The organism is Mycobacterium sp. E3247 (assembly GCF_001667785.1).
Lineage (GTDB): Bacteria > Actinomycetota > Actinomycetes > Mycobacteriales > Mycobacteriaceae > Mycobacterium.
Genome location: NZ_LZJG01000051.1, coordinates 1 through 56,368, shown reverse-complemented (window position 1 = coordinate 56,368; position 56,368 = coordinate 1). Strand labels below are relative to the sequence as shown.

Sequence of the window (56,368 nt, the reverse complement as noted above, 5' to 3'; positions counted from 1 at the left end):
ACTGCTCGACGAGCTGGGGCTGTGGGAACCCTTCGCGGCGTTGCCTTTCACCGAGGTCCGCACCGCGAAGCTCGAATCCGACGGGCGGTCGGTGACCTACGTCGACTTCGAGCGGTTGCGCCAGCCGCATCCCTTTGTCGCGATGGTGCCGCAGTGGGACCTGCTCAACCTGCTGGCCGATGCGGCACAGGCGGAGCCGAGCTTCTCGCTGCGGATGAACACCGAAGTCACCGGGCTCCTGTGGGACGACGGCAGGGTTGCCGGAGTGCGCTACCGCGGTCCCGACGGTCCGGGCGAACTGCGGGCGGAGTTGACCGTGGCCTGCGACGGCCGCTGGTCGGTCGCGCGCCGGGCGGCGGGGCTTGAGGCGCGCGAATACCCGGTGAAGTTCGACGTGTGGTGGTTTCGGTTGCCGCACAAGGAAGACACCGAATATTCGTTCCTGCCACGGTTGGGCCCGGGCAAGGGGCTCGCCGTGATCCCGCGCGAGGGCTATTTCCAGATCGCGTATCTCGGGCCGAAGGGCACCGACGCCCAGCTGCGGGCGCGCGGCATCGAGGCGTTCCGGCGCGACGTCCAAGAGCTGCTTCCCGATATGCCCGAATCGGTGGCGGCGCTGCAATCCATGGACGACGTCAAACACCTGGACGTGCACGTGAATCGGCTCCGTCGCTGGCACACTCGGGGGTTGCTGTGCATCGGCGATGCGGCGCACGCGATGTCGCCGCTGGGCGGCGTCGGCATCAACCTCGCCGTCCAGGATGCCGTCGCCGCCGCGACGGTGCTGGCTGAACCGCTGCGGCGGCACCGGGTCGGCCGGCGCGAACTCGCCGCGGTGCACCGCAGGCGCGTGTTCCCCACGGTGGTGACGCAACTGGTCCAGCAGGTGCTGCACCGGATGTTGCTCGGGCCGTTGCTGCGCGGTGCGGATCCCACGCCGCCGGCGGCGCTGCTCGGCCTGATGCAGCGGCTGCCGTGGCTGTCGGCCGTACCGGCCTACTTCGTCGGCGTCGGCGTGCGGCCCGAGCATGCCCCCGCGTTCGCGCGCCGCCCCGCCGCCGACCACGATGGCTGAGTCGGCTCCCCGAGAGGTTTGCTACTTAGCGACCTGGGGTAACCCCTTCGTGACAATTTGAGGTCGGGAAATCGGTCCTATCCGCGCAGCGCGGACGCCGCCTCTGGCGAGCCTTGGACCGAGAGGGGGCCAGAAATGGTGAATCTCAAGAAAATCGCAGGTCAAGCCGCCGTCGCCGGCGCGTTGAGCGCGGCGGCACTCGGTCTCGGTACCGGCGTGGCGCAGGCCCACCCGGGACCGTGGCCTCCGCCGGTCCCACCGGGTCCGCACGTGGTCGACGATGGTCACTGGAATCCGCTGCCGCCTGGGCAGGTCAAGCAGATTTGTCCCTGGCAGGCCCCGCCCGGCCATTGGATCGGCGGCCCGCACGGGGTTCCCTGCACCTGATCCCGGCGTAGTCGGCCTCGGGGCTGATCTCCGCAAGAATTCCCCTGGCGGAGACCCGAATACGCGGACGCCGGGCGCCGTGTCAGGCGGGCCGACCGGCCAGCTGGGCCAGTTGTGCGGCCCCCTCGGCCGTTTGGGTGGTCAGCGCGATGCGTCCGGAAGTGACCTGTTCTTCGATGATCGGCGCCTCGATGACGAGATTGTCGCGGATGAAGGCCACGTGGTCCTGCAGGTGGGCGCCGGTGTATGACGCCCATGCGGTCGCCGACGAGGGATCCAGGCTCAGGGTCACGTCGTAAAAACCCGCGGTCAGCGACCTCGGCGGGTCGACGTGCAGCAGCCCGAGTTGCATGGTCTCCGGGCCGAGCATGTACAACGTTGTTCGCCCGATGTCGCACGTGGTGAGCGGATCGGTCGGCGCCACGCCGTGATTCGGCTCGGTGGCCGGGCACTTCTGCGGGCTGGTCGGCTGCGACTTGTTGACCGGGCGAACCGGCAGCGGCGCGATTTTCACGATGGGTGCGGCCGGCGTCACCGGTGCGGTTGTCGTGGGTGCCGGGGTAGTGGTCGACGTGGTGGGCGCGGCCTGGTGCCGGGTCGCGTGGCAGGCGCACGTCAGCGCGCCGAGCAAGCCACTGCACGCCAGCCAGGCGGCCGTGACGCGCAATCGGCCACGCGTGGGCCGGTGCGTCACCGCGTCCACCGGGTCACCGGTCCGGCGTCGAATCATCCGGCCATTCTTCCAGCCCAATCGCACGGCAAACGGACCCTTACCGGCACTACGAATATAGAGTAGCGTCTCGAGCGGAGAGGACGCCATGGAGAAACGTCGCAAGCCTAATCCCGGTGAGCGCCGCCGCGACCTATGCGACGCGGCGATTCAGTTGTTGGCCGACGACGGGGCCAAGGGACTGAGCCATCTCAAGGTGGACCGCAAGGCCGAGGTCCCCGATGGGACGACGTCGTTCTACTTCCGCACCCGCTCGGCCTTGCTGCGCGCCGTGGCCGAGCGCCTCGCCGAGCTGGATCTCGCCGACCTGCAGTCCGTCGCCGACGACTCCGACGGCCGGGGGGACAACCCGTCGCCCTCGCGGCTGTCGCAGGTGGTCATCCGATCCGGGAACGAGCCGCAATTGTCCCGGACCAGAGCCCGGTACGAGTTGGCCATGCAGGCCGCCCGCGACCCGTCGCTGGCCGCCATCCTGCAGCGGGCCACCGACGAATTCACCAAGCTGCATCGCGAAATCCTGGTTCAGCTCATGCCGCACGGCGCGGACCTGGATCCCGCGGTAGTCGAGGATCTGAGCAATGTGACGCTGACGTTCATCAACGGCCTGCTGCTGCGGTTCGCGCACGGCGACCGGATCGTCGGCACCCCCGAGCGGCTCGACGGGATCCTTTCGGCGATCGCGGCCGGCATTCTGCGCAGCCCGCACCAGGGCCGGCTGACCGAGTCCGCAGGGCGGCGCCCGGTGCGGCGCGCCACGGCGACTGGGTGAGCACGGCATGGGGTCTTGCCAGACCATTCCCCGTATGGTTCTCTACGAGAATAGAGTTAAGCCACGCTGACGGGCGGATTTCGACCCAGCCCATGCGCAAGTCACAGCAAATGCAATTAAGCGGAGTGTATAAATTGCCCGATCCGGATCCGGCGCTGCCAGGTGGCGGGGATGCCCGGTAAAAGGCTCCCGTAGGAGGGATTTCGTGACGACGAGCACCGAGAGCCATGTGCGATTCGACCCGTACGACGTCGAGCTGATCGCCGACCCGTACCCGATGTTCGCGCGGCTGCGCGAAGAGGCACCGCTTTACTACAACGCCGAATACGACTTTTTCGCGGTGAGCCGATATGCCGACGTGAACAAAGCGCTGGTCGACCACGCGACTTTCAGTTCCGCCCGGGGCGCCATTTTGGAATTGATCAAGGCGAACCTCGAGATTCCCTCGGGGATGCTCATCTTCGAAGACCCGCCGATTCACGACGTGCACCGCAAGCTGTTGTCGCGCATGTTCACCCCACGACGGATCGCGGCGCTCGAGCCGATGATCCGCGACTACTGCGCCCAACTGCTGGACCCGCTGATCGGCTCGGGGCACTTCGACTTCGTCGCCGACCTCGGCGCACAGATGCCGATGAAGGTCATCAGCTCGCTGCTCGGCATCCCGGAGGACGACCAGGTGTACATCCGGGACCGCGGCAACGCGCAGCTGCGCACCGAGGCGGGCAAGCCGATGGCCGCGGCCGAGCACGGGCTGTCGGTGGGCGAGCAGTTCGAGGCCTACATCGACTGGCGCGCCGACCATCCGTCGGATGACATCATGACCGAGCTGCTCAACGTCGAATTCCTCGACGAGGCCGGCACCACGCGGCGGCTCACCCGCGACGAGATCCTGGTCTACCTCAACGTCGTGGCCGGCGCGGGCAACGAAACCACGACCAGGCTGATCGGTTGGGCCGGAAAGGTTCTCGCCGAGCACCCCGACCAGCGTCGCGACCTTGCCGCGCATCCCGAGCTGATCCCGCAGGCGATCGAGGAGTTGCTGCGCTACGAGCCGCCCGCCCCCCACGTTTCGAGGTATGTGACCCGCGACGTCGAGCTCTATGGCCGGACGGTGCCCGAGGGCAGTGTCCTGATGATGCTCATCGGTGCGGCCTGCCGCGACGAACGCCAATTCGGGCCCGACGCCGGCGAATTCAACATCCACCGGACCGTCCGCCCCCACCTCACCTTCAGTGTGGGCACCCACTTCTGCCTGGGATCGGCGCTCGCGCGCCTGGAGGGCCGGGTCGCGTTGGAGGAGATCTTGAAGCGATTCCCGGAGTGGGAGATCGACCTGGCCAATGCCACGCTGAGCCCGACGTCGACGGTGCGCGGCTGGGAGTGCATGCCTGCCCTGGTGCCCAGATGACCGGCCGCGTCGAGGGCAAGGTCGCGTTCGTCAGCGGCGCCGCCCGGGGCCAGGGCCGCAGCCATGCGGTGCGCCTGGCGCAGGAGGGCGCCGACATCATCGCGATCGACGTCTGCGGGCCGATCGAAAACCTGGCCTATCCCCACTCGACGCCGCAAGACCTGGCCGAGACGGCCGACTTGGTGAAAGCCCGGGACCGTCGCGTCGTCACCGCGCAGGTGGACGTCCGCGACTACGAGGGGCTCAAATCCGCGGTGGACGGGGGTGTGGAACAGCTCGGGCGGCTCGACATCATCGTCGCGAACGCGGGCGTGGGCACCGACGGCAGGAAGCTGCACAAGATTCGGGAGAACGTCTGGCAGGACATGATCGACATCAACCTGACCGGCGTCTGGCACACGGTCAAAGCCGGCGTCCCGCACGTACTCGCGGGCGGCCGGGGCGGATCGATCGTGCTGACCAGCTCGGTCGGCGGGCTCAAGGCCTATCCGAACACCGGCCACTACGTCGCGGCCAAACACGGCGTCATCGGCCTGATGCGTGCCTTCGCCGTGGAGCTGGGCCCGCACATGATCCGCGTCAACGCGGTGCTACCCAGCCAGGTCAGCACCACAATGGTGATGAACGACAATACGTTTCGACTGTTCCGCCCCGACCTGGAAAACCCGGGACCGGACGACTTCGCCCCCATTTCCCAGATGATGCACACCCTGCCCGTGCCGTGGATGGAACCCGCTGACATCAGCAACGCGGTCCTGTTCCTCGCCTCTGACGAATCGCGTTATGTCACCGGCGTTTCGCTTCCCGTCGACGCGGGCAGCTTGCTCAAATAGGCGCACGTTCAAGAGAAGGTGGAGAAGACCATGCCCGAGTACGACTACGAAGAAATGAAGAAGGAAGCCGAGCGGTTGATCAAGTTCGAGAAGGACAAGAAGAACCGGATCGCCTACATCACCTTCAACCGACCCGAGGAGCTGAACTCCACCACCCTGGGCATGCGGCAGAACTACGCCGACCTGATCCACAAGTGCAACGTGGACGACGACGTCAAGGTTGTCGTGATCCGCGGCGAGGGTGAGGATTTCGGGAGCGGTGGCGATCTGCCCGAACAGCGGGGAATGCTGGAGAACCCCGGGATGCCGCTGCTGCACGAGCTGGCGATCAACGACGACGACGTCAAGTACCCGCCCGGCGGGTCCTACCGCTACCTGTCGACGGTCACCGACTTCTACGCCAAGGCCCGCGCCGGAAACCGCCCGCTTCAGGAGCTGCGCAAGATCAGCATCATCGAGGCCAAGGGCTATTGCTACGGCTGGCATTTCTACCAGGCCGGCGACGCGGACCTGGTGGTGTCCTCCGACGACGCCCTGTTCGGGCACCCGGCCTTCCGCTACGTGGGCTGGGGCCCGCGGCTGTGGTGGTGGGCCGAGACGATGGGCCTGCGCAAGTTCTCCGAAATGCTGTTCACCGGGCGCCCGTTCACCGCCAAAGAGATGTACGAATGCGGCTTCATCAACAGCGTGGTGCCCCGGGAGAAGCTGGAAGAAGAGACGCTGAAGTACGCGATGGCGTGTTCGCGCTCCCGGCCGACCGACACGGTCGCGGTGCAGAAGACCTTCCTGGAGCTCTACAAACAGCACAAAGGCGAATACTTCGGCAGCCTGCTCACCGGCATGGTCGAGGGCATGCTCCCGATGATCACCAACGACGCAGAAGAGGTCGACCTGACCGCGGGCACCTTCGAGAAGGGCCTGAACAATGTGGTCAAGGACAACGACCTGAATTTCCCGCCGGAGTGGCGTCTGAGCCGCTCCGGACGTGCGAAGCCCTGACCCATTGGACGGGCTGGGATGTCGGCGCTGACGGGGTTCCGACGGCGATGTCGCCGGCGACAGCACGGGCCCCACAACGCCGCTCTCACGGTCGAATACGCCAAGCCGGCGTCCGGCTTGCCCATCGATCTGTTCGTCAAGTTCTCGCGCGACCGCTGAGCTAAGCCGCGTCATCGTCATCGTCGCGCAGCAGCTTCTCCGGATGGTGAAAAGTGTTGGTGCGTGGCCGGTCCCTGTCCAGGTGGGGCGGTGGTATCCATTCGGTGTCGCCCCTGGCGTTCTTGCGGGTTGTCCAACCGCCGGGTTTGAGCATGCGGTGGTGAGCGCCGCAGGCGAAGGTGAGGCCGTCAATGTCGGTGCGGCGGCACTTGACCCAGTCGGTGACGTGGTGGACCTCGGAGAGATAGCCAGGCACGGTGCAGCCGGGTGCCGAGCAACCACGGTCCTTGGCATACAACATGATCCGCTGGCCGCGCGAGGCGAGCCGCTTGGTGTGGTACAGCGCCAACGCTTTGCCCTTGTCGAAGACGGCCAAGTATTGGTGCGCGTGGCGGGCCAGCCGGATGACATCGCTCATCGGCAGGGTGGTGCCGCCGCCGGTCAGGCCGCGTCCGGCGGCCGACTCGAGCTCTTGCAGCGTCGTGGTGACGACGATGGAAGCCGGCAACCCGTTGTGCTGACCCAGCTTTCCCGAGGCCAGCAACGCACGTGACGCCGCCAGCAGCGCGTCATGGTTGCGTTGGGCGGCACTACGGGCGTCGCGGTCGATCGCCTCTTGCGTCGGTGTCCCGTCGACGCAGGGCGTGTCATCCAGCGGGTTACACATGCCGGGTGCCGCGAGTTTGGCCAGCACCGCTTCCAGGGTGGCGCGCAGTTCGGGGGACAGCATGCCGCGCAGCTCGGACATACCGTCGGGGCTCTGCTTGCCCAGCGTGAGACCGCGCCGCCGGGCGCGGTCTTCATCGGTGTAGGTGCCGTCGGGGTTCAGGCAGTCGGCGACGTGATCGGCCAGCTCGGCCAATTGTTCGGGGCGATACTGCGTTCCGTGCGTAGCCAGGTCCGCCTCGACGGCCTGGCGGGTGGCGAAGTCCACCCATCCCGGCAGATGATGGAAAAACCTGCGGATCACGGCCACTTGCCCGGCGCCCAGCTTTCCTTCGCGTTGGGCGGCAGCCGTCGCCGGCAAGAGCGGCTCCAGAGGCTCGCCGGTCAGGCCGAAACGCGGCCCGAGGTCGGTCGCCTCCTTGATGCGCCTCGACGCTTCGGCGCGGCTGATCAACACCGATTCGGCGATCGCATGGGACAGCTTTCCGCCGAGTTCTTCGGGAGTGGCCCGGCGGGCCAGGCTGTCGATCAGCGGGTGCTCGATGGCCGGTAGTTGTCGGCGTGCCCCTTCACTGCGTTCCAGCATTGCCAGCTGCTGCGAGACGGTCATCGCGTCCACGGGCAACGCGCGGGCGCGAGCCAAGACTGCATCAAGGTCGTCGAACACCGCGTCGACATCTGGATGACTGCTTGGACTCATACCGCCAAACTAGCCACCCCTACCGACAAAAATGGCCTCGTAGAGGCCACTGAAGCCAAAGTGACACAAGTGATTTCCGCGGTCCGGCGGAGGGCTGGGTAGTGATCAGGTGCCGTCCCACACCGGGCTGGTCGTCATCACCTCTGCGCCGCCCTCGGTAATGTGGACCGTGTCCCGGCGGAACACCGCCCCGACGCCCTCCTGCCAGACGTACGCGGTGATCGCCAGCACCATGCCCGCCTCCAGCTGGTCCCGTTCGCCGGCGGCCACCAGCGTTTGCGACACCACGGGTGGATCGAACCCCAGCCCCAAGCCGTGTGCGATCGGCGTCGGTGGAATCGGTTCGCCGGCCGCCTGATAGGCCGTCACCAAGTCGGAGGTGGGCGCGCCGGGTTGACAGGCCGCAAGCATGTTGTCGTACAACACATCCGAGCGACCGAATAGCTCGCGGATAGAGCTGTCGACGGTATCGCCCGCCGGCCAGGTTCGACCCACTTCCGCGACGTAGCCGTTGGCCAACGCCCCGGCCGCGAACGCGACCAGGTCGCCCGGCCGCACCTCACCCGAATCGGCGCGCCGCCAAGGACGTTCCTCCGACGTGACCCAGGCGGCGTCCTGGGTGGCCGGTGTGCTGACCCCGCCCGCAGCCATGGCCTCCATCATCGCCGCGGCCAGCGTCCGCTCCGGCACCCCGGGCCCGAATTCGCCGAGGGCGGCGGTCAATCCGCGTTCGGAGACCCGCAGCGCGGCGGCCATCGCCACGATCTCGTCGGCAGTCTTGACCCGCCGCGCCGCCCGCATGGCCGGTTCGGCGTCGACGATGTCGGCGTTGGGAAAGGCTTCGGGCAGCAACGCGGCGAAAGTCGGTGTGATCGCGTCGGTTCCGACGCGCCGTGCCGTGTCGGCGCCGTCGATCTTCTTCAGCACGTCGATCAGGGTCATCGGGTTCCACGCCAATCCGTAAAGGTGATCGTGCCCGATCTCTTCCGGGACGCCCGCGTCGTCGGTGCTGTTGAGGTAGATGTCCGCGGTGGCGCGCACCAGCACGCACATCGGACCGAACGGCCGCGTCCCGGCGATCCACAGCTGCGGGGCGCCGGTGACGTAACGAATGTTGGCCTGCCGCCCGAGCACCAGGATGTCGAGTCCGTGTGCATCCATTTGGGCCAGCGCGCGTTCCCGACGGCCCGTCCGCAGCGCGTACGCGTCGGGTAGTAGGTCAGTCGCCATAGGGGGAGTAGGGGTAGTCGGTGATCGGCTGGTAGCCGTCTTCGGTGATCACCACGATCTCCTCACTGCGATAGCCGCCCGTGCCGTCCTCCCACACCACGGGCTCCAGAACCAGAACCATCCCGGGCGGGAAGACGAAGTGGTCGTCGAACTCTTCACCGAGATCCGTTCCGATCATGGGGGCTTCGGCGGGATAGGTGCCGATGCCGTGCCCCAGGTAGAAGTGCGGCAACCACGGTTTGCGGCCGCCATTGGCGGCGATCGCCGCGCGCGCCAGATCACCCGAGCTGACCCCTGCTTTGGTCACCGCGAGCACGGCATTCAGGATGGTCCGCCATTGCCGGAACTGGTCCTGCTGCCGCGGCGTGGGCCGTTCGCCGACCACCCAGGTCCGGCCGAAGTCCGAGCAGTACCCGAGGTAGGTGATGCTGATATCGGTCCACAACACGTCACCGGCGGCGAGCTCACGATCGGTGGGCAGCAGCGGCAGCGCAAGGTCGCCATGTGTCGTCCACACCCCCGCTTCCCGTGAACTCGGCATCACCTGCCAGATGGCTTCCAGCATGTTCGTGGTGGCGCCGAGCTCGAATGCGCGACGGACCAGCGTGGCCGAGAGCGCGGTCTGCCGCACCCCCGGCACCAGGGCCCGCTGCACGTCCACGATGGCTTGTTCGGTGATGCGGGCTGCGCGGCGCAGGCAGGACAGCTCGTCTCGCGTCTTCACCAGTTGCGCGTCGGCGAGCACGATCGCCGCATCCGTCGGGGCGCCAGCGGGGAACAACGTACGGCCGGCCCTGCGCATCGCCCCGGTCAGCTCGTCGACGGCGACATTCGCGCCCGGCGGGATCAGCCCGGCCAGCTCACGCGCGAATTGTTCGACGCCGTGGTCGAATTCGAGGTAGACGGGACCGTGCAGATGATCGTCCGGGACGGGCGACTCCGCGGACGCCCCACCGCGGAACGGCATGAACAGGTGCGGGTGTTCGTCGTCGGCGAGCACCACGGCCACCGGGCGCTCCACGTGTGACAGCCCGGCGTCCAGCAGCGGCCAGCTGGCGCCGGTCGCGTACCCCACATACCCGTTCATCAACAGGATCAGTGCGTCGACGCCGTGGTCGGCCATCGCGGACCGCAGCCGCGCCCCGATTTCGGCCCGCATGCGGACCCGGTCCGGCTCGTCGGGAATCTCGATCAGGGAGCCGGCCCGACCCGGCTTCACCATGTCACCGGAAGCTCGTAGAGGCCATACGCCAGCGCGTCGTGTTTGAACGGCAATTGGTCCAGCGGCACCGCGAGCCGCAGCGTCGGGAGGCGGCGCAGCAGGGTGGGCAGGACGATCTGCAGTTCGACCTCTCGGAGCGAGCGATCCGCTCGGCGGTCATCGCCTCAGTGAACACCGCGAAACCGATTAAATCAAGCGATTTATTTAGCGCGCGTGGCGGCCGGCGCGCTATGAAGCGTCCGGATCCCCAATCCCCGGCCCTTCAAGGCGATTTCATTGCTCCGACGCCCGGGCGGGGCCGCGCGGGAATACAGTCTTCGTATGAATCCGCTGCAGCGGGTGGCTCGCAATCCGGCGGCCTACCGCAGGCTCGTCCTGAATGGCCGGCCGGTCGCTGAAGGGCTCGAGGCACTGCTGCGGTTCGCGACCAACGGGCGGCTCGGAGTTCTGGATCTCGCCGGTGTGCCCAACGTTCAGGTCACGACGTCGGGTCGCAAAACCGGGCTGGCGCGCACGGCGACGGTGCAGTACGTGCCCGTCGAGAACGGGTTGTTGGTGGTCGGCTCCAACTGGGGCCGCGATCGCCACCCGTCGTGGTCGGCGAATCTGAAGGCCACGCAACGGGTTACCGTCCGCAGGCGCGGTCAGCGTTTCGTCGCGACGGTGCGGTTGCTCACCGGCGAGGAGCGCGACGAGGCGTGGTCGACGGTGCTGGCGCACTGGCCGAACTATCAAGTCGCCCAGGATCGCGCGGGTGGGCGGCAATTCCGGCTGTTTTTGCTCACGCCCACCGCATAGGCGCCCGCCTAGGTGTACCGGCGACCGCTACCCCGCGTGATGGGATTGTTGCAGGCGGGCGATTTCGCCACCCCAAACCGATTGGGCCCCAGCATCACCCACGCGGTAAATCTGGACCATCGATGAGATGGCGACGGCGAGCACCAGTATCGCGATAGTCGCCCGGACGACCACGCGGCTCTTGTCCGAGCGGCGTTCGATCAGCCGCATCACCACCAGCACCAGCGCGGCCGCCAGCAGCGCGGCCGAGGAGTAGGTCATCGTGGCGCCCAGGGTGGCGTGCTTCTGCAGGATGGCGCTGGGTTTGGCCCTCAGGTCGTAAAGCCATTCCCCGGCGTCAACCGTGATCGGCGTCAACACCATGGTGGCGACAGCCGATATCAATGTGAGCCACAACAGTGGGCCCCGGCGCGCCGTCGGCCAGAACACGCACACGATCTCCAGCACGGCGGTCAGCGGTACCAGCACCACCACGAAGTGCAGCAGCAGGGCATGGGCGGGCAGGCCGTTGATGACGGTCATCGGGCTCCTCGGTGTGTTGGGCGATCAACCGGGGCTCAGCCGCCGAGCCCCTTCTTGATGGCCGCGTCTTGTTTCTGGCCCACGTCGTTGACGAAGTCGGCAGGGGCAAGCGTGTCGGGCGGCCCGTCGAATTCCAGCGTGACGAACGCCTTGCCCTCGGTGAACAGCAGTATCGTCACGCCCTTGCTCTTGTCCGGGGAATTGCCCATCAACGTCGTTCCACCCGTGCCCACGTTGGCGGCTTGGGTAGTCGGGTTCTTGATCACGTCACCCTGCGCGCCCTTGGCCGTGTTCAACGCGTTCGTGGCGGCGTCGGGGTCCGCGAGCACCTGGATCGTGTCCTTGATGACGTGGCTGCCGTCCTCGTCTTTGAATGTCGTCGCGACGCCGGGTTGACCGTTCGGGTTGCTCGTCGGCGGGGTGGCGGTGAACGGGATTGGCGCGTTGATGTCGCTCGCCTGGATCAACAGCCCGACGTACTGGTTCGCCTGCGCGGATGCCGACGACGTCGGTGTAGAACTGGGTGCGCTGGTGGCCGAGCTGGACGCCCCCGACTTCGACGGGGTTGACGTCGTCGAATGCTTGCCGCACCCTGCTATCGCCACTGCCAGCGCCGCCGCCGCCGCGACACCCGCGGTCGCCGTCCGTGAAGTCGTCATCGCTCGAGCTCCCTTCCAGGCCGCCTCCGGCGCCACCGTCGAGTTCGTTCCCGAATCGCACAGTACATTGCGGCGCGGCACCACCGTGGCGCCGAAGGCCCCTGGGGGAGGTGAAGGCGCTAATCCAGTTGGTCGCGCAGGCAGCGCAGGGTGCTGGCCAGGATGCGGGAGACCTGCATCTGCGAGACCCCGATGCGCTCGGCGATCTGGCTCTGCGTCATGGATTCGAAGAATCTCATGCGCAAGACCTCGCGTTCGCGCTCGGGGAGCGCGGCAACCAGGACGCGCAGCGCTTCCCGGTTGGTGATGTGTTCGATCTGCGGGTCGATGCCGCCGACCGCGTCCGCGACCAGTCGCGGCGTGCCCGAGCTGTCGGTGCCCACCGGCGCGTCCAGGGAATCCAGGCGGTAGGCGTCGCTCGCCACGAGGCACTCGACGATCTCCTCGCGGGGGACCTCCAGCGCTTGCGACAGCTCGCCCGCGGTGGGCGCGCGCCCCAGCTTCTGGGCCAGATCGCCGGTCGTCCTGCTGATCTGCACGTGCAGTTCACGCAGCCTCCGCGGTACCCGCATGCCCCAGCTGTAGTCGCGGAAGTACCGGCGAACCTCGCCCATCATGGTCGGGACCGCGAAGCCGATGAAGCTGGGCCCCTTGTCGGGATCGAACCTGTTGATGGCGTTCATCAGCCCCAGTCGCGCCACCTGGATGAGGTCATCGAGCCCCTCGCCGCGGCGCGCGAAATGGCTGGCCACGTGGTCGGCCAAGGGCAGGCATCGGGTCACGATCCGTTCGCGCTGGCGACGATATTCGTGCGACTCGGCCGGCATCTGGCGCAGCAGGACGAACATCTCGACCACGTCGTCGTAGGAGTCGTCGGCTTTCTTGTCACGGCACGGAGCCGCTGCGGTGGAAGCGGGACGGTCGGGAGCAATCACATTGGTCATCGGCGCACGCGCCCGTTCTCGGCGCGGCTGATCCTGAAAGCTTTGGTACACAAACATTTCTGCATTACTGACTCACTCCTCTGAGTCGTGTGCAGCGAGACTGGCAGCTATGCGCACAGTCGCCTCACTGCACCTGTATCCGCAGGACTGGTCGTTCATCGAACGCGCGGGGTTACCGACGGGAGATGACTCGGGTGTTGATCGCCGGAGCCATGTCAAGCTCAGTAGCCGTGCGGCTGACTCGCCGCTTTGAGCTAAACGGCGACACGTCCATAACGGACTTCATTTGCGACTATACGCCCCATCGCATGGGCCCGCGATCGCTTACCGCATGGGCGGCCCGGGCTCGTTCGCAACCGATTCCACCGCGACGTCGGCCGCATGGGAGCGATTGCCGACGTATGTGCAGGCCAGAGGCCGGACTGGTGGTCCGGCGCACATCGCGGCGATGCCCGGGCGGATGGCCGGCGATGATGTTTGCGGTGGGCACACCCGGTGCCGCTTGCCCACGTTGGCGGGGTTCGCCCGGCAGCAAAGTGCTGACCGTGGTTCTCATTTGTGTCCAGGCTGGGTACTGTTCGCCTAATGTTCGTGACCGAGCCCGCGCGACCGGCACTCGATCTTTACCGAGAGCGCTTATCGCGCAACGTATTACGACGCCCATGGAGGTGAGCGGCGACGGGCGCCTGCTGGATGGGCGGGGCGTGGTGGTGGCGGGCGGCAGCCGTGGGATCGGCCGCGCGGTCGCCGAACTGCTCTGCGACCTGGGGGCCGGCGTGGTCGTCAACGGGCGCGACGGGCACGCGGTCGAGGAGACGGTCGCCGCGATCACGGCGGCGGGCGGACATGCCAGCGCGGTGGTCGGACACGCCGACGAGGAGCGCATCGCCGCTACCCTCGTCGACGACTGCGTGCGCACCCATGGGCGGCTGGACGCCATGATCAACTGCGTCGGGATCGCCGAACCGCCCGGCTCCTCGATCCTGAACATCTCGCCCGAAGACTTCGATCGCCTGGTCAGCGCCCACCTCGGTTCGGCGTTCCACACGTCGCGGGCGGCGGCACGCGTCATGGCGGCGCAGGGACACGGTGCCATCGTCAACACGAGCTCGGTGGCGTTCTTGGGCGACTACGGCGGCACCGGCTACCCCGCGGGCAAAGGCGGGGTGAACGCGCTGACCATGGCCGTCGCCGCCGAGTTGAAGGCGCACGGCGTGCGGGCCAACGTCGTGTGTCCCGGCGCCCGCACGCGCCTGTCGACGGGCGCCGAGTACGAGGAGCACATCGAGGACCTGTACCGCCGCGGCTTGCTGGACGACATGACCATGCGGGCCTCGTTGGACAGCGCCCCGCCGGCCTTCGTGGCCCCGTTGTATGCCTACCTCGCGAGTGACCTCGCGCAGGCCGTGACGGGCCAGATCTTCGTCGCCGCAGGCGGATTCGTCGGTCGCTTCGACCGGCCGACCCCGCGGGTGCTCGGTTACCGCGACCACCATGACGCCGGCCCCTGGGCGGTCGGCGATGTGCACGAGATGATCGCCGCCGCCCAAGCCGCGCCCTGAGGCGCGGGGCGACAAGGGCGGCCGGACGCCACGGCGGCAGCAAAGTGCATCGGGTCACCGCACGGCCCGGCGTGCGCGAGCCGGGTCCGGCGCTCGGGCCACCCATATTTCGCCACGGCTCCACCGGAAAGTCGCACGTTATGGGTGTGCGCGGCGGCCCGGCCGCCTACGCTGTCCTGCGAACCGCAGGAGGGCGTCTTGACAATGCAACCGAACCCGCTCGACCCCGTCGCCAGCGAACGGCTCTCGCACGCAGGTAAAGTGTTCACATCCGATCTGTCGATCAACGAATTCGCCTTGCTGCATGGGGCCGGGTTCGAACCGATCGAACTCGTGATGGGCGTCTCGGTCTACCACGTCGGCTATCAGTTCACCGGCATCCGCCAACAATCCGAACTGCCGGTCCTCACCGACGCGACCTACCGGGCGCGCTGGAATGCCATGTCGCGGATGCAGGCGGAGGCGGACTCACTGGGCGCCGACGGTGTGGTCGGCGTCCGCCTCGAATGGCGGCATCAGGGGGAGGGCGAGCACCTGGAGTTCATCGCGGTCGGAACCGCGGTGCGATACACGCCGCAGCCGGGCGCCTATCGGCGCCCCAACGGTCAGGCGTTCACCAGTCACCTGTCCGGCCAGGACCTGACGACCCTGCTGCGATCGGGGTTCGCCCCCGTCGCGTTCGTGATGGGCAACTGCGTGTTTCACGTTGCGGTACAAGGCTTCCTGCGCACGCTCAGCCAGGTCGGACGCAATGCCGAGATGCCGCAATGGACGCAGGGCAGCTACCAGGCCCGCGAGCTGGCGATGTCACGCATGCAGAGTGAGGCCGAGCGCGACGGCGCAAGCGGTGTCGTCGGAGTGCATTTCGCGATCTCGAACTACGCGTGGGGTCACCACACCGTCGAGTTCTACGTGGCCGGCACCGCGGTGCGCCGCGGCGGTGAGGCGCAAACGCTGACACCGTCGTTCGTCCTGCCCATGAGCGATTGATGACGGGCCTCGATCACGATCGGGTCGGCCGGGTCGTCGGAACGGCCCTGGCCGGACCGGGGGGAGTCGGGCTGGTGCTCAAGGTGTTTTCCGGGGTTCCGGGCGTGATCCTCGTTCCCGCGCGGCGCGGCTTCTTCCGGTCGCAGCCGGAGCGGGTGCAGATCGGCGACTGGCGGTACGAGGTGACGGCCGACGGTCGCGTGAGCGCCGCGCATGTGGTGAACGGCATCGTCCTGGCCGAGGAGGTCCTGGCCGCCGGCGCCGTCGGACCGCATATCGCCCGCGCGCTCGGGCAGTTGGTGAGAAATTACGGTCCGACGGTCATCCCGAACATCGACGCCGCGCTCGAGGTCCTCGATGCCGGGTCCGGGCCGCGCTGACCCCGCAGTCCAGGGCCGGGCTAGAGGCGGCCGGCGGCGAAATCCGCCGCCTGGTCGACCATGCCCGCTTCGACGTACTGCCGGTGTGCCGCGGGGTTGACGGCGTCCGAGCAGACCGGGTCGCCTGGCACGCACAGTTCGATGGTCTTGGCCGCATACGGCGGGCCGATCGTCACGGGCGGTTCGTTGATGATGCTCATGAACTGGTTCGACGGCGTTCCGAAGAGCGCCACCGCGGCCACGTGGTTGGCCACCTCGGCCGGCATCGGCTGCAGCGCCTGGACCAGGTGCACGCCGTCCGGGACCGCGCTTTCGGTGACGAAACCCATCACGGCCGCACCCTGGGAGTATCCGCCCAGCACCATCCTGGTCCTCGGGCACGAGACCGCCATGTGCTCGACGTGGGCGCCCGCGTCGCTGATGCCGTCCACGGCCCTGGGGAAGTCGGTGGTCGCCGGGTAGTCGACGGGATACACGCCCAGGGACCTACCGCCCACGTGTGAGCGCAGAGAGTCGACGAAACTCTGGCCGATACGGCCGACGCCGGGCGGCTCGTTGGTACCCCGGGCGAACACCACCTCGACATCGGGGCATGGCTCGGCGACCCCGATCGGTGCCACCGGCAGCGACCAAAAGGGCGCCAGCGCAGCACAAATCAGACCGCAGAGGGTATGCGCCTTCACAGCGTGATCTTGTCACAGGGTGCCAAAACGCGCGCGTTATGTGGTCGCCGGCGGCGCCGGGCTACCGCGGCGCGTCCGTCCCGGAGGAATGGGGCCGTCGGGGCGTCAACGACCGGGCGGCCCGCAGCAGGCCGCGAAACGCATAGGCGGCGCTCACCACGGTCAGGATGATCAGGAGGATGAACATCGGCAGCCAGTTGCCCCTGCTGTGGTCGACGTCCCACCAGATGATGGTGAACAACACCACGCACACCACGAGCACGATGTCGCGCCAGTTCCCCTGGTAAGACAACGCCGCCTTGCGCAGCGTCCTGCTCCGGTCCGCGGTCTCGATGAGGTCGTCGATGCGGGCGTCGATGGTGCGTTGCAGTTCGGTGCGCCTGGCGCCGGGCTCGAGCCGGTCCAACAAATCCATGTCGTCTTTGATCAGCCTCCGGAAATCCGGCGCCCGGAACTGGCCGGCGGCGACCGCCAGCATCGCCCCACCGAAGACGGGCGCACTGTTGAGCGCAATCTGTCCGAGGCCCGTCATGCCCGCTCCTTGTGGTTGTCGTCGACGCCGCCCGATGGCCGGGTCAGGATGCCTTGGAAGGCCGCCGCCGCGTTCGCTGCGGCTCGGGGCTCTGCAGTGCATCCATCGCGCGCCGCAGCTGCGGATAGGCGATCGCCGGGCCCAGCCAACGGGTGAGGTAGCGCCGCAGATCGGCACCGCTGCGCGCCGGACGCCCCGGGTCGGCGAGGAACGAGTGCAGCACCCGCAGGCTGAATTCGTTCAGTTCGTCCAGGCCGCCCTCATCGAAACCGTAACTCTCCCAGTCGATGTCGTAACGATGCAGCATGGACCGTCCGAACGCCAGGGCGGTATCGGAAATGATCGACACCTTCTGGCCGCCCCGGTGGCGTTGGTTGAGCACGAATTCCACTTGGTTGTCCGAGGCCAGCTCCTCGATGGCGAATGCCATACCTTCGGTCATCGCCACGACCGGGTCGGTGACACCGTCGAGGTGGGCGGCCATCCGGTCGAGGAACCCGTCTGCCGACCGCATCGCCGACGCCACCAACAGCGCCTGCGTCCCCGGGAAGTACCGGTACACGGTCTGCCGGGTGACCCCGAGAGCCCGGGCCACGTCGGCGATCCGCATCGCCGAGCCGCGCTCCTCGATGATCCTGTCGGCGGCATCCAGGATGCGCTCGATAGCCTCCTCGTCGGAGGCGGGCGTGTTGCCGGCCCAACCGTGACTGCGCATCAGCGAGCGGCAAACCGGTAGTCGGTGATCCCCACAGCTGGATCATAGCCGCTGGGGGCACACGACCCCTGCTGGTTAACATGGCTAGACACTTCGGACATTATGTATGCTCGCATCGGATCGTCAGCGTCGGGCGGCAGAAAGGCCGAACATGCACTACGACACGGTGATCACCAACGGTCGCTGGTTCGATGGAACGGGTGCGCCGTCGGTGTGCAGAAACATCGGGGTGCGCGACGGCCGGGTCGCCACCATCACCTCCGAACCGCTCGACACGGCGGGCGCCGATGTCATCGACGCGACGGGCCAGTGGGTCATCCCCGGCATCATCGACATCCACACCCATTACGACGTCGAAATACTCTGTGAGCCGGAGCTTTCCGAATCGCTGCGGCACGGCGTGACCACCGTGATGCTGGGCTCTTGTTCGTTGTCCACGGTCTATCTGGACAACGTGGACGCGGGCGACATCTTCGGCCGGGTGGAAGCGATCCCGCGCCGCTACGTCATCGAGCACCTGGACGCGGCCCGTTCGTGGACCAATCCCGCGGAGTACGTTGCCGAACTCGACCGGCGGAACCTGGGCCCCAACGTCGCGGCGTTCATGGGCCACTCCGACATGCGCGCGGCGACGATGGGACTGGACCGCGCGACACGCAAGGACGTCCGGCCGTCGGCGGCGGAACTGGCGCGGATGGAGTCGATGCTCAACGAGGCGCTGGACGAAGGCTTCGTCGGGATGTCGTCGCAGCAATTGCTGTTCGACAAACTCGACGGCGAGGTTTGCCGGTCGCGCACCCTGCCGTCGACATACGCCAAGCCCCGGGAGCTGCGCCGGCTGAACGCTATCCTGCGGCGGCGCAACAAGATCCTGCAGTCGGGACCCGATATCACGAACCCGCTGTCGGTGGTGTCGCAGTTGGCGACGTCGCTGGGGTTCGGCCGTCCCCGGCTGAAGACCAGCCTGCTCTCGGCGGCCGACATCAAGGCCATCCCGCCGGTGATCCACCTCATGGACACCCTTGCCCGGGTCGTGAACGGCCTCGGCGGCGACTTCCGGTGGCAGCACCTGCCGGTGCCATTCGAGGTCTACGCCGACGGCATCTCGCTGGTGGTGTTCGAGGAGTTCGGCGCCGGCGCCGCGGCGCTGCACCTGCAGGGTGAGATCGAGCGCAACCAGCTCATGCGCGACGAGGACTATCGCCGCTGGTTTCGCGAGGACTACGACAAGAGGTTCGGCCCCCGGGTGTGGCACCGCGACTTCTTCGATGCCGAGATCGTGTCCTGCCCGGACCCGTCGGTGGTGGGCAAGTCATTCGGTCGGGTGGGGCTGGACCGCGGTGGGCTGCATCCGGTGGACGCGTTCCTCGACCTGGTGGTGGAGCACGGCGAAAAGCTGCGCTGGCGCACCACGATCTCCAACCATCGTCCCGAGGTGCTCAAGAAGCTGGCGCGGAGCAAGACCCTACAGATGGGGTTCTCCGACGCCGGCGCACACCTGCGCAACATGGCGTTCTACAACTCGGGGCTTCGGCTGCTGCGGCACGTGCACGAGGCGGACAAGCACGGCACGCCGTTCATGTCGGTCGAGCGTGCCGTGCACCGGCTCACCGGCGAACTCGGGGCGTGGTACGGAATCGACGCCGGCACGCTGCGCGTAGGGGATCGCGCCGACGTCGTGGTGATCGACCCGGACAAGCTCGATGCTTCGCTGGACCGTTATGCCGAGCATCCGGTGGCCTCCTACGGTGGGTTGTCCCGGATGGTCAACCGCAACGACGACACCGTCAGCGCCGTGCTCGTGGCGGGGCGGTTCGCGTTCGGTGCCGGACGGGCCGCACCCGTGTTGGGCAAGCAGAAGTTCGGCCGCTTCCTGCGGGCCGGCCAGACGTCAGACACGTTGACAACAGTGGCGTAATGGTTGCCGCGCAACGGATTACGCCACGTGGGCACCCAGGATCAGGTCGACGGCCTCGTCGAGTTGGCCCTCGATCTCGTCGAAGCTGACGAACCGGGCGGTCATCAGGGCGCCGGAGAAGGTCAGCTGCAGCGTGGATTTCACGGCGCGGGGCCAACCCGGGCCCAGGGCGGCGCCGATGCGGGTGGCGACCTCGTGGCCGATCTGCTCACGAATCGGCGTGACCGCCGGGTCGTCGGCCATCAGGGCCGCGCCGCAGGCGGCGGTCAGCTCCGGCTCGTCGGCGACCACGACGGCCATGTCGCGCAGGGTGGCACTGACCCGCGTCTTGGTCGCGTCGTTGACGTCGGTGCGCAGCGGCAGTTCGCGAAGAAACCGCAGATATACCGCCGCCACCAGCGCGCTCTTGGAGGGAAAGTAGGTGTAGGCGCTGGCCGGCGACACCCCCGCGCGGGTCGCCACCGAGCGCATCGTCAGGTTCGCATACGACGACTCGCGCAGTTCCTGAAGGCCGGCATCGAGGACTTTGCGGATCGTCTGTCCCGGCCGGCGATCCGACCGGCGAACCGCATCTTTGGACACTCGTCCAGTGTAGGAAGGCGCTGAGAGCGCCTACAACGTCCTACCGGGTTCTACAGTTACGGCTATGGCCGAGGCGGACCGGCAGCGTTGGGATGAGCGGTACCAGGCCATGGCGCCACCGTCGGAAGACGCCGCGGGGCCGCCCGGCTTCCTGGCGCCCCACGCGGATGTAGTTCCCACTGCCGGAAGGGCTCTCGATCTCGCGTGCGGCCCCGGCCTCGCCGCGGTGTGGCTCGCGAAGCGCGGACTTCGGGTCGAGGGATTCGACGTATCCCCGGTGGCGGTGGTCCAGGCGCGCGAGCTGGCCGAGCGGGCGGGGGTGAGCGATCGGTGTCGCTTCGAGGTCGTCGACCTGGACGACGGGCTGCCGCCCGGGCCGCCCGCGGACGTCATCCTCTGCCACAGATTCCGGGACCGCCGCCTCGACCGGGCGATCGTCGAACGCCTGGCGCCCGGCGGTCTGCTGGCGATCGCGGTGCTGAGCGAAGTCGGGGCCGCCCCGGGGCCGTTTCGCGCGGCTGCCGGTGAGCTGCCCGCCGCGTTCGGCGATCTCGACTTGCTCGCCTCCGGGGGGGGTGACGGCCAGGCTTGGCTGCTGGCGCGTGCGGCGCGCGAAGGCCGCTGAGCGGCAAGCGTTTTCGCCCCGCCGATCGACCCTCGCGGAAATGGCACTTGACGGTGCCATTTCGGCTCCCGGCCGGGTAATGTCACGCAGATGGAGCGGCGCGTCCTTGAAGCGGTCATCTACGAGCGCGAACCGCCGATCGCGCGGATCATCCTGAACCGGGTCGACAAGGCCAACACCAAAGATGCGGTTCTGGTCACCGAAGTCGACGAATGCCTGCACGCAGCCGACCGCGACAAAGAGATCAAGGTCGTCATCCTCAAGGCCAACGGAAAAGGGTTCTGCGGCGGACACGTTGCCCGCTGGGGTCCCGACGAGAATCCCTATCCGGATTTCGGCGAAACATTCGAGGACCTGTACAAGGGCACCGCGGACCTGTTTCTGTGGCCGACGTTGTACCTGTGGGAGTTTCCGAAGCCGACCATCTCCGCGATTCACGGTTATTGCGTGGGCGGCGGGATCTATCTCGGCCTGCTGACCGACTTCTGCGTGGCGTCCGACGACGCGTATTTCCAAATGCCGCTTGCCCAAAGCCTCGGTGAACCCGGCGGCCACACCATGATCGAGCCGTGGTTGCTGATGAACTGGCATCGCACCATGGACTGGCTGCTGCTTGCCCCGACCCTCTCCGCGCAGCAAGCCCTCGACTGGGGGCTGCTGAACAGGGTGGTGCCGCGCGAAGACCTCGAGGGCGTCGTCGAGGAGATGGCCCACAAGATCGCCCAAATCCCGTTGACCACGCTGATGGCGGTGAAGAACAACGTGAAGCGGGCGTGGGAGTTGATGGGTATGCGGGTGCATCTGCAGGTCAGCCACATCCTGACCAACATGGTCGGCGCCGCCTCCGACGTCCAGGCACGGCGGGCCGAGCTGAAGCAGTCGGGCATGAAACCGCGCGAGTTCGTCGGCCGCGACGACAAGGACGCCGAGGGCTAGCGGCTCGGATCGCCGGAAAGCCTGCGGCCGGCGGCATGGCGGGCCGCGACGTAGCCGAAGACCATTGTGTAGGCGATGCTTCCACCGGCGCCCAAGTAGTTCCGGCCCATCACCGTCGCCGTGATGTTGCCCGTCGCGTAGAGTCCGTCGATCACGCGGTCGTCCTCGTCGATGACCCGTGCGTGCTCGTCGGTGATCACCCCGCCGCACGTGCCGACGTCGGCCGGGACGACCTTGGTGGCGTAGTAGGGTGACCGCTCGAGCGGGCCGAGCGCGGCGTTGGGACGATACCCGGGATCGCCCAGGCAGTCGTTGTACGCCGACTGGCCGCGCCCGAAGTCCGGGTCGAGACCCTTGGCCGCAAAACCGTTGAACCGCTTGATCGTCCGTTCCAGCGCGTCGGCCGGAACACCCATCTGGCGCGCGAGGTCGCCGACGGTCTCACCCCGCAACACCGCACCCCGGGTGATGAGTTCTTCCGGGAGCCGACGCCGCTTGAACGGGTTTGCCCCCGACACGTATCGGCCGACGTAGCCCCGGTCGAACACCATCCAGCAGGGCACCGCCTTGTTCGCGTACATGGCCTTGCCGACCTCGACGTACGAGTTGGACTCGTTGCAGAACCGCCGGCCGGTTCCGTCGACATAGATGGCGCCGGGTCGCTGGCGACCGCTGCCCAGCGCCCTTGCGGCGTCACCGCCGTCGGCGATGAAAACCGATGGCAGCCACCAGGCCTCGTCCATCAGGTCCGTCTTCGCGCCCAGCCGGATCGCGGTCTGCAACACCTCGCCGGTGTCGCCGGCGTTCGCGATCGACCAGAGCCCCTCGTTGGGCTGCTCGCCGCTATAGCGGCGGCGCATGTCCGCGTTACGGCTGAACCCCCCGGCGGCCAGCAGGACGCCCTTGCGCGCCTCGACGTTGACCGGGGTGCCGTCACGCACCACGCGTGCGCCGACCACGCGGCCGTTCTCGACGATCAGGTCCTCCATCGCGGTCCCGGTCCAGATCGGTGGTTCGGCGCGCAGGTCGATCAGCGCCTTGAGCATCTGGCCGATGAGCGATGCGCCGTTGGTGAGCATCTCCCGGTGGCGCAGCCTCGCCACCCTGGTGCGGGCGAACACCCGCATCGCGACGGCGAAGGCGCGCGGCGACCGGTTGAAATACTGCACCGAGCGCAGTTCGTTCGTCTTCAGGACGAACCCGCCATAGGCCTTGGCCATCGAGGGTTGGACCTTGTCGCTCCACTTCCCCAGAGCGGCCGCGTCGTAGGGGACGCACTCGATCCCGCGACCGGCTTCGTTACCGCCCTTGTGGTTGGGGTAGTAATCGCTCCAGCCGGGGCACCGCACGAACCGAACGCCCCTGCGGGTCAAGAAATCGATCATCTCGTAGCCGGCGGTGAGGAACGTCTCGCGCCGCGCGGGCGATGACGCCGCGCCGATGTCACCGACGACGTCGTCGAAATAGGCCAGCCCCTCCTCGTGCGAATCCGGGATGCCGCCGGCCCGCATCAGCGGGTTGTTCGGCAGCCACACCATGCCACCGGAAAGCCCGGTCGAACCGCCCACCAGGGGCTGCTTCTCGATCACCAGGGGTTCGATCCCCGAGTCGAGCGCCGCCAGCGCGGCGACCATGCCGCCGCCCCCGCTGCCCGCGATCAGCAGATCCACGGAGCGGTCCCACCGGGTGGTCATCGGGCCCCCGCGCGCAAGCCCAGGTCGGCGACCGGCACGTCGATGGTGGTGTTGGTCTTTTGGATCGCGGGTACCAGCGCGTCGTACGGCAGGCCGGCCAGGAAGCCGTCTATCACGCGTTCGAAGTTGGAGATCAGGCCCTCGATGCGGCTGGACAACCTCATGTACTCAAATCCCTTGGAGTGCAGGCCCTTTTGTTGCCTGGGAAGATTAGAGAAATCCTGGGCTGGAATCGGTGGCCAACGTGGGTCGTCAGGTGGCATGGGGACGGGTGGCGTCGGCTTGGCCGTGCACTGGTCCGGCGGGATGCGGGTGAGCGACCAGATCTCGAACAGGGTTTCCTCCGGGCCCAGCGGCCGGATCCGGTACGACGAGGCGCTGCTGTACTGGGGCAGCAGAAAGTAGTGCGGGAAGGCGAAATTGATCGCTTCGTCGATGCCGCGCCGCTGCAAGTCGTTGAGGTCGGGAATGTCGCAGCCCCGGGCGCGATGCCAGTGCACGATGGCGTCGTTGAGCGCGCTGCGCCACACGGCCATCGCCTCGACCGGGTCCGCCGGCAATTCCATGTTCTGCAGGCCCTCGGCGACGCGGACATCGTTCTCATGTGTCATGCCGGCCATGCCTTGGCCCAAGGTGCGCATGAAATACAGGTTGGTCTGGGCCAGTCCGGGTGGCTTGGCGGGGTCGGGCTGCTTCGGCATGCTCGACGGCAGCAGTTGCGGGTGGGTCTGCGGGACGTGATAGCCCTCCATGAATGCGGCGGTCGCCAGTTTCCAGTTCACCGGCAGCCGGCACGACTGCCACCACTCGACGCGCAGCGACTCCACTTTCCATGCGTCGTAGATCGACGCGAAGGGCTCCAGGCAGTCACGCAGCGCGGGTGCGTCGTCGTCCAGGTTGATCCACGCGCATCCGCCCCAGAGCTCGCATCGGACCGGGACCAGCCGAAGATCCTCCGGGTTCAGGTTCTGCTCGTCGAACTCCTCGGGCCGCAGCACGAAGGTGTTGCGTCCGTCGATGCCCCAACACCATCCGTGGAACGGACATACGAAGGTGCGCCGGTTTCCGTTGCCCTCCACCAGCTTTACCCCGCGGTGGCGACACGCGTTGTGGTAAGCGCGCACGCTTTCCCCGTCCAGGCGGACCACGATGATCGACTCATCGAGGATCTCGTACTCGACGTAGTCGCCGGGCTTGGGAATCTCTTCCAGGCGGCAGGCCATCTGCCACACGCGCGGCCAGAGCATTTCGGTTTCGAGCGCGTAGAACTCCGGGTCGTAGTAGCGCTGCTTGGGGATGCGATCGACGGCCTGGACCGCCCACGGCACCGGAAGCGGGGTCTGGTTCATTCGGCTGTTGTGGGTGCTCTGGGTGGTGACCATTTTCATCCCCTCATAGGATCCGCGATGCTCGCCCCTGCCAGTAACGCTCGCGGATGCGCCTCTTGTACAGCTTTCCGTTCGGGTCGCGGGGCAATTCGGCAACGAACTCGACGCTGCGCGGGCACTTGTAGCCGGCCAGGTGCGCGCGGCAGTGCTCGATCAGCTCGGCCTCGAGGTCGGGCCCCGGCGCGACGCCGTCGACCGGCTGCACGACGGCCTTGACCTCCTCGCCGAACTCGTCGTTGGGCACGCCGAAGACGGCGGCGTCGACGAGCTTGGGGTGCATGATCAGCAGGTTCTCGACTTCCTGAGGGTAGATGTTCACCCCGCCGGAGACGATCATGAACGTGGACCGGTCGGTGAGGTAGAGGTAGCCGTCCTCGTCGACGTAGCCCATGTCGCCCAGGGTGCGCCAGCCGCGGTCGTTGGACACCGACGCGGTCTTGGCGGGGTCCTTGAAGTATTCGAAATCGGGGCCGCCCTCGAAGAACAGCTCGCCGGCTTGTCCGGTGGGAAGCTCGACGCCGTCGTCTCCGATGACGTGCACCGGGGACATGGGCTTGCCCACCGAGCCGGGATGGGCGAGCCATTCTTCGGGACCGATCGTCGTACCCGCGAATCCCTCGGTGCCGCCGTAGTATTCGTGGATGATCGGCCCGAACCACTTCATCATCCGTTGCTTGACGTCGACCGGGCAGGGCGCTGCCGCGTGGATGACGCAGCGCAGGCTCGACACGTCATACTTTTCCCGAACCGACCTGGGCAGCTTGAGCATTCGCACGAACATGGTGGGCACGAACTGAGCGTGCGTCACGCGGTGCGTCTCGATCAACCGCAGGACGGTCTCGGCGTCGAACCTTCGCATGAGGATTGCCGCGGCGCCGACGCGATTGACCGCCATGGTGTAGTTCACCCCGGCGGCGTGATACAGCGGTGCGGGGGAGAGGTACACGCTGGACCGGCTCATCCCGTACTTGTGGGTCAGCGCGAGCTCCAGCACCGCCTGAGCCCATGAGCCGTTGCCGTCGGTCGGCAGGGGCCGGCGGACGGCCTTGGGGCGGCCCGTGGTGCCCGACGAGTACAGCATCTCCGAGCCGTCCTTGACCGGCGGCGCGTCACCGGCGGCCGCCAGCGCATCGTCGTATGCGCCCCAGCCGGGCAGGGGCCCGCCCACCGCGAAATGCGCGGCCACCGCGCTGTTGGCCGCGCGGACGTGGGCGGCGAGGTCGGGCATGTCGGCGTCGACGAACACCGCCCGCGCGCCCGAGTCGTCGATCACGTAGGCGACCTCGTCCGGGGTGAAGTGGGTGTTGACCGCGGTGTAGTAGAGCCCGGATAGCTGGCAGGCCCAGGTGATTTCGAGGAACTCGGGTCGGTTCGGCAGGATGAGCGCCACACCGTCGCCCCGGCGCAGCCCCGCGCCATGCAGCATTGCGGCGACGCGTTGGCTGCGGGCGTACAGCTCGGCGTGGGAGATCGTGCCACCGCCGCCCGCGACGATGAGGGCCGGCGCCTGTCCGGCCTTCGTGGCGTGGTCGGCGATGTTCACCGGCGGTCCCCGCGTAAACCTAAGTGGCCGTGGCGCCGTCGGTCGATGCGGCGGCGGCGGCCTGGCGTCGCGCATGCTCTGACGGCAGCACCTTGTCGCGGAACACAGTCTGAATCAGCTCTTGGACGTCCCTGCTGAGGGAGGCCAGGGCAACGAGGTCGTTGGAGCTCTGCCAGTGCACCCGCATGCCCATCAGCTCCCAGGCCCGCTTCAGGTTGGCCTTGGTCGCCAGCAGCGTGGTCATCGGCGCTTGCGCGATGTGGCGGGCGATGGCCTCCACCCGGTCGCCCAGCTGCTCGCGCGGGACCACCTCGTTCACCAGGCCGTACTCCAGCGCCTTGCGCGCGTCGACGACCTCGGCGGTGTACAGGTAGTACGCCGCGCGCCGCCAGTTCATGAAAACCCAGGGCTCGATGGAGCATTCGCCCGACGGCATCCCGAATCCCTGCAGCGGCGGGTAGGAGAAGTAGGCGTCCTCCGACGCGATGACGATGTCGGTGGTGAGCCCGTAGTGCGTGCCCCCGCCGACGCAGTACCCGTGCACCTGCGCGATGGTCGGCTTGGAGAACTCCCACAGGTTCAGCACCGGCTTCACGAACAGGTCGGTCTGCGGCTTCCACGGCGTGCCCATGACTTTCGCGCCCTCGACGAAGGCCGGGTAATCCACCGCGTTGTTGCCGATGGCGTGTCCCGAGCAGAAACCCTTGCCGTTGGCCTTGAGCACGAGCACCTTGATGTCGTAGTCGCGGTCCGCGTCCAGCAGCGCGGCGTCGACCTCTTCGGCCAGCTTCTGGTCCTGGGCGTTCGCCTTTTCCGGCCAGTTCAGGGTGACCCGGGCGATGGGCCCCTCCTTCTGGTAGATGATCCTCTCGCGAGTCTCGTTGAGATCCATGCGTGCTCACCTTTCCTGGTTCACGAAGTGATGACTCCGATTGGGGCGCCGATGTCGTAGGTGGTCCCGACCTGGCCGGTCCAGTGCACGGTGCCCGACGCTCCGGCTTCGATCTCCTGTTCCACCTTCTCGGTGGCGATCACGTAGATGGGTGTGCCCGCTTCCACGCGCTGGCCGGCGTCGACGAGCAGGCCGGTGAGCTCGGCCTCCGACACGGCCACCGAGACGCGCGGGATGCGGATGACGAAGTCAGCCATGCACTCTCGCCCCCGCGAGGGTCTTCAACGCGGCCGCGGCGATCCGCGCCGGAGAGGGATACACCTGCGCCTCGAGCGCCGCCGCGGCCGGGTTGGGGACGAATCGGGCGGCCACCCGCTCGACGGGCGCGGCCAGCTCGGAGAACAACTGCGAGTGCAGGATCGCGGCGACTTCGGCTCCTGGACCGGCGAATTGGACGGCGTCGTGGACGATCACGGCTCGGCGGGTACGGCGTACGGAGGCGACGAGGGTCTCGACGTCGAGGGGTACCAGCGTGCGCAGATCGACGACCTCGGCGCTGATGCCCTGTTCGTGCAGCGTGGCCGCGGCGGCGAGCGCGTCGTGCACGCAGCGTCCGTAGCCGATCAGGCTCACGTCGGTGCCGGTCCGCTTGACGTCGGCCTGGCCCAACGGGATTGAGAATCCGGCATCGACGGGGACGGGCCCCTTCTTGCCCTGCAGCCGGATCGTCTCGACGAACAGGCAGGGATCGGGGTCGAAGATCGCCGCCGTCAGCAGACCCTTCCCGTCCCGCGGCGTGGACGGCACGATCACCTTCATGCCCGGGATGTGCATGAACCACGCCTCCAGGCTCTGCGAATGCGTGGCGCCGGTGGCCAGCCCGGCGTAGACCTGGGTGCGAACGGTGAGCGGCGCGGTCGTGCGCCCGGCGGTCATGAACCTCAGCTTCGCCGCGTTGTTGATCAGCTGGTCGGCGGCGATGCCGATGAAATCCATGATCATGATCTCGGCCACCGGCAGCAGCCCGTCGATGGCCGCGCCGACGGCCGCGCCGACGATCGCCGCCTCCGAGATCGGGGTGTCCAGGACGCGGTCGTGGCCGTATTTCGTCGACAGGCCCGCGGTCGGTCCCGACGCGCCGGGGTCGGCGATGTCCTCACCGAGCAGGAACACCCTGTCGTCGGCGGCGAGCGCCTGGTCCAGGGCGAGGTTGAGCGCCTCGCGCATCGTCATCTCTTGTTCGTGCATGCTCACACCGGGAACTTGATCGCGGTCGCGTACACGTCTCGGTCCAGCTCGTCGATCGACGGGGCCTCCGCGCGCATGACGATTTGCAGCGCCGTCTCCACCGCGGCCAGCGCCTCCTCTTCGATGCGGTCGAGTTCGTCCCGATCACAGATGCCGGCCTCGACCAGCTGGTCGCGGAGGCGGGGCACCGGGTCGGCTTCGATCGCGGCGGCCAGCTGATCCTTGGGGATGTAGGGCATCCGGTCACCGAAGTAATGGCCGCGGAAGCGGAACGTCACGCATTCGACGAAGGTGGGGCCGCCGCCGGCGCGGGCTCGCCGCAGCGCGTCATCGAGTGTCGATTTGATCGCCAGCGGATCGTTCCCGTCGACACGCACTCCCGGCATGCCGTAGCCGGCCGCCCGGTCCGCGACACATTCGAGCTTCATCGTGTCGGCGGTCGGCGTCATCTCGGCGTAGAGGTTGTTCTGGCAGACGAACACCATCGGCAGGTCCCAGAGCGCCGCCATGTTCGCCGCCTCGTGAAAAGACCCGGTGTTGGTGGCGCCGTCGCCGAAGCTCACCGCGGTGACGCGATCGAGGCCTTTGCGTTTCGCGGCCAGCGCCAATCCCACCGCCACCGGCGGGCCCGCCCCGACGATCCCGGTCGAAAGCATCACGCCCCGAGCGGGATTCGCGATGTGCATGGTGCCGCCCTTGCCGTGGGCGGCGCCGACGGTGCGGCCCATCATCTCGCCGTAGATCTCTTCCAGCGGGACGCCCTTGCCGATGAGGTCGTGCAGCCCGCGGTAGGTGGTCACCAACTGGTCGTCGGGCCGCAGCGCGAGACCCATCGCGGCGGCGATGGCCTCCTGCCCGCGCGAGGGCCAGTAGACGCACATGAACTCGCCGGTGCCGATGCCTTTGGACAGCCGGTCGTCGGCTGCCTTCATGAGCACCATCAGCTCGTACAGGCGGCGTTGGACGCCCGTTGTCCCGTCGCTCATGCGATCACGCACCGGACCACGGCTTGACCTTCAGGAAGCCGCCCCCGTCGACACGGAGTTGCTGCCCGGTGATGTAGCGGGCCGCGTCGGACGCGAGGAAGAGCACCGCCTCGCTGATGTCCTCGGGTTCCACATAGGGGATCGGCATCGCCTGCACGAGCGGGAAAACCGGCTCCGCGTCCTCGCGGGTCGGATCCTTCAGGTCCGGCCGGAAGGCCCGATACATCGGCGGGCTGTGCAGCATGTCGGTGTTGACATTGGTCGGGTGCACCGCGTTCATCCGGATGGAGAACTTGGCGAGCGCAAGGGCGAAGTCGTTGACGTAATGCGCCGCAGCCAGTTTCGCGAAGGCGTATCCGGCCCCGCCGGGGCCGCCGATCCCACTCTCACCGCCGGAGGTGCTCAGAGACGACATGAACGCCGCGTTGGAACCGATCACGATGATCGACGCGCCGGCATGCAGATGCTTGAGGCTTGCGTGCACCAGGTTCAGCACGCCGACCAGGTCCACGTCCACGGCGTCGGCAAAGGCCTGCGGCGGCAGGCCCGCCGTCAGCGGGCAGATGCCCGCGTTGGCGACAACGACGTCGAGATGCCCGAACTCGGCCACGCCCTCGTCGATCGCTGCGGCCAGCGCCACCCGATCGCGGACGTCGGCGACCGCGGTGAACGCGCGCTGCCCCTCCTTCTCGACCAGCCGGGCGGTCTCCTCGAGGTCCTCGCGCCGCGCCAGGGGGTACTCGTTGGTCTCGATGTCGGCGCACAGGTCCACCGCGATGATGTCGGCGCCTTCGGCGGCGAGCATCCGCGCGTGCGAGCGGCCCTGACCGCGCGCGGCGCCACTGATCACGGCCACCTTGCCCGTTACTCTGCCCATGCCAGTCCTTCGTCCGTGGTCATCGCGATTCCCTTTGGGGCCCAACGGCGTTCGCCAGTGTCGACGCCGCGCACACGGCGCGCGGTCACGGGTATCGGATTCGGGCCACCGGTCGAATCCATCGCATCTCTTCCCCGAAAAACTGCGCTGACCTGCAGCTGGGCTACCACTACGCCCTAGACTAGCTAGAATATCTAAAATAGCAAGGAATGGCGATCGACCGAGGGAGTTGGCGATGTCTGGTGTCCGCGGGGGCGTCCTCGAAGGCGTGCGGGTAGTCGAGCTGGCGTCGTGGACCTACGTACCTTCGGCCGGTGCGGCCCTGGCGGACTGGGGCGCCGACGTGATCAAGGTGGAAGGCGTCGCATCGGGCGATCCCGGGCGCGCACTGGTCGTCGGCGGGTTCACCCGGCAGGCGGCCAGACCGGACGCCGACTTCATCCTCGAGTTGGGCAACCGCGGTAAGCGCAGCATCGCCATCGACATCAAATCCGAGACCGGTCGCGAGCTGTTCGGCCGCCTGCTGGCGAGTGCCGACGTGTTCCTCACCAATTGGCTGCCGGGCGCGCTCGAACGGGCGCGGCTGACAGTCGACGACATCCGCGCGTTCAACCCGAAGATCATCATCGCGCGCGGCACCGGGCTGGGGGTGCGGGGTCCGGACCGCGACCGCGGCGGGTTCGACGCCGCCACCTACCTCGCGCGCGGCGGCGTCGCCTACACGCTCACGCCGTTCGGCACGGACACCCCCGCCGTCCAGGGGCCCGGGTTCGGTGACCTGCAGGGCGGGGCGACCCTCGCCGGGGGAGTATGCGCCGCGCTGTTCCACCGCGAACGCACCGGTGAACCGGCGATCGTCGACTCCTCGCTGTTGGCGCAGGCGATGTGGGCGATCGCACCGTCCATCTCGGCGGCCGATTTCTTCGACATCGACGGGATTCCGGGTGCACCGCCCGGATTGGCCATCAACCCGCTTGTCAACCGGTACAAGACCCGGGATGGCCGGTGGATCCAGTTGGTGTTCCTGCAACCGGACAAGTTCTGGGTGGGGTTCTGCGAGCGGATGGGCCTGGGCGAACTGGCCACCGACGAACGCTTCGTGCCGTCGGCCAACCTGATCGCCAACGCCGCGGCGGCCACCGAGATCCTGGCCGAGGTGTTCGCCCGCCACGACCTGGCCCACTGGCAGAAGGCGCTCGAGGACGAACCGGGCGTGTGGGGCGCCCTGGCGACGCCGCGGGAAACGCTCAACGATCTGCAGGTCGAGCCCAACGGATACGTGGTGACCAACGTCGACGACCATGGCGAGAAGTACCGGATCGTCGCCGCGCCCGTGCAGTTCGACGAGACCCCGCCGGCGCCCGCGCGCGCTCCCGAACACGGCCAGCACACCGAGGAAATCCTGCTGGAACTCGACGTCGACTGGGACGACATCGCCAGGGCCAAGGACCTCAACGCCATTCTGTAGTGGCCGCACGGGCGGTCGACCAAAGCCGCTATCTGTGGGGACCAAAGTCATCGACTGCCGATAACCCGATGACCTGGGCCGCCAGCGGTCGTACGTTCTGTGCGAGGAGCACAAAGATGACTGCATTTATGCGCGCCAGTGACGCCTTCACCTGGGCAATGGAAAGCGATCCCCGGCTGCGGTCGACCGTGGTCAGTGTCGTTCTTCTGGACCGGTCGCCGGACTGGGACGAAGTGCGCAAACGCTTCGACCTGATCAGTCGCACGCTGCCCATGTTCCGGCAGCGGGTGGTGCAGTCACCTGCGCCCGCCCCGCCGCGGTGGGAGCATTACCGGGATTTCGACCTGGATTACCACCTGCGGCGGGCGACGATCTCCGGCCCAGGGACCCTCGACGACGTCCTCGAGATGGCGCGGGTGGCCGAGATGCAGGATTTCGATCGGGCCCGCGCGCTGTGGGAGACCACGTTCATCGACGGTCTGGAAAACGGCGGCGCCGCCGTGATCTGCAAGTTCCACCACGCGCTCACCGACGGGGTCGGTGGGGTCCAGATCGCGATGCACCTGTTCGACCTCTCCGAAGACCTCTATCCCGTCGACCCCATGCCGCCGGAGCCTGCCGTCGCGGGGCCGGCGCTGCTGGGCGGCTACCCCGATGCCGTGCGCTATGACGCCGGCCTGCTCAACTCGGCCCTGGCGGGGGTGGCCAACCGGCTGCCACGGTTGATGTACGACGGGGTTCGGCGGCCCGTCAGCACCCTCCGGTCCGCGGCGACCACCGCGGCATCCGTCTACCGAACCGTCCGCCCGATCAACCGACCCGGGTCGTCGTTGGCGACGGACCGCGGCCTGATCCGTCATCTCGCGGTGCATCAAGTGCCGACGCGGCCGCTGCGGGAAGCCGCACACCGTTGCGGTGGGGCGCTGAACGACGCCTTTGTCGCGGGGGTCGCCGGTGGACTGCGCCTCTACCACGAAAAGCACGGTGTGCCGGTGGGCGACCTACACATCACGATGCCGATCAGCCTGCGGACCCAAGCGGACGGCATCGGCGGGAACCGGATCACGCTGATGCGCTTCGACGTACCCGTCGGCGAGATCGACCCGGCAAGACGCATCAGGGCGATCCGGCAGCGCACCGCGGCGGTACGCAACGAAAAATCACTGCCATACACGCAATTGATTGCCGGAGTTCTCAATCTGGCGCCCCGGTGGTACATCGGCTCGGTCCTGCGCCACGTGGATTTCGTGGCCAGCGATGTGCCGGGCGTCCCGGTGCCGGTTTTCCTCGGCGGCGCCCCGGTGCGCGCGCAATACGCCTTCGGGCCCACCATCGGTGCGGCCGTGAATGTCACGCTTCTGACCTATGTCGACACCTGCGGGCTCGGCATGAACATCGACACCACCGCAATTCCCGATTACGACGTGTTCCACGACGCCATCGCCGGCGGCTTCGACGAAATCCTTTCGCTGGCAGGCTAATTCGAATCCGTCGGATTTCCATTCCCGTCGGTATGTAGTGGGAGTCGTTGATTAGCAGCCGATCCCGAAACGGTCACGGGCGGGTATCAATCACGGCAGTAGACTGGCACAACGCGCTCAATCGACAAATCATGGCACAGGGCGCTTTTGAGGTTTGCGGCCGCGACGATGCGTAGCGCAGGAATTCCTCGTCCGCTATCGCCAGTGGCGGGTTCGTGACGGCGCCGCAGGAGGTATCCACAACATGACGACGAACTGGGTTCCCGCCCAGACTTCGTGTGGCCCGCATTCCGGTCGCATCCTCGACACCGCTCGGGGCATTCTCATCGGCCTTCGCCGGTGCCCGTCGGAGGCCGCCCTGGACGAATTGCACAGCGCGGCCTTGCGGCACAAGGTGCCGGTGTTCGCGATGGCCTGGGCGCTGGTACACCTGGCCGGCGACGGCGAGAAGACGCCGAGTTTCACCGATGCGCAATCCGCGGCCCGGCACGAATGGGGGCCGCTGTTCTCCTCCGCTGCAGTGCCCTGTTGAGCGGGGCTCACGACGTTGGGGCGGCCGAGCTTTCGAGGGGTAACCCGGCCGCCTCCAACTCCAGCCTGACCGATGCCGGCGCCCGCTCGGAGGGCCTGCCGCTGCGGTGGCCGACTCGGGGGCGCGGTGTCCGGCGCGTCCGGAGGGGCGGAGCGCCGACCCTTCCCGGGCCCGAACGCGACTACGGGATCAACCTGGTCCGCTGACATACCCCCAGGCCGGCGATTCCGCCGCGGCGCGCAGTGCGGCGACGATGCGCGGTTCCTTCTCCAGGAAACGCTCCGTCGGCGCCGGCACCGAGATGGCGATCACGTTGTCGCCCGCGGCGCGGCGCGCGATCGCCGCCGCCGAGATTCCCCGGGTGTGTTCGTCGCGATCGAAAGCCACTCCGGAGCGCCGGATCTCGGCGACCTCGGCGCGAAGCCGGTCGGCGACATCGGGATCGCAGCTGGCGATCACCGCCTCGGCGTCGGCATCGTCGAGGGTCGCGAGGGCCGCCTTGCCGTTGGCAGTCGACTCCATCGGGAACCGGACGCCGACGGCCGAGACGGCGCGCAGACGATGCGACGATTCGATCTGGTCGACGAACCACATGCGCTGGCCCCGCAATATCGAGAGGTCGACCGTCTCCCCGTCGATCGCGCGCGCCACCCGCTCGATGGTTGGCCGGAAGATCGCCGCGATCTGCGCCCCGTCCGAAGTGCCGAATCCGAGCAGGCGGTCGCCCAGGGAGAACCGGCCCTGTGAATCGACGCCGGCCAGCCCCACCTCGACGAGGCCCACCAGCAGCCGGCGCGCCGTCGACTTGGCCAGGCCGAGCCGCTCACCCAGGTCGACCAGGCGTAACCGGCCGGGCTCGGCGGCGATCTCGTCCAGCGCGGCGGCGGCGCGGCGCAACACCTGTATTCCTTCGTCGCGACCAGGCGAGAGATTTTCCCCCGAACTCGGCATCGGCCCACTATATTGGTCCGCATTGCGAATCGCAAAGATCCGAATAGTGAATCGAGGGAGATTCGAGATGAGCGGGCTACCGGCGGGGCGGCACCACTTCCGCGGCGACGACGGCTACGAGGCGGCCCGCCGTGGCACCGTGTGGCACCAACGGGTGCCGCAGCGCTATCCCGAAGTCATCGTGCAGGCCGCCGATGCCGATGACATCGTCGCCGGCATCCGCTACGCCGCGGCGCACGGCCTGAAGGTCAGCGTCGTTTCCGGGGGGCACAGCTTCTCGGCCAGCCACCTGCGTGACGGCTCCGTTCTGCTCGACGTCAGTCGCCTCGACCACGCCGTCATCGACGCCGACAAGCGGCTCGCCCAAGTGGGTCCGGGCAAGGGCGGCAGCCTGCTCATGGCCGATCTCGAGGCGCAGGGCCTGTTCTTCCCCGGTGGTCACTGCAAGGGCGTCTGCCTGGGCGGCTACCTGCTGCAGGGTGGGTACGGCTGGAACAGCCGCATCTACGGCCCGGCCTGCGAGAGCGTCGTCGGCCTGGACGTCGTCACCGCCGAGGGCGAACAGATCCACTGCGACGCCAGCAACAACGCCGACCTCTACTGGGCCGCCCGCGGCGCCGGCCCCGGCTTCTTCGCCGTGGTCACGTCGTTCTACCTGAAGCTCTATCCCCGCCCCGGCGCCTGCGGCACCAGCGTCTACGTCTATCCATTCGAGCTTGGCGACGAGGTTTTCACGTGGGCGCGGGCGGTCAGCGCCGACGTCGACCCTCGCGTCGAGCTGCAGGCCGTGGCCTCGCGCGGCGAGCCGAACATGGGCATCGACACCCCGGTCATCTCGCTGGCGTCGCCCGCCTTCGCGGACACCGACGAGGAGGCCGAGAAGGCCCTCGCCCTCTTCGGCACCTGCCCGGTCGCCGATCAGGCGCTCGTCAAGATTGCCTATATGCCAACCGATTTGCCGACCTGGTATGACGTGGCGATGAGCCACTACCTGTCCGATCACCACTACGCGGTCGACAACATGTGGACGTCGGCGTCGGCTGAAGACCTGCTGCCGGGCATCCGGACGATCCTGGACACGATGCCGCCGCATCCCGCCCACTTCCTCTGGCTGAACTGGGGCCCGTGCTCTCCCCGCCAGGACATGGCCTACAGCATCGAGGCCGACATCTACCTCGCGCTCTACGGTTCGTGGAAGGACCCGGCCGACGAGGCGAAGTATGCCGACTGGGCGCGGTCCAACATGGCCGCGATGTCCGAATACGCGATCGGCATTCAGCTGGCCGACGAGAACCTCGGCCAGCGTCCCGCGCGGTTCGCCAGCGACGCCGCCATGGCCAAGCTCGACCGCGTGCGCGCCGAATACGACCCCGACGGCCTGTTCAACAGCTGGATGGGGCGACTCTGATGGCCGGCGAGCTGTATCTGGGCTACCGCGGCGACGACGCGAACACCCCGTTCGGCAAGTTCTTCGCGCCCGAGATGGCCCCGCTGCCACGCCATGTCGTCGAGGCCCTGGAACACGGGCCGCAGGGCGCCATGGCGCTGTTGGCGTTCGACGACGCCGCGCGCGTCGCCGACGACGGATACCAGCAGACCGAGAACGGCTATGGCGTCCTGGAGGACGGCGGGTATCAGGTGTCGGTGCGCACTGACATGCCGGGGGTCATCCCGGCCATGTGGTCCTGGTGGTTCGGCTGGCACGGCTGCGACACCCGCCGCTACAAGCTGTGGCATCCGCGCGCCCACCTGCACGCTGCCTGGAAGGACTGTGACGACGCGGGCCGCGCCGGCGCCCGGCGCTACATCGGCCGCTGGTCGTTGATCAGCGAGTACATCGGCTCGACGATGCTCAACGGCGCAATCCAATTCGTCGATCCTGTCACGATGGGCTGCCCGCCCGACAGCGACGGCGCGGTGGCGATCTGTGCCCGGCTGGGGTCCAGCGAGGCCCCGGTAGACGTCGGATGGTTCATTCACCACGTCCGCTCGACCGCGAACGGGGCCGAGATGCGGTCGCGCTTCTGGATGGGCGGCAAGCACATCGCGGTCCGCAACGTGCCCGGCGTCGCGTCGCGGGCGGTGCGCCCGATCGTCTCACGGGTGCTGGGCAACGCGGAGACCAGCGCTCGCAACCTGATGGTGCATTGCGCTCAGGAGATGAATCACCTGGCCGCATTCCTACCCGACCTTTACCAAACCTTCGGCAACGAATAGGGGCCGGGCGCCGGCGTCGCGCACCAGGGACGGCGGACCTCGCTAGGCGGGGGGAAGTTGCCGCGGCCCCCGCGGTGAATCGAGCTCGGCCGGTCCGTCCCGCTTCGTCAATTCCGGATCGCCGCCACGCTCCGACGCGCCCAGCGAGGGGGCGCTTCGCTCTCGGCCGCCCGGCCGCCGTTGGGTCACCGCGGTGCGATCCACGCGCGACGAGTCGATGAATCCCCTTGTGGGCGAGGCCTGCTCACTCGCCGCGTCCGGCGGCATGGGCCGCTCGCCGGCGTCGGAGCTTTCGGAGTCCATCGTGACGCGGTGGGTGCGCCGCAGCGCGAAGGTGATCTCCTCGAACTCCTCGAACACCTGGCGCGCGGTGCGCAGCGGCGCGGTCGTGGTGTCGAGCACCCGCGCGACGAAAGGCGGCATCAGCGGTCGAATCCACCGCGCCGCGGCCTTGGTGGCGTCTGGAATCGACGGGATGGGCGACGTGCCACCGTCTGCACGGTCTTCGCGCGGCGCATCGTCGCGTCCGGCGGGCGCCGGCAGGTTCTTCGCGCCGGCGGTCTGCGCGGGGGCGGGCAGCCCTACCAGCGCTCGGCTGGCGGCCTCGGCCTCCGCGGCAATAGGCAGGTAGATGTCTTCGTCGGCGGGTTCGAGTGGGCGATGCGACGCCGCCCGCACCGGGGGCTCGAAGGCCTCCTCGATTCGTCGGCGCTGCTGCTCGCGGTCGATTTCGGTCTGCGCCTCGATCGCCAGCCGGGCCTGGGTGAGTTGGTGCTCGGCCCACATCATCTCGGCGTCGCGGCGGACCTCGGCCCGCTTGATCGCGATGGCCGTGTCCGCCTCGAGTTCCGCGCGTTCCCGCTCCGCGCGGGCCGTGGCATGGCGATCGTGGGTGGTCTCGCCGCGCCACCGTCCCAGGATCAGCGGCAGCAGGTAGAGCAGCACGCAGAACGCGATCGCCATGAGCCGCAGCATCAGCGCGCCGAAGTCGGACGACGTCAGGTCGTTCATGGCGACCCAGCGCGCGCCGAGGCCACGATCGGCGTCCGCGACCACGCCGCGGCGAGCGTCGTCGAGCGCTTGCTGCTGGCGCGAGATGGTGGCGTCCAACTCGGGCGCTTGGCGGTCACGAGCGGCCAGCGCGTTGTCGAGTTCGTGCTGGGCGTCCGCCAAAAGCTCGTTGGCGGTTCGTGTCTCGGGTCCCGCGCCGGGGTCACCGGTGATCCGGGTTTGCGGGCAGCCCGGGGTGGGGTGGTATTCGCAGCGCGCGACGACCAGGGCCTGATCCTGCTGCTGGTGAGCCCGGTCGACGGCGCCGTCGAGCGCGGCGCGCGCATCCCGGGTTTGTTGCAGCGACGCCGACGCCTGCGTCACGGCCGGCGCCGAACCGGCGTTGCGCAGGGCGCGTTCGTCGAGGCGGTGGTCGATCGAGCCGGACAGCAGGACGATCGCGGCCAGTTCGCCGACGACGGCGCCGAGCGCGACCGCGACGGCCGCGCGGGCCGCCACCCCGGCCCGGCCTTGGCGGGAACCGGCCGTGGTGGCGCGGGTGACCGCGCCGACCAGCAGGCCGAACACCAGGGTCAGCGGCAGGACGGAAAGGACCGACCAGCGAGCCGACTCGCTCACCGCCAGGGTCGCCACCAGCCAGGCCAACACCGCCCCGAACAGCACCACCGCGCCGGATACGGCATGCGTGGACCGCTCGTGGCGCTCATCCAGCTCCCGCCACTGCCCGCCGCCAAGCCAGGTGAGCAGGCCCGCGGGCGAGAAGTCCGAGCGCCGCTCGGCAGCTTTGTGGGCGCACATGGAAAACACCTCCCAACTCAACAAGCCTCCCAGGCCACCACCGGCCGAATCGAATTGAAGCCCCCCGTGTGTGGCGCGCCTCACAACCTGTCCTGGGTCGACGGCGGTCCCGGCGAAGGAGCCACGGCCGCGCCGATTTCCGGCGACGCGTGCAGATCAGCGACGGTTCCGACGGCCGGCGTGAGACGGTATAAGTCTATGGAGACTCACGATTATGTCACCTACGAAGAGTTCGGACGAAGATTCTTCGAGGTCGCCGTCACCCCCGAGCGTGTCGCCGCCGCCTTCGCCGACATCGCCGGCAACGAGTTCGCCATGGAGCCCATCGCGCAGGGGCCGGGCGGGATCGCCAAGGTCAGCGCCAACGTCAAGATCCACGAGCCCAAGGTCACGCGCCGCCTGGGCGACAGCATCACGTTCGTCATCCACATCCCGTTGTCGATCGATCTGCTGCTCGATCTTCGGCTCGACAAGCAGCGGTTCGTGGTCTCGGGGGACATCGCCCTGCGGGCCACCGCGCGAGCCGCCGAGCCGCTGCTGCTGATCGTCGACGTCGCGAAGCCGCGGCCGTCCGACATCACCGTCAACGTCTCTTCGAAGTCCTTCCGCGGCGAGGTGTTGCGCATTCTCGCCGGCGTCGACGGCGAGATCCGCCGATTCGTCGCCCAGTACGTCGCCGAGGAGATCGACGCGCCGCAGTCACAAGCCGCGCAGGTCATCGACGTTGCCCAGCAATTGGAGCAGACCTGGCCCTAAGCGCCCGGCCCACGCGTAGGCCCTGCCGTCCCCGGGTACCCCATCCACGTTGCGCGCCGGGCGCCTGTGTAGCGGTGCCGGCGCCGATCGCGATCATCGTCTGGGGAGGAGCGAGAAGACTTGGCACGAGTAGATGTTTCGGTGACGTCGCAGGTGGATCCGGAGGCCGCCTGGAAGCTGGCGTCCGACCTGAGCCGATTCGACGAGTGGATGACCATTTTCGCCGGGTGGCGCGGGCCCGTTCCGGAAACGATCGAGGAGGGCACCTGCGTGTCCTCCTGCGTGAAGGTCAAGGGGTTTCGCAACGTCGTCCACTGGACGGTCACCCGCTACGACGAGCCGAAATCCATTGAGCTGCAAGGTCGCGGCCGCGGTGGGATACGCCTCGGGGTGGCGATGACCATCACGGACCAGCAATCCGGAACCGACTTTCACCTCACCGCGGACCTCAGGGGCGGATTGCTCAGCGGTCCGGTCGGGGGGTTGGTCGCGCGAGTGCTCCGCTCCGATGTGGAGAAGTCCGTGCACAACCTCGTCGCGCTGCAGTAGCGCTAGCGCGCCGCGTGGCCCATCGGCCATTCCCGCTCACTCTGGCGAATTCGCCTGCGGTCCATCGTGAGCCAGGCCAGGCCGGCGCCGAATCCGAGCAGGGCGACGATCGCGGCGGCTACGCCCGCACCCGCGTCTCCCAGCGCGAACGTCGCCACGCATATCACGAATGCCAGGGCCGCAGCCCCGACGACGATGAGGCCGGGCGTGTGTTCGAGGTCGCGCCCCGGCTCGGCGTCATGTCGATCAGTGGTCCGATCATCGTCGACAGGGCTGTGCCTCATGGGCGTCTCCTCTGCTGTCACTTCCGTTCGGCCGCTTCCGTTGTGCTACCCGGATTGCCGTCGGGACAAACGACGTGAGAGTGCGACGCCCGAGGGTTCTGCGCTGCGCCCTACAGCGTCTGGTGCCGCCCGAAGTACTTGTGGTCCTCGCTGTAACCGCCGTAGCCGCTGCCGATGTCGCGGTAGTCGGCGACGAACTCGATTCCCTTGATCCACTTGACGAGTTTGAAGCCGTGCTGCAGTTCGTTGCGCAGCCGCAGCGGCCTGCCGTGCATGTAGGGGAGCGGCTGGTCGTTCATCTTGTAGGCGAGCATGGTCATGTGGTGGTCCATCTGCCCGATGTGGTGGGCGTTGTAATAGATGCCGCCGGTCGCGCCGAGGCCCATCGAATAGAACACCGCCCATTTGGCTTCCGGCAGCGGCTTGACGATGTCCATGATCGTCTTCATCTGCACGCCACCCCATTTGGCGACGCCCGACCATGCCTGGATGCAGAAGTGCTGGCTGATCTGCTCGTGGTAGGGCAGGGCGATCAAGTCCTCGAGCGAGAACTCCATCGGGTGTTCGACCAGGCCGTAGACCTTGAGCCGCCAGTCCCTGAAGTCGTTGGCTTCCAGCTCTTTGTACTCGACGGTCTCCGGCAGCCGGCCGTTGCGCCAGTGGTGTGGCGAGATGTCCTTCTCGGTGAAGCCGCCCGGCTTGGGGTCGAGTTGTTCGAGCATGCGCTGGAAGGGGCCGACGAGCGCGTACCCGACCCGCTGGATCACCCGCGGATGGCGAATGGTGAACGGAGTGGCCCAAACCCACGCGATCGCCGTCAGCACCATGGCCGCGGCGAAGATCCCGAAGCCGACCCAGCTGTTGTCGTCGCGGGAGGCGAACATGTGGTTGAGGTTTCGCAGCGCGCTGGTCGTCAACACCATCGTGACGTGAACCAGGATGAAGAACAGGAAGTACACCAGCACCACGAAATGCAGCGACCGAGCGTGCTGGATGCTCAGGCGCTTGCTCAGCCAGTGAACGCGTTGCGACAGCGCGGGTGACATACCCAGGCCGGTGATGAGCGCGGCGGGTGCGGCGATGAAGACCGTGGTGAAGTAGGACAACAACTGCAGGCCGTTGTAGGCGACCCACCCATTGTCGGTCGGCCAGTCCAGGGACAGGTATTGAACCGCCACCGAGGCCGCGTTGGGGAAGACGTCCCAGCTAGTCGGGACGATGTGCCGCCACTGGCCCGTGACGAACAGCAGCACATAGAAGACGGCGCCGTTGACGAGCCACAGCACGTCCACCCCGAGGTGCCACCAGCGGGCCAGCCCGATCGAGTGCCGAAACCCCGGCAGACCGAATTGTGGTGGCAGGGCGACGGTGTCGGCGTTAGCCGTCCACAGCTCGTCGTCCGGCACCGGCGGGCCCACCCGCAGCCATTCGTCCTTGCCCGGGGTCGCGTTGCGGCTGAAGTAGAGCCGGGGATGGTCGCAGAGGATCTGGATCCCCGTCCTGATGATGAACATCATCATGAAGAGGTTGAAGAAATGGGTCCAACCGATCCACGCCGGGAGGCCGGGTGTCACACCGGAACTGTCCGTCCCGGGATAACGCTGGATGAAGGACTGCACCGCCGGCATGTTGTGCAGGCCTTTGCCGACGGCCACCCCGGCGACCAGCAGGGCAAACCCGATGGGGATCAGCCAGAGCAGGTTGAACCAGCGGTCGCGGCCGATGCGCAGCTTCGGAGCGGTCGCGCGCCTGGTGAGGTCGAAACCGCCGCCATAGGTCTCGACGTCGATGATGTCTTCGGCGGTGTGAATCTCGCTGCGGTAGTCCGGCGGGGACTCCAGCGGCGTGCCCACTGCCAGTGTCGATACATTGCCGTTCGGTGCTGCCCGCCCCCCGGTGAGTCCGGCGGAAGCGACGCCCGGGTTCCGATGTTCGGTGTTCGTCACGCGGCCGAAAATACACGGACCGACTTGTATAAATTGGACACGATCAGGAAGAACTGCTGCGTCCGCGGGCTCGCCGGGACCTACGGCCGCCGGCCCCGGGCCGACGTGGGCAAAATTCGCCCCGACGCTGGCCGAGATAACCGCAATCGCTCAACAAACACGACGTTACTTCCGCAGATTCGGATCATGGACGGCCGCTGTGAGTTTGCGCAAAGTCTTCTGCAAGCTCGCTAGATCAGGTCGTGTCGGCGTACCCGGCGGACCACACGGGTCTCAATCGCGTTGATGGTCAACGCCCGGCGGGCGATCCGCCAGCGGTCGGTCAGCTCGTATTCGTCGTCGTAGCGCAGATGCCAGACCACGTCGACAAGCTCGTCACCACGCTGGTCCCAATGGTGCGCGATGCACGCGACGCGTCCGCGCGCGGTGCCCGGCCGGGCGGCCTGGTCGTACACCTCGCCGATGATGGCGTGCTCGGTCCGAATGAGCGCCGCGACGGCGGCGACCGCGCCGGCGATGGCGTCTCGACCCCGGTGCGAACGGACCGGCTCCAGCGCCTTCGGCGGGTCGGCCACCACCAGCACGGCTGCGTCGGTGAACAGCGCTGCAGCGGAGTCGAATTGGCGCTCGTCGACGTGCGCGGCGTATCGGTGCACCACGTCGCTCAGGGCGGCTCGGTCATCGGTCGACAGCGGCATCGGGGTCATGCAATCAGTGACAGGCGTTGCGCACATGCCGACAGCAGATCCTTGGCCTGCTCGATGTCGGTGGTCGGCGGCATGGCCAGCACAAGCCGGTCGGCGCCCTGCTCGACGAGTCCGCCGGCGCGGTCGGCGTCGATCTTGTTGACCGCGTGGCCCAATGACACTTCGAGGGTAGCCGGATCGCGGCCGGCCGACGACGCCTCGTCGCGCATGACCGCGATCAACGACGCCAGGGCGGGCCCGGTCACGCCGAGCGGCTGAAGGCCGTCACCGAGCCGGCCCGCGCGGCGCGCCGCCGCTCGGCTGTGCCCGCCGATATGGATCGGGAGGCGGGGACCCGCAACGGGTTTGGGGTAGCACATGACGTTGTCGAAGCTGAAGAACTCGCCGTGGTGAGAGGCCCCGTGCGGGTGGTCGGCCCAGAGCGCCCGCAAGACGGCCAGCTGCTCGTCGGCTCGGCGGCCGCGGTCCTCGAAATCGGCGCCGCACGCCTCGAGCTCCTCCCTGAGCCATCCCACGCCCACGCACAGTCGTAGCCGCCCGCCCGATAACGCGTCCACGGTGGCGGCCCGCTTGGCCAGGACCACCGGGTGATGGTTCGGCAGCACCAACACGCCGGTGGCCAGCCCCAGGGTGGTGGTCCGGCCGGCCAGGAAGGCCAGCAGGTCCAGCGGGTCGGGGATGGGGCAGTCGGCGGCCAAGCCGACGCGCCCGGAACTGTCATAGGGATAGACGCTGTCGTAGCGGGTGACCAGCACCGTGTGCTCTACGACGACGATCGACTCGAAACCGCATCGCTCCAGGTGACCCGCGAAGGCCGCCATCCATTCCGGATCCGCGGTGACGCCGTCGGCGACCGGGGCCACCACTGAGACCTTCATGGCCTCAGAAGCTAACAGGCGCGCTTTCGGCCGCCGCGGGCGCGATTGCGTGGCGCACGGCCTCGGCCAGGGTGGCCGCCCGGGCATCGGTGAACACGTCCTCGAGCATCATCGGGCGGCCGTCCGGGCCGGTCAGCGGAATCCGCCAGTTGGGGTATTCGTCGGTGGTGCCGGGCTGATTCTGGGTCCGGCGGTCGCCCACCGCGTCGGTCAGCGCCACGCCCACCAGGCGCGACGGTGTCCGTCCCAGGTACCGATACAGGGCAAGGACGACGCTGTCCGCGTCGGTCTCGCCGTCATCGAGCAACCCCACCCGGCGTAATTCGGCCATCCAGGCTGCCAATTGGGCCCGGTCGGAGGCGAGTTCGTCCTCGGCGGGGCGGGTGAGCAATCCGAGGCTTTCGCGTAACCGCACGTGGTCACCCGCCAGGTAGCCGGCGGTCGGCGGCAGATCGTGGGTGGTCACCGAGGACAGGCAGTACTCCCGCCAGCGCTCGGCCGGCAGGGGACCGCCGTTACCGTCGCGGTCCAACTCGAACCACAGGATCGACGTGCCGAGCAGTCCGCGCAACAACAGATAGTCACGCACCCAGGGCTCGACGGTGCCAAGGTCCTCGCCGACCACCAGCGCCCCGGCGCGGTGTGCTTCCAGGGCGACGATGCCGATCATCGCTTCGTGGTCGTAACGCACGTAGGTGCCCTCCGTGGGCGGCGCCCCTTCCGGGATCCACCACAGGCGGAACAACCCGATGATGTGGTCGATGCGCACGCCGCCGGCATGCCGCAGCACCGCACGGATCAGCGCCCGAAAAGGGCGGTACTCCTCCTCATCCAGCCGATCGGGCCGCCACGGCGGCTGAGACCAGTCCTGGCCGAGCTGATTGAACTCGTCCGGCGGCGCGCCGGCGGTGACGCCCAGCGCCAACACGTCTTGCAGCGCCCACGCGTCGGCCCCGTGGGGATGCACGCCGACCGCCAGGTCGTGCATCACGCCCAGCGCCATTCCGGCCCGGACGGCCCGCGACTGCGCCGAGGCCAGTTGCTCGTCGAGTTGCCACTGCAGCCACCGATGGAAATCGACTGTGCCCGAATGCTTTTCGGCGAACGCGGCGACGCCGGGCGCGTGCGGATGCTGCAGCGATTGCGGCCAGGAGTGCCAGTCGGCACCGTGCTTCTCGGCCAGGGCACACCAGATGGCGAAGTCGTCGAGCGCGCCGCCCTCGCGGGCCCGGAAGGCTTGGTAGGACAACTCACGGCCCGCCGACCGCGGCACCCGGTGCAACAGCTCGAGCGCGGCGCGCTTCGCCGCCCACGCGCCGTCGCGGTCGATGGCGTCGAGTCGAGCGGCTCGCTGTTGCGCCTCGGAGCGCAGCCGCCGCACCCGGCTGCGCTTGGGCAGCTCGGCGAACTCGGGAATCGCCTCGACGTGCAGATAAATCGGGTTGATGAAGCGCCGCGACGTCGGCAGATAGGGCGACGGTTCCATGGGGCGCGTCGGGGCGGCCGCGTGCAGGGGATTGACCAACAAATAGTCGGCGCCGTGCCGCGACGCCGACCACACCGCCAGGTCGGCCAGATCGGTCAGATCGCCGACGCCCCACGACTGTTTGGAGCGCACGCTGTAGAGCTGGGCGGCCATCCCCCAGGCTCGGCGGGCGCCGAGCCGCTCGGGCAGCCCGAGCCAGTCCGGCGTCACGATCAGCGCGGTGCTGGTCTCCCCGTCGGAGGAACGCAGATGCACCCGGTGATAGCCCAGCGGCAGGTCGGCCGGCAGCACGAAGCTGGCCTCACCGACCCAGCGGTCGCCCAGGTCGAACGGCGGGGTGAAGTTGTCGACCTGCTGGATCCCGCCGCGCACCGTGCCGTCCTCGAGCTGCAACCAGACCTCGGCGGGATCGCCGTGGGTCACGTGCACCCAGAACCGCGTCTGCTCACCGGTGCGGCCGACGATCGTGGCCGGCAACCGCCGCGTCCAGTGCGACCGCAGCTTGGCGGCCAGGGCCACGTTGCGCGCCTGCTCGGTGGCGGCCGGCACGCCCAGCGCGGCCAACACCGCCACCAGCGTGGATGCCGGAACCGGCACCCGCCGCCCGGTCCAGTCGTCGTACTCGGTCGCGATGCCGTATCTCCTGGCAAGTTCGACGAGCGACGGCGCGAGCTCACTCATACCGCACATCTTGCTGCCAGAATTCGCCGCCCGACCAATCGGGGAGAGGCGCCCACCGGCCGGCGTGCGCCCACCCCCCGTTTTGCCGGCCCTGCCGCGCCCGTTCGTTCGCGTCGGCGTGCACGCTCAACAGGACGAGCCGGGCATCCGCCATTACGATGCCCTGAGGAGACATGAGGAGTCCGGGCGGGGATCGGCGGGGGAATCCGATAGTGCCAGTTCAGCGGCGCCTGGCGCGGTGCGGGCCCGGCGCGATCCGGCAAACCGCGCACGACCGGACACCTACAGATAAAGGGATGTGGCAGCGAACGCCATCGGCGCCGCGTGGCGAGGCCCGTACGGGTGCCTTACGGTTGTCGATGTAATTCGCGCAGCGGATATTTACGACGGACAATATCCAGGCGTTCTAGCAGACCGGATGGTGAATTAACGTGGCGGAAGAGAGTCGCGGACAACGCGGGTCGGGGTACGGCCTCGGGTTGTCGACGCGGACGCAGGTGACCGGCTACCAGTTCCTCGCTCGTCGCACCGCAATGGCCCTCACCCGGTGGCGTGTCCGCATGGAGGTCGAGCCGGGCCGGCGGCAGACGCTGGCCGTGGTGGCCTCGGTCTCGGCGGCGCTGGTGATCTGCCTGGGCGCTCTGCTCTACTCGTTCCTCAGCCCGGCGGGCCAGGTCGGGGATTCGCCGATCATCGCCGACCGCGACTCCGGGGCGCTCTACGTCCGCGTGGGCGACAAGCTGTACCCGGCGCTGAACCTGGCTTCGGCGCGGTTGATCACCGGTCGCCCGGACAACCCGCACCTGGTCAAGTCCAACCAGATCGCGAGCCTGCCGCGCGGTCCGCTGGTCGGCATCCCCGGCGCGCCGTCGAACTTCCACCCCACGGCCCCGTCCACGTCGTCGTGGCTGGTGTGCGACACCGTCGCCACCTCGACCGGTGTCAGCGCGCCGTCCGGCGTGACGGTGACCGTGATCGACGGGAACCCCGACCTCAGCAACCACCGGCACGTCCTCAACGGGACGGACGCCGTGGTGCTGAGCTACGGCGGGGACGCCTGGGTGATCCGGGAGGGCCGCCGGTCCCGGATCGACGCGACGAACCGATCGGTGCTGTTGCCGCTGGGCCTGACGCCGGAGCAGGTCGGCCAGGCGAAGCCCATGAGCCGCGCGTTGTTCGACGCGCTGCCGGTGGGCCCGGAGCTGACCGTGCCCCAGGTGCAGAACGCCGGCGCGGCCGCGTCGTTCCCGGGTGCGCCCGGCCCGATCGGCACCGTGATCGTCACGCCGCAAATCAGTGGGCCGCAACAGTATTCACTGGTGCTGGCCGACGGCGTGCAGACACTGCCGCCGCTGGTGGCTCAGATCCTGCAGAACGCCGGGCCGGGCAACACCAAGCCGGTAACCGTGGAACCGTCCGCCCTGGCGAAGATGCCCGTGGTCAACAAGCTGGACCTGTCCTCCTACCCGGACGCCCCACTCAACGTGGCGGACATCCGCGAGAACCCGGCGACCTGCTGGTGGTGGCAGAAGACCTCGGGGGAGAACCGGGCCCGCATCCAGGTCATCTCCGGCGCGACCATCCCGGTCGCCGCCAAGGATGAGAGCAAGGTGGTGTCCCTGGTCAAGGCCGACACCACCGGCCGCGAGGCCGACCAGGTCTTCTTCGGGCCCGACTACGGCAACTTCGTGGCCGTCACCGGCAACGACCCCGGCGCCAAGACGACGGAATCGCTGTGGTGGCTGACGGACGCGGGGGCCCGGTTCGGCGTCGACGACACCCGGGACGTCCGCGAGGCGTTGGGCCTCAAGACGAAACCGAGCCTGGCGCCCTGGGTGGCGCTCCGACTGCTCCCGCAAGGGCCGACCTTGTCGCGGGCCGACGCGCTCGTGGAGCACGACACCCTACCGATGGATATGTCCCCAGCAGAATTGGCGGTACCTAAGTGAAACGCGGGTTTGCCCGGCCGACGCCGGAGAAGCCTCCGGTCATCAAGCCGGAGAACATCGTCCTCCCGACACCCCTGAGCATTCCGCCTCCGGAGGGCAAGCCCTGGTGGCTCGTGGTGGTCGGCGTGTTGGTGGTCGGCCTGCTGATCGGCATGGTCGGCATGACCTTCGCCAGCGGCTCGCACGTGTTCGGCGGCGCCGGCGCCATCTTCCCGATCTTCATGATCGGCGGCGTCGCGATGATGATGTTCGGCGGCCGGTTCGGCGGTCAGCAGCAGATGAGCCGGCCCAAGCTGGACGCGATGCGCGCCCAGTTCATGCTGATGCTGGACATGCTGCGCGAGACCGCCCACGAGTCCGCGGACAGCATGGACGCCAACTACCGGTGGTTCCACCCGGCGCCGACCACGCTGACCGCCGCGGTGGGCACGTCGCGGATGTGGGAGCGCAAGCCCGACGGCAAGGACCTCAACTTCGGTGTGGTGCGGGTCGGCGTCGGCATGACGCGGCCCGAGGTGACCTGGGGTGAGCCGCAGAACATGCCCACCGACATCGAGCTGGAGCCGGTGACCGGTAAGGCGCTGCAGGAATTCGGTCGCTACCAGAGCGTCGTCTACAACCTGCCCAAGATGATCTCGTTGCTGGTCGAGCCCTGGTATTCGCTCGACGGTGAGCGGGAGCAGGTCCTGGGGCTCATGCGGGCGATCGTCTGCCAACTGGCGTTCTCGCACGGCCCCGACCACGTGCGGATGGTCGTCGTCAGCTCGGATCTGGACGAATGGGACTGGGTCAAGTGGCTGCCGCACTTCGGTGACCCGCGCCGCCAGGACGCCGCCGGCAACGCGCGGATGGTCTACGCGTCGGTGCGCGAGTTCGCCGCCGAACAGGCCGAATTGTTCGCCGGCCGCGGCTCTTTCACGCCCCGGCACGCGAGCTCGTCGGCGCAGACCCCGACGCCCCACACGGTGATCGTCGCCGACGTCGTCGACCCGCAGTGGGAGTTCGTGATCAGCGCCGAAGGCATCGACGGAGTCACCTTCTTCGACCTGACCGGGGCGTCGATGTGGACAGCGGTCCCCGAGCGCACCCTGCGGTTCGATGACAAGGGCGTGATCGAGGCGCTGCCCCGCGACCGTGACACCTGGATGGTGATCGACGAGAAGCCGTGGTTCTTCGCGCTCACCGACCACATCAGTGTCGCGGAGGCGGAGGAGTTCTCCCAGGCGCTGGCCCACTGGCGGCTCGCCGAGGCCTACGAAGAGATCGGCCAGCGGGTCACCCACATCGGCGCCCGCGACATCCTGTCCTACTACGGGATCGACGACCCGGGCCGCATCGACTTCCACGCGCTCTGGGGCGCCCGGACCGACACGATGGGGCGGTCGCGCCTGCGGGCGCCGTTCGGTAACCGCTCCGACAACGGCGAGCTGCTGTTCTTGGACATGAAGTCGCTGGACGAGGGCGGTGACGGTCCGCACGGCGTCATGTCCGGAACGACCGGTTCGGGTAAATCAACCCTGGTGCGGACCGTGATCGAGTCGCTGATGCTCAGCCACCCGCCGGAGGAGCTGCAGTTCGTGCTGGCCGACCTCAAGGGTGGGTCGGCGGTCAAGCCGTTCGCCGGCGTCCCGCACGTGTCGCGGATCATCACCGACCTGGAAGAAGACCAGGCGCTGATGGAGCGCTTCCTGGACGCCCTGTGGGGCGAGATCGCCCGCCGCAAGGCGATCTGCGACAGCGCCGGTGTCGACGACGCCAAGGAGTACAACTCCGTCCGGCTCAGGATGCAAGCACGCGGCCAGGACATGCCGCCACTGCCGATGCTCGTGGTCGTCATCGACGAGTTCTACGAGTGGTTCCGCATCATGCCGACGGCGGTCGACGTGCTCGACTCGATCGGCCGGCAGGGTCGCGCATACTGGATCCACCTGATGATGGCGTCGCAGACCATCGAGAGCCGGGCCGAAAAGCTCATGGAGAACATGGGTTACCGGCTGGTGCTGAAGGCGCGCACCGCCGGTGCCGCGCAGGCGGCGGGTGTGCCGAACGCGGTGAACCTGCCGGCGCAGGCGGGTCTGGGCTACTTCCGGCGCAGCCTGGAGGACATCGTCCGGTTCCAGGCGGAGTTCCTGTGGCGGGACTACTTCGCCCGCGGACTCACCGACGACGGCGACGAGGCGCCCGCGCTGGTGCACAGCATCGACTACGTGCGCCCGCAGCTGTTCACCAACTCGTTCACCCCGCTCGAGGTCAGCGTGGGCGGACCGGAACTCACCCCGGCCGCGATCACCAACGGCGAGACGCTGGAAGCCGACGGCGCGGCGGGTGAGGACGAGGACGTCGAGGGCATCAGGGTCCCCAAGGTCGGCACGGTGATCATCGATCAGCTGCGCAAGATCGACTTCGAGCCCTACCGGTTGTGGCAACCGCCGCTGAACCAACCCGTGCCCATCGACGAGTTGGTCAACCGGTTCCTCGGTCACCCGTGGCAAGAGAACTACGGTTCCGCCAAGGATCTGGTCTTCCCGATCGGGATCATCGACCGGCCCTTCAAGCACGACCAGCCGCCGTGGACTGTCGACACCTCGGGGCCGGGCGCCAACGTCCTGATCCTGGGCGCCGGCGGTTCGGGCAAGACGACGGCCCTGCAGACGCTGATCTGCTCGGCCGCGCTGACCCACACCCCCGAGCAGGTCCAGTTCTACTGCCTGGCCTACAGCAGCACCGCGCTGACCACGGTCGCCCGGCTGCCGCACGTGGGCGAGGTGGCCGGCCCGACCGACCCGTACGGTGTGCGCCGCACGGTGGCCGAGCTGCTGGCCTTGGTGCGCCAGCGCAAGAGCACGTTCCTCGAGTACGGCATCGCCTCGATGGAGGTCTTCCGGCGCCGTAAGTTCGGCGGCGAGCCCGGCCCGGTGCCCAACGACGGGTTCGGCGACGTCTACCTGGTGGTGGACAACTACCGGGCGCTGGCCGAAGAGAACGAGGTGCTGATCGAGCAGGTGAACGTGATCATCAACCAGGGCCCCTCATTCGGGGTGCACGTGGTGGTCACCGCCGATCGCGAGTCCGAACTGCGGCCCCCGGTGCGCAGCGGGTTCGGGTCCCGGGTCGAATTGCGGCTGGCCGCGGTGGAAGACGCCAAGCTGGTGCGTTCGCGATTCGCCAAGGACGTCCCGGTCAAGCCGGGCCGCGGCATGGTCGCGGTCAACTACGTCAGGCTGGACTCCGACCCGCAGGCCGGTCTGCACACGTTGGTGGCCCGGCCCGCGCTCGCGACCACGCCCGACTACGTGTTCGAGTCCGACAGCGTGATCGACGCGGTCGGTCGCCTCACCAGCGCCCAGGCCCCGCCGGTGCGCCGCCTCCCGGCGCGGTTCGATCTCGAGCAGCTGCGGGAGCTGGCCGCGCGAGACACCCGTCAAGGTGTCGGCGCGGGCGGAATCGCTTGGGCCATCTCCGAATTGGATCTGGCGCCGGTCTACCTCAACTTCGCCGAGAACGCGCACCTGATGGTGACCGGGCGACGCGAATGTGGGCGCACGACCACGCTGGCCACCATCATGCGAGAAATCGGCCGGCTGTACGCACCCGGGGCGAGCAGCGCGCCGCCGCCGCCGGCTGGCCAGCCGTCGGCGCAGGTGTGGCTGGTGGACCCACGACGTCAGCTGCTGACCACACTGGGTTCGGACTACGTCGAGAAGTTCGCCTACAACCTGGACGGCGTCCAGGCGATGATGGGCGAATTGGCGGCGGTCCTGGCCGGGCGCGAACCGCCGCCCGGGCTGTCCGCGGAGGAGTTGTTGTCGCGGTCGTGGTGGAGCGGCCCGGAGATCTTCCTGATCGTCGACGACATCCAGCAGCTGCCGGCAGGGTTCGATTCGCCGCTGCACAAGGCCGCGCCGTGGGTGACCAGGGCCGCCGATGTCGGGCTGCACGTGCTCGTCACGCGCACCTTCGGTGGCTGGTCGTCGGCGGGCAGCGACCCCATGCTGCGCGCACTGGCCCAGGCGAACGCGCCGTTGCTGGTCATGGACGCCGATCCGGACGAGGGCTTCATCCGCGGCAAGATGAAGGGTGGCCCGCTGCCCCGCGGCCGAGGCCTGCTGATGGCCGAGGACACCGGTGTGTTCGTACAGGTCGCGTCGACCGAATTGCGCAAATAGGCGCCGACGGATACCGCTGCGCTGGGGTTGGCTGGATCAGCCCCAGCGCAGCGGTAGTTCCTTGAGCGCGAAACTCTTTGACGGGAAAGTGATTTCGGGGACGTAGTCCGCCGGCACGTCGAAGTCGGGGATCTGCCTGAGCCATTCGCCGACGATCACCGTCAGCTCGATCCGGCCGAGGTGGGAGCCCAGGCAGCGGTGCGGCCCGCCACCGAAGCCCCAGTGGCGGTGCACCTTTCCGTCCATGACGAGCTCATTGACCGACGTGGCGTCGCTGTCGTCGCGGTTGACCGCCGCCATGCACAACCGCACCGACGTGCCGGGTGGCAACGTCATGCCGCCGATCTCGACGTATTGGGTGGTGATCCGCGGCGCCACCGGCGCCGACGGTTCCAGTCGCACGATCTCCTCGATGAAGACCCGGATCTGCTTCGGGTCGTCGCGAAGCAACTCGCGCAGCTGGGGGCGCCGGGCCAACTCAAGCAGGCAGAATCCGATCGCCGCCGTCACCGTGTCCAGACCCGCCAGGATCAGCAGGTGGCTCATGCCCAGCAGTTCCAGGTCGCTGAAATCGCCGTCACTGGCCATGACGCGCGACAGCATGTCGGACCCCGGATTGTGCCGGCGTTGCTGGATAGCGTCGACCAGGTAGGCCAGCAGGTGCCGGCCCTGCTCGAGGTCGCCCGGGGTGAGATACGGCTTATCCGCGACGACCGCGTCCTTCCAGGCGATCAGGCGGTCGCGGTCCTCCAACGGCAGACCGTAGAGGTCCATGAAGACCTGAAACGGGTACAGGCGCGCGAAATCCGCCATCACCTCGCACTTGCCCTCGCCGGCGAACGCAGCGATCATCTCGGCGGCGTGCCGCTCGAGCGCCGGCCGCGACGCGCTCAGTCCGTGCGGGCTGAAGAACGGCTGCAGGATTTTCCGGTAGCGGGTGTGCTGCGGGGGGTCAAAGGCCAACGGCAGCACCGGCAATGGGTGGCCGGGAGGCTGAAGTATCGTCGACGAAAAGACCTTCGGGTTGCGCAGCGCCGCCAGCACGTCCTCGCGGCGCGTGATGTAGTAGTGGCCGTTCATGAACACCACCGGCCCGGCGTCGCGCAGCACCTTCCACCCCACACCTCGATCCGCCGCCATCGGTAGCTTCTCGTAATCGAGCCGGGGGAGGTGGAACGTGCCTTGCTGGCCCTGGCCAGGAGTGGTCATGCGCCCAGTCTCCGCTTGTCTTTAAGTTCTGCTGGCACATCAATATCGCATGTGCGGCAAAGGGACACGAATCCGCGTGCGGGCGAATGCACGGTCCACTGCGGCCGGCGATGGCCGCACCGTGTCGCGGGCTACACCGAGCGACTACTGTACGTCTCGATTCCTTAAGTGCGTCGTCCGGGGAGGAAGCCGGTGAGGGTTCGTCTCGACAAGTCGAAATGCGTGGGCCACGCGCAGTGCTATGCCGTCGATCCGGATCTGTTCCCGATAGACGATTCGGGTTATTCGACGCTTGAAGAACACGAGGTGAGGCCCGAGGACGAGCAGCTGACGCGCGACGGCGTCGCCTCCTGTCCCGAGATGGCCCTGGTGCTCGAAGAGGACTGACCGGCGTGCGGGCGAGGAAAACCGCGGATGAACAATCGGTTGCCGGACATGAACGTGAGTCGACAGGGAGTGAACATTGGCTGGCCTGGAATGAACAGTTGGCTTCGCGTATCGGAGCACCCGCGGTAACAAACTAATCTCATTGGCGAGCGACAGTTCGGACACACGCGGGCTGTCGCTCGGTTGCTGACAACGGGGATCAATCGAGGCTTCAAGGTGCACGTTGTTCTTGACCGGATGTCCGAAACGCGTGGTGGTAGACCACATTTGGGCGCCGTGTCCGGGATCGGCAGGACGCGCCGGCGAGCCCGCCGACTGGGGTGGTGGACCGCGAGGTCTGAGTCGGCGATTCCCACGTCAGCAGCCGGGGGGGTGGCGTTTGCTTACGAAGCCGTGACTACGGCCACCACTGATTCCGATACGACGGTCGCGATCGCGAGAGGTCGCGACCAACTGAGGAGAACAGGTGTTTGACTTCGGGGCGTTACCGCCGGAGATTAACTCCGGTCGGATGTATGCAGGACCAGGCTCGGGGCCGATGATGATCGCGTCGGCCGCCTGGGATGTGCTTGCAGCCGAATTGGGCACGGCGGCAAGCGCTTACAACTCGATCATCGACGAGCTGACGAACGGGCCCTGGGTGGGCCCCGCCTCGACGTCGATGGTGGCGGCCATCACGCCCTATGTGACCTGGCTGGGTGCCGTCGGCGGTCAGGCCGAGGAGACCGCCGGTCATGCGCGTGCGGCCGCCGCCGCCTTCGAGGCCGCGTTTGCCATGACGGTTCCGCCCCCGGTGATCGCGGCCAACAGGGTCTTGTTGGCGACGCTGATCGCGACCAACTTCCTCGGGCAGAACTTCCCGGCCATCGCCGCGACCGAGGCCCAGTACATGGAGATGTGGGCGCAGGACGCCGCGGCGATGTACACCTACGCCGCCGCCTCGACCACCGCTTCGCAGATGACGCCGTTCGCGGCGCCGCCCCAGACCACCACGCCGGACGGCGAATCCCAACAGTTCGCCGCCGTCTCGCAGGCCACCACGCAGCAGGCCGGCAACACCGCGCAGACCGTCGCCCACACGTCGTCGCAGATGGCGACGCCGCAGGCGTTGTCGGCCACCGCCCCGCAAACGGCGGCGCAGCAAGTCTCGGCGGCCGCCACGGCACCGACCACGACCGGCACCTCGCTGCAGGACATCTTGCCTACCCCGAATACCTGGTGGTGGCAGATGGGCCCCGGTGGTTACACCGCGATCATCAAACAGACGCTGCAGGCGTACTTCGGGGTGGGTATCGGAAACTTCGGCTGGTCGATAGGCCAGCAGCTCACCTTCGGTCCCGGCGGTGCGACGGCGGGTGCCGGTGGTGCCTGGTTCCCGACACCGGCGTTCGCCCAGTTGGGCCTCGGCAACCTGGGCAACGCCGCCGGCGCGGTGACCGCGAGTACCGGACAGGCGGCTCAGGTCGGCGGGCTCTCGGTGCCCCAGCAGTGGGCCACGTTGGCATCCACGGTGAGCTCGGCCGATGCCGCCGAGGCGGAGGCCGCTCCGATTCAGACCGTTTCGGCGACCAACCCCCCCGGCAACGCCCTGCTGCGCGGTATGCCGACCGGCGCGGTGGGCCGGCGGGCCGGCGCCGCCGCCGGCTATTCCCACAAATATGGCTTCCGCTACAGCGTCCTGACCCGCCCGCCATCGGCCGGATAGGGAACGTCCAAGTGAACGGAAGTTGTCCAGTTATGAACAGTCGGCACTAGGGAGGCAAGGCACCGCGTGACCCATCTAATCTCACGAGTAAGCCAAGCCCCCGGTGGGCCCGAAGGCAAACCGATCCTCGAGAGCCGGCGAGCCGGGAAAGTAGGGAGGGACTTCAGATGTCTTTTGTGACGACGCAGCCGGAGGCGCTCGCAGCGGCGGCGGGCAGCCTGCAAAGCATCGGCTCGGCGCTCAACGCGCAGAACGCAGCCGCGGCGGCCCCCACCACCGGAGTGGTCCCGGCCGCGGCCGATGAAGTGTCAGCGCTGACAGCGGCGCAGTTCGCCGCGCATGCCCAGATGTACCAAGCCGTCAGCGCTCAGGCGGCGGCGGTTCACGAAGTGTTCGTCAACACCCTCAGCATGAGCTCGGGGTCGTATGCCGTGACTGAGGCGGCCAACGCGGCCGCGACGGGTTAAAGGAGTCAATGATGTTGGATTTCGGGGCGTTACCGCCGGAGGTCAATTCGGCGCGGATTTATGCCGGTCCGGGGTCGGGGTCGTT

General features: G+C 68.0%; 52 protein-coding genes and 1 pseudogene (1 of these 53 cut by a window edge). 25 read left to right on the top strand and 28 right to left on the bottom strand.

The window, feature by feature from the left end:
- Positions 1-1,075 carry the 3' portion of an FAD-dependent oxidoreductase gene (locus tag A9X04_RS02425; RefSeq protein WP_082974756.1) on the top strand. The gene continues 173 nt to the left of window position 1, outside the view, so only the last 1,075 of its 1,248 coding nucleotides appear in the window; its start codon lies off the left edge, out of view; it ends in the stop codon at positions 1,073-1,075.
- A 469-nt stretch (positions 1,076-1,544) separates the two neighbouring features.
- Here A9X04_RS02425 and A9X04_RS02420 read toward each other — a convergent pair whose 3' ends face one another.
- Positions 1,545-2,129 carry a preprotein translocase subunit SecD gene (locus A9X04_RS02420; protein ID WP_369828910.1) on the bottom strand — a complete coding sequence of 195 codons (585 nt, stop codon included), beginning with the start codon at positions 2,127-2,129 and terminating at the stop codon, positions 1,545-1,547.
- A gap of 151 nt (positions 2,130-2,280) precedes the next feature.
- Here A9X04_RS02420 and A9X04_RS02415 point away from each other — a divergent pair, with 151 nt between their 5' ends.
- The 4 genes from A9X04_RS02415 to A9X04_RS02400 all read left to right on the top strand — a co-directional run bounded on the left by A9X04_RS02415 (position 2,281) and on the right by A9X04_RS02400 (position 6,204).
- Positions 2,281-2,961: a TetR/AcrR family transcriptional regulator gene (locus tag A9X04_RS02415; protein WP_067917377.1), complete on the top strand. Its 681-nt coding sequence runs from the start codon at positions 2,281-2,283 to the stop codon at positions 2,959-2,961.
- A 205-nt stretch (positions 2,962-3,166) separates the two neighbouring features.
- Positions 3,167-4,372, top strand: a complete 1,206-nt coding sequence (locus tag A9X04_RS02410) for a cytochrome P450 (RefSeq protein ID WP_067917375.1) — start codon at positions 3,167-3,169, stop codon at positions 4,370-4,372.
- Entirely contained in the window at positions 4,369-5,205 is an 837-nt protein-coding gene (locus tag A9X04_RS02405; RefSeq protein ID WP_067917374.1) for a mycofactocin-coupled SDR family oxidoreductase, read from the top strand. The genes A9X04_RS02410 and A9X04_RS02405 overlap by 4 nt, the downstream gene beginning before the upstream one ends.
- Positions 5,206-5,235: 30 nt before the next feature.
- A complete protein-coding gene (locus tag A9X04_RS02400) occupies positions 5,236-6,204 on the top strand; it encodes an enoyl-CoA hydratase/isomerase family protein (RefSeq protein ID WP_067917418.1) in 969 nt (322 codons plus the stop codon).
- A 160-nt stretch (positions 6,205-6,364) separates the two neighbouring features.
- Here A9X04_RS02400 and A9X04_RS02395 read toward each other — a convergent pair whose 3' ends face one another.
- The 4 genes and pseudogenes from A9X04_RS02395 to A9X04_RS30200 form a co-directional block, all read right to left on the bottom strand.
- Positions 6,365-7,729, bottom strand: a complete 1,365-nt coding sequence (locus A9X04_RS02395) for an HNH endonuclease signature motif containing protein (RefSeq protein WP_067917372.1) — start codon at positions 7,727-7,729, stop codon at positions 6,365-6,367.
- 105 nt (positions 7,730-7,834) lie between these two features.
- Entirely contained in the window at positions 7,835-8,959 is a 1,125-nt protein-coding gene (locus A9X04_RS02390) for a Xaa-Pro peptidase family protein (RefSeq protein ID WP_067917370.1), read from the bottom strand.
- Positions 8,949-10,181: a Xaa-Pro peptidase family protein gene (locus A9X04_RS02385; protein WP_067917369.1), complete on the bottom strand. Its 1,233-nt coding sequence runs from the start codon at positions 10,179-10,181 to the stop codon at positions 8,949-8,951. Before A9X04_RS02385 ends, A9X04_RS02390 begins: the two co-directional genes overlap by 11 nt.
- Positions 10,175-10,312 (bottom strand): annotated as a pseudogene (locus A9X04_RS30200) (cytochrome P450); the annotation flags it as partial. The gene A9X04_RS02385 and the pseudogene A9X04_RS30200, both read right to left, overlap by 7 nt.
- Before the next feature lie 190 nt (positions 10,313-10,502).
- On the opposite strand from A9X04_RS30200, the gene A9X04_RS02380 reads away from it, so the two are divergent.
- Complete coding sequence (locus A9X04_RS02380; RefSeq protein WP_067917367.1) at positions 10,503-10,979, top strand: nitroreductase family deazaflavin-dependent oxidoreductase; 477 nt, start codon at positions 10,503-10,505, stop codon at positions 10,977-10,979.
- Positions 10,980-11,006: 27 nt separating this feature from the next.
- Here A9X04_RS02380 and A9X04_RS02375 read toward each other — a convergent pair whose 3' ends face one another.
- The 3 genes from A9X04_RS02375 to A9X04_RS02365 all read right to left on the bottom strand — a co-directional run bounded on the left by A9X04_RS02375 (position 11,007) and on the right by A9X04_RS02365 (position 13,104).
- Complete coding sequence (locus tag A9X04_RS02375) at positions 11,007-11,501, bottom strand: DUF2231 domain-containing protein (RefSeq protein ID WP_067917364.1); 495 nt, start codon at positions 11,499-11,501, stop codon at positions 11,007-11,009.
- A 35-nt stretch (positions 11,502-11,536) separates the two neighbouring features.
- Positions 11,537-12,160: a hypothetical protein gene (locus A9X04_RS02370; RefSeq protein WP_067917363.1), complete on the bottom strand. Its 624-nt coding sequence runs from the start codon at positions 12,158-12,160 to the stop codon at positions 11,537-11,539.
- Positions 12,161-12,279: 119 nt separating this feature from the next.
- Complete coding sequence (locus A9X04_RS02365) at positions 12,280-13,104, bottom strand: SigB/SigF/SigG family RNA polymerase sigma factor (protein WP_067917361.1); 825 nt, start codon at positions 13,102-13,104, stop codon at positions 12,280-12,282.
- Positions 13,105-13,766: 662 nt separating this feature from the next.
- Here A9X04_RS02365 and A9X04_RS02360 point away from each other — a divergent pair.
- The 3 genes from A9X04_RS02360 (at position 13,767) to A9X04_RS02350 (ending at position 16,036) form a co-directional block, all read left to right on the top strand.
- A complete protein-coding gene (locus tag A9X04_RS02360; RefSeq protein ID WP_067917359.1) occupies positions 13,767-14,666 on the top strand; it encodes an SDR family NAD(P)-dependent oxidoreductase in 900 nt (299 codons plus the stop codon).
- Positions 14,667-14,870: 204 nt separating this feature from the next.
- Complete coding sequence (locus tag A9X04_RS02355; protein ID WP_067917357.1) at positions 14,871-15,656, top strand: heavy metal-binding domain-containing protein; 786 nt, start codon at positions 14,871-14,873, stop codon at positions 15,654-15,656.
- Positions 15,656-16,036 carry a DUF5073 family protein gene (locus A9X04_RS02350; protein WP_067917355.1) on the top strand — a complete coding sequence of 127 codons (381 nt, stop codon included), beginning with the start codon at positions 15,656-15,658 and terminating at the stop codon, positions 16,034-16,036. Before A9X04_RS02355 ends, A9X04_RS02350 begins: the two co-directional genes overlap by 1 nt.
- Positions 16,037-16,056: 20 nt before the next feature.
- Here the strand turns inward: A9X04_RS02350 and A9X04_RS02345 are convergent, their stop codons facing one another.
- The 3 genes from A9X04_RS02345 to A9X04_RS02335 form a co-directional block, all read right to left on the bottom strand.
- Positions 16,057-16,719 carry a cutinase family protein gene (locus A9X04_RS02345; protein ID WP_369807506.1) on the bottom strand — a complete coding sequence of 221 codons (663 nt, stop codon included), beginning with the start codon at positions 16,717-16,719 and terminating at the stop codon, positions 16,057-16,059.
- Positions 16,720-16,780: 61 nt separating this feature from the next.
- Positions 16,781-17,251 carry a hypothetical protein gene (locus A9X04_RS02340; RefSeq protein ID WP_067917353.1) on the bottom strand — a complete coding sequence of 157 codons (471 nt, stop codon included), beginning with the start codon at positions 17,249-17,251 and terminating at the stop codon, positions 16,781-16,783.
- Between the two features lie 43 nt (positions 17,252-17,294).
- Entirely contained in the window at positions 17,295-17,966 is a 672-nt protein-coding gene (locus tag A9X04_RS02335) for a TetR/AcrR family transcriptional regulator (RefSeq protein WP_067917351.1), read from the bottom strand.
- A 151-nt stretch (positions 17,967-18,117) separates the two neighbouring features.
- Here A9X04_RS02335 and A9X04_RS02330 point away from each other — a divergent pair, with 151 nt between their 5' ends.
- A complete protein-coding gene (locus A9X04_RS02330; protein ID WP_067917349.1) occupies positions 18,118-19,884 on the top strand; it encodes an amidohydrolase family protein in 1,767 nt (588 codons plus the stop codon).
- A gap of 18 nt (positions 19,885-19,902) precedes the next feature.
- Here the strand turns inward: A9X04_RS02330 and A9X04_RS02325 are convergent, their stop codons facing one another.
- A complete protein-coding gene (locus A9X04_RS02325) occupies positions 19,903-20,466 on the bottom strand; it encodes a TetR/AcrR family transcriptional regulator (protein ID WP_067917347.1) in 564 nt (187 codons plus the stop codon).
- A 64-nt stretch (positions 20,467-20,530) separates the two neighbouring features.
- Between A9X04_RS02325 and A9X04_RS02320 the strand changes: the two genes are divergently transcribed.
- Positions 20,531-21,091 carry a bifunctional 2-polyprenyl-6-hydroxyphenol methylase/3-demethylubiquinol 3-O-methyltransferase UbiG gene (locus A9X04_RS02320; protein WP_067917345.1) on the top strand — a complete coding sequence of 187 codons (561 nt, stop codon included), beginning with the start codon at positions 20,531-20,533 and terminating at the stop codon, positions 21,089-21,091.
- 90 nt (positions 21,092-21,181) lie between these two features.
- The gene (locus A9X04_RS02315; RefSeq protein ID WP_067917343.1) at positions 21,182-22,027 is read left to right on the top strand and encodes an enoyl-CoA hydratase-related protein; all 846 of its coding nucleotides are present in this window, start codon (positions 21,182-21,184) and stop codon (positions 22,025-22,027) included.
- Here the strand turns inward: A9X04_RS02315 and A9X04_RS02310 are convergent.
- From A9X04_RS02310 to A9X04_RS02275, 8 genes are read right to left on the bottom strand one after another with little or no spacing between them, the layout of a single operon-like run.
- On the bottom strand, positions 22,024-23,721 hold the full coding sequence (locus A9X04_RS02310) for an FAD-binding protein (RefSeq protein WP_067917341.1): 1,698 nt from the start codon (positions 23,719-23,721) through the stop codon (positions 22,024-22,026). The two genes, A9X04_RS02315 and A9X04_RS02310, sit on opposite strands and share 4 nt — an antisense overlap.
- Positions 23,718-25,070, bottom strand: coding sequence for an SRPBCC family protein (locus tag A9X04_RS02305; RefSeq protein WP_067917413.1), 1,353 nt, complete (start codon positions 25,068-25,070; stop codon positions 23,718-23,720). Before A9X04_RS02305 ends, A9X04_RS02310 begins: the two co-directional genes overlap by 4 nt.
- 43 nt (positions 25,071-25,113) lie before the next feature.
- Positions 25,114-26,652: an acyl-CoA synthetase gene (locus A9X04_RS02300; RefSeq protein ID WP_067917339.1), complete on the bottom strand. Its 1,539-nt coding sequence runs from the start codon at positions 26,650-26,652 to the stop codon at positions 25,114-25,116.
- Positions 26,653-26,671: 19 nt separating this feature from the next.
- Complete coding sequence (locus A9X04_RS02295) at positions 26,672-27,544, bottom strand: enoyl-CoA hydratase/isomerase family protein (RefSeq protein WP_067917337.1); 873 nt, start codon at positions 27,542-27,544, stop codon at positions 26,672-26,674.
- A 20-nt stretch (positions 27,545-27,564) separates the two neighbouring features.
- Positions 27,565-27,801, bottom strand: a complete 237-nt coding sequence (locus tag A9X04_RS02290; RefSeq protein ID WP_067917335.1) for a lipoyl domain-containing protein — start codon at positions 27,799-27,801, stop codon at positions 27,565-27,567.
- Positions 27,794-28,792: an alpha-ketoacid dehydrogenase subunit beta gene (locus A9X04_RS02285; protein ID WP_067917333.1), complete on the bottom strand. Its 999-nt coding sequence runs from the start codon at positions 28,790-28,792 to the stop codon at positions 27,794-27,796. The genes A9X04_RS02290 and A9X04_RS02285 overlap by 8 nt, the downstream gene beginning before the upstream one ends.
- A gap of 2 nt (positions 28,793-28,794) precedes the next feature.
- Entirely contained in the window at positions 28,795-29,778 is a 984-nt protein-coding gene (locus A9X04_RS02280) for a thiamine pyrophosphate-dependent dehydrogenase E1 component subunit alpha (protein ID WP_067917412.1), read from the bottom strand.
- 4 nt (positions 29,779-29,782) lie between these two features.
- Positions 29,783-30,655, bottom strand: coding sequence for a mycofactocin-coupled SDR family oxidoreductase (locus A9X04_RS02275; protein WP_067917331.1), 873 nt, complete (start codon positions 30,653-30,655; stop codon positions 29,783-29,785).
- Between the two features lie 235 nt (positions 30,656-30,890).
- On the opposite strand from A9X04_RS02275, the gene A9X04_RS02270 reads away from it, so the two are divergent.
- From A9X04_RS02270 to A9X04_RS02260, 3 genes are all read left to right on the top strand, one after another.
- The gene (locus A9X04_RS02270; protein WP_067917329.1) at positions 30,891-32,123 is read left to right on the top strand and encodes a CaiB/BaiF CoA-transferase family protein; all 1,233 of its coding nucleotides are present in this window, start codon (positions 30,891-30,893) and stop codon (positions 32,121-32,123) included.
- 116 nt (positions 32,124-32,239) lie between these two features.
- Positions 32,240-33,604, top strand: a complete 1,365-nt coding sequence (locus A9X04_RS02265; RefSeq protein WP_067917327.1) for a wax ester/triacylglycerol synthase domain-containing protein — start codon at positions 32,240-32,242, stop codon at positions 33,602-33,604.
- A 244-nt stretch (positions 33,605-33,848) separates the two neighbouring features.
- The gene (locus A9X04_RS02260; protein ID WP_007169962.1) at positions 33,849-34,136 is read left to right on the top strand and encodes an ANTAR domain-containing protein; all 288 of its coding nucleotides are present in this window, start codon (positions 33,849-33,851) and stop codon (positions 34,134-34,136) included.
- A gap of 189 nt (positions 34,137-34,325) precedes the next feature.
- Here A9X04_RS02260 and A9X04_RS02255 read toward each other — a convergent pair whose 3' ends face one another.
- Positions 34,326-35,087, bottom strand: a complete 762-nt coding sequence (locus A9X04_RS02255) for an IclR family transcriptional regulator (RefSeq protein WP_067917325.1) — start codon at positions 35,085-35,087, stop codon at positions 34,326-34,328.
- A gap of 67 nt (positions 35,088-35,154) precedes the next feature.
- Here A9X04_RS02255 and A9X04_RS02250 point away from each other — a divergent pair, with 67 nt between their 5' ends.
- Positions 35,155-36,495 (top strand): FAD-binding oxidoreductase, encoded by a 1,341-nt coding sequence (locus tag A9X04_RS02250; RefSeq protein ID WP_067917323.1) that lies wholly within the window; start codon positions 35,155-35,157, stop codon positions 36,493-36,495.
- A complete protein-coding gene (locus A9X04_RS02245) occupies positions 36,495-37,304 on the top strand; it encodes a DAPG hydrolase family protein (protein WP_067917321.1) in 810 nt (269 codons plus the stop codon). The genes A9X04_RS02250 and A9X04_RS02245 overlap by 1 nt, the downstream gene beginning before the upstream one ends.
- 42 nt (positions 37,305-37,346) lie before the next feature.
- Here the strand turns inward: A9X04_RS02245 and A9X04_RS02240 are convergent, their stop codons facing one another.
- Positions 37,347-39,113 (bottom strand): DUF4407 domain-containing protein, encoded by a 1,767-nt coding sequence (locus A9X04_RS02240; protein WP_067917411.1) that lies wholly within the window; start codon positions 39,111-39,113, stop codon positions 37,347-37,349.
- Between the two features lie 198 nt (positions 39,114-39,311).
- Here A9X04_RS02240 and A9X04_RS02235 point away from each other — a divergent pair, with 198 nt between their 5' ends.
- Positions 39,312-39,869, top strand: a complete 558-nt coding sequence (locus A9X04_RS02235; protein ID WP_067917319.1) for a hypothetical protein — start codon at positions 39,312-39,314, stop codon at positions 39,867-39,869.
- A 120-nt stretch (positions 39,870-39,989) separates the two neighbouring features.
- Positions 39,990-40,418 carry an SRPBCC family protein gene (locus tag A9X04_RS02230; RefSeq protein ID WP_067917317.1) on the top strand — a complete coding sequence of 143 codons (429 nt, stop codon included), beginning with the start codon at positions 39,990-39,992 and terminating at the stop codon, positions 40,416-40,418.
- 2 nt (positions 40,419-40,420) lie between these two features.
- On the opposite strand, the gene A9X04_RS02225 is transcribed toward A9X04_RS02230, so the two are convergent.
- From A9X04_RS02225 to malQ, 5 genes are all read right to left on the bottom strand, one after another.
- The gene (locus A9X04_RS02225; RefSeq protein WP_067917315.1) at positions 40,421-40,702 is read right to left on the bottom strand and encodes a hypothetical protein; all 282 of its coding nucleotides are present in this window, start codon (positions 40,700-40,702) and stop codon (positions 40,421-40,423) included.
- Positions 40,703-40,812: 110 nt separating this feature from the next.
- Positions 40,813-42,555, bottom strand: coding sequence for a molybdopterin-dependent oxidoreductase (locus A9X04_RS02220; protein ID WP_067917313.1), 1,743 nt, complete (start codon positions 42,553-42,555; stop codon positions 40,813-40,815).
- Positions 42,556-42,878: 323 nt separating this feature from the next.
- Complete coding sequence (locus A9X04_RS02215; RefSeq protein WP_067917409.1) at positions 42,879-43,346, bottom strand: nuclear transport factor 2 family protein; 468 nt, start codon at positions 43,344-43,346, stop codon at positions 42,879-42,881.
- 5 nt (positions 43,347-43,351) lie between these two features.
- On the bottom strand, positions 43,352-44,233 hold the full coding sequence (locus A9X04_RS02210; RefSeq protein WP_067917311.1) for an LLM class F420-dependent oxidoreductase: 882 nt from the start codon (positions 44,231-44,233) through the stop codon (positions 43,352-43,354).
- 4 nt (positions 44,234-44,237) lie between these two features.
- On the bottom strand, positions 44,238-46,400 hold the full coding sequence (malQ, locus tag A9X04_RS02205) for a 4-alpha-glucanotransferase (protein WP_067917308.1): 2,163 nt from the start codon (positions 46,398-46,400) through the stop codon (positions 44,238-44,240).
- A gap of 431 nt (positions 46,401-46,831) precedes the next feature.
- Here malQ and eccB point away from each other — a divergent pair, with 431 nt between their 5' ends.
- Both eccB and eccCa read left to right on the top strand, forming a co-directional pair.
- On the top strand, positions 46,832-48,349 hold the full coding sequence (eccB, locus tag A9X04_RS02195) for a type VII secretion protein EccB (protein WP_067917304.1): 1,518 nt from the start codon (positions 46,832-46,834) through the stop codon (positions 48,347-48,349).
- Positions 48,346-52,515: a type VII secretion protein EccCa gene (gene eccCa / locus A9X04_RS02190; RefSeq protein ID WP_067917302.1), complete on the top strand. Its 4,170-nt coding sequence runs from the start codon at positions 48,346-48,348 to the stop codon at positions 52,513-52,515. Before eccB ends, eccCa begins: the two co-directional genes overlap by 4 nt.
- A 36-nt stretch (positions 52,516-52,551) precedes the next feature.
- Here the strand turns inward: eccCa and A9X04_RS02185 are convergent, their stop codons facing one another.
- Complete coding sequence (locus A9X04_RS02185) at positions 52,552-53,724, bottom strand: cytochrome P450 (RefSeq protein ID WP_067917300.1); 1,173 nt, start codon at positions 53,722-53,724, stop codon at positions 52,552-52,554.
- Positions 53,725-53,916: 192 nt separating this feature from the next.
- On the opposite strand from A9X04_RS02185, the gene A9X04_RS02180 reads away from it, so the two are divergent.
- The 4 genes from A9X04_RS02180 to A9X04_RS31265 form a co-directional block, all read left to right on the top strand.
- Positions 53,917-54,111 (top strand): ferredoxin, encoded by a 195-nt coding sequence (locus A9X04_RS02180; protein WP_067917298.1) that lies wholly within the window; start codon positions 53,917-53,919, stop codon positions 54,109-54,111.
- A 466-nt stretch (positions 54,112-54,577) separates the two neighbouring features.
- Positions 54,578-55,816, top strand: a complete 1,239-nt coding sequence (locus A9X04_RS02175; RefSeq protein ID WP_067917296.1) for a PPE family protein — start codon at positions 54,578-54,580, stop codon at positions 55,814-55,816.
- 167 nt (positions 55,817-55,983) lie between these two features.
- On the top strand, positions 55,984-56,283 hold the full coding sequence (locus A9X04_RS02170; protein ID WP_067917294.1) for a PE family protein: 300 nt from the start codon (positions 55,984-55,986) through the stop codon (positions 56,281-56,283).
- Between the two features lie 11 nt (positions 56,284-56,294).
- On the top strand, positions 56,295-56,368 hold a 74-nt coding region (locus A9X04_RS31265; protein ID WP_156764185.1), incomplete at its 3' end, for a PPE domain-containing protein.

Bases quoted from the DNA above. Each gene is read 5' to 3' on its own strand.
- A9X04_RS02235 (WP_067917319.1), top strand. From the start codon at position 39,312: ATGGAGACTCACGATTATGTCACCTACGAAGAGTTCGGACGAAGATTC.
- A9X04_RS02400 (WP_067917418.1), top strand. From the start codon at position 5,236: ATGCCCGAGTACGACTACGAAGAAATGAAGAAGGAAGCCGAGCGGTTG.
- A9X04_RS02305 (WP_067917413.1), bottom strand. From the start codon at position 25,070: ATGAACCAGACCCCGCTTCCGGTGCCGTGGGCGGTCCAGGCCGTCGAT.
- A9X04_RS02380 (WP_067917367.1), top strand. From the start codon at position 10,503: ATGAATCCGCTGCAGCGGGTGGCTCGCAATCCGGCGGCCTACCGCAGG.
- A9X04_RS02320 (WP_067917345.1), top strand. From the start codon at position 20,531: ATGGCCGAGGCGGACCGGCAGCGTTGGGATGAGCGGTACCAGGCCATG.
- A9X04_RS02260 (WP_007169962.1), top strand. From the start codon at position 33,849: ATGACGACGAACTGGGTTCCCGCCCAGACTTCGTGTGGCCCGCATTCC.
- A9X04_RS02310 (WP_067917341.1), bottom strand. From the start codon at position 23,721: ATGACCACCCGGTGGGACCGCTCCGTGGATCTGCTGATCGCGGGCAGC.
- A9X04_RS02295 (WP_067917337.1), bottom strand. From the start codon at position 27,544: ATGGATCTCAACGAGACTCGCGAGAGGATCATCTACCAGAAGGAGGGG.
- A9X04_RS02360 (WP_067917359.1), top strand. From the start codon at position 13,767: ATGGAGGTGAGCGGCGACGGGCGCCTGCTGGATGGGCGGGGCGTGGTG.
- A9X04_RS02395 (WP_067917372.1), bottom strand. From the start codon at position 7,729: ATGAGTCCAAGCAGTCATCCAGATGTCGACGCGGTGTTCGACGACCTT.
- A9X04_RS02280 (WP_067917412.1), bottom strand. From the start codon at position 29,778: ATGAGCGACGGGACAACGGGCGTCCAACGCCGCCTGTACGAGCTGATG.
- A9X04_RS02370 (WP_067917363.1), bottom strand. From the start codon at position 12,160: ATGACGACTTCACGGACGGCGACCGCGGGTGTCGCGGCGGCGGCGGCG.
- A9X04_RS02385 (WP_067917369.1), bottom strand. From the start codon at position 10,181: ATGGTGAAGCCGGGTCGGGCCGGCTCCCTGATCGAGATTCCCGACGAG.
- A9X04_RS02255 (WP_067917325.1), bottom strand. From the start codon at position 35,087: ATGCCGAGTTCGGGGGAAAATCTCTCGCCTGGTCGCGACGAAGGAATA.
- A9X04_RS02185 (WP_067917300.1), bottom strand. From the start codon at position 53,724: ATGACCACTCCTGGCCAGGGCCAGCAAGGCACGTTCCACCTCCCCCGG.
- A9X04_RS02350 (WP_067917355.1), top strand. From the start codon at position 15,656: ATGACGGGCCTCGATCACGATCGGGTCGGCCGGGTCGTCGGAACGGCC.
- A9X04_RS02355 (WP_067917357.1), top strand. From the start codon at position 14,871: ATGCAACCGAACCCGCTCGACCCCGTCGCCAGCGAACGGCTCTCGCAC.
- A9X04_RS02170 (WP_067917294.1), top strand. From the start codon at position 55,984: ATGTCTTTTGTGACGACGCAGCCGGAGGCGCTCGCAGCGGCGGCGGGC.
- A9X04_RS02290 (WP_067917335.1), bottom strand. From the start codon at position 27,801: ATGGCTGACTTCGTCATCCGCATCCCGCGCGTCTCGGTGGCCGTGTCG.
- A9X04_RS02275 (WP_067917331.1), bottom strand. From the start codon at position 30,655: ATGGGCAGAGTAACGGGCAAGGTGGCCGTGATCAGTGGCGCCGCGCGC.
- A9X04_RS02415 (WP_067917377.1), top strand. From the start codon at position 2,281: ATGGAGAAACGTCGCAAGCCTAATCCCGGTGAGCGCCGCCGCGACCTA.
- A9X04_RS02240 (WP_067917411.1), bottom strand. From the start codon at position 39,113: ATGTGCGCCCACAAAGCTGCCGAGCGGCGCTCGGACTTCTCGCCCGCG.
- A9X04_RS02250 (WP_067917323.1), top strand. From the start codon at position 35,155: ATGAGCGGGCTACCGGCGGGGCGGCACCACTTCCGCGGCGACGACGGC.
- A9X04_RS02375 (WP_067917364.1), bottom strand. From the start codon at position 11,501: ATGACCGTCATCAACGGCCTGCCCGCCCATGCCCTGCTGCTGCACTTC.
- A9X04_RS02315 (WP_067917343.1), top strand. From the start codon at position 21,182: ATGGAGCGGCGCGTCCTTGAAGCGGTCATCTACGAGCGCGAACCGCCG.
- A9X04_RS02365 (WP_067917361.1), bottom strand. From the start codon at position 13,104: ATGACCAATGTGATTGCTCCCGACCGTCCCGCTTCCACCGCAGCGGCT.
- A9X04_RS02285 (WP_067917333.1), bottom strand. From the start codon at position 28,792: ATGCACGAACAAGAGATGACGATGCGCGAGGCGCTCAACCTCGCCCTG.
- A9X04_RS02210 (WP_067917311.1), bottom strand. From the start codon at position 44,233: ATGAAGGTCTCAGTGGTGGCCCCGGTCGCCGACGGCGTCACCGCGGAT.
- A9X04_RS02215 (WP_067917409.1), bottom strand. From the start codon at position 43,346: ATGCCGCTGTCGACCGATGACCGAGCCGCCCTGAGCGACGTGGTGCAC.
- A9X04_RS02330 (WP_067917349.1), top strand. From the start codon at position 18,118: ATGCACTACGACACGGTGATCACCAACGGTCGCTGGTTCGATGGAACG.
- A9X04_RS02390 (WP_067917370.1), bottom strand. From the start codon at position 8,959: ATGGCGACTGACCTACTACCCGACGCGTACGCGCTGCGGACGGGCCGT.
- A9X04_RS02245 (WP_067917321.1), top strand. From the start codon at position 36,495: ATGGCCGGCGAGCTGTATCTGGGCTACCGCGGCGACGACGCGAACACC.
- malQ (WP_067917308.1), bottom strand. From the start codon at position 46,400: ATGAGTGAGCTCGCGCCGTCGCTCGTCGAACTTGCCAGGAGATACGGC.
- A9X04_RS02225 (WP_067917315.1), bottom strand. From the start codon at position 40,702: ATGAGGCACAGCCCTGTCGACGATGATCGGACCACTGATCGACATGAC.
- A9X04_RS02270 (WP_067917329.1), top strand. From the start codon at position 30,891: ATGTCTGGTGTCCGCGGGGGCGTCCTCGAAGGCGTGCGGGTAGTCGAG.
- A9X04_RS02335 (WP_067917351.1), bottom strand. From the start codon at position 17,966: ATGCGCAGTCACGGTTGGGCCGGCAACACGCCCGCCTCCGACGAGGAG.
- A9X04_RS02265 (WP_067917327.1), top strand. From the start codon at position 32,240: ATGACTGCATTTATGCGCGCCAGTGACGCCTTCACCTGGGCAATGGAA.
- A9X04_RS02405 (WP_067917374.1), top strand. From the start codon at position 4,369: ATGACCGGCCGCGTCGAGGGCAAGGTCGCGTTCGTCAGCGGCGCCGCC.
- A9X04_RS02340 (WP_067917353.1), bottom strand. From the start codon at position 17,251: ATGACGGGCCTCGGACAGATTGCGCTCAACAGTGCGCCCGTCTTCGGT.